The sequence below is a fragment of the Mycobacterium sp. SMC-21 genome, from assembly GCF_045310825.1.
Lineage (GTDB): Bacteria > Actinomycetota > Actinomycetes > Mycobacteriales > Mycobacteriaceae > Mycobacterium.
The window spans coordinates 56,295-112,496 of the sequence record NZ_JBJIAO010000002.1; the positions used below are offsets into that span (position 1 = coordinate 56,295).

A 56,202-nucleotide genomic window follows, 5' to 3' on the forward strand; every position below is an offset into this window, starting at 1 on the left:
CGAGGGGCTGCAGGTGCAGGTGAAGGGACGTATCGACCGCCTGGAACGGGACCGTGAGGGCCGCCTCGTGGTGGTCGATGTCAAGACCGGCAAGAGCCCCGCCACCAAGGCCGATGCCCAGGAGCACGCCCAGCTCGCGCTGTACCAGCTGGCGATCGCCGAAGGTGTTGTGCCGCATGGTGATCAGCCCGGCGGTGGCCGGCTGGTGTATCCGGCCAAACCTGCCAAGACCGGCGCCACCGAACGCGAACAGGATCCGATGGGGGAGACGGCGCAGGCGCAGTGGCGGCAGCGGGTGACCGACGCCGCCGCGGCGACGGCCGGGCCGCACTTCGTCGCGCGCGTCGGCTCCGGGTGTGCGACGTGCCCGGTGCGGGCCATGTGCCCGGCACAGGGTACGAAGGGGGCATGCCCGTGACGTACAGCCCTGCCGACCTTGCCGAGGCACTCGGGCTGTTCACCCCGACCGACGAGCAGGCTGCGGTCATCGCCGCGCCGCCGGGACCACTGGTGGTGATCGCCGGCGCCGGTGCCGGGAAAACCGAGACCATGGCCGCGCGCGTGGTGTGGCTGGTGGCCAACGGCTATGCCACGCCGTCACAGGTGCTGGGGTTGACCTTCACCCGCAAGGCCGCCGGACAGTTGTTGCGCCGCGTGCGCACCCGGCTGGCCCGTCTGGCGGGGTCGGGTCTGCTGCCCGGCGTCTCGCTGGCCGACGAGCACGCCACCGTCAGCACCTACCACGCCTTCGCGGGCACCCTGCTCCGCGAGTACGGGCTGCTGCTGCCCATCGAGCCCGCCACCCGGCTGGTCACCGAAACCGAGATGTGGCAGTTGGCTTTTCGGGTGGTGTCCGACTTCCCGGGCCAGTTGCACACCGACAAGTCACCGGCCGCCGTCACCCAGATGGTGCTGCGCCTCGCCGGCCAGTTGTCCGAGCATCTCGTCGACACCGACGCCGTGCGCGACACGCATCACGAGCTGGAGCGGCTCATTCTCACGCTCCCCGGAGGCCCGGGCCAGCGCGGCGGGCCCACCCAGTGGCTGCTGAACCTGCTGGCCACCCAGACCGAGCGGGCCGAGCTGGTGCCGCTGATCGATGCCGTGCACCAGCGGATGCGGGAAGCGCAGGTCATGGACTTCGGCAGCCAGATGTCGGCCGCGGCCCGCCTGGCCGAGCGTTTCCCGCAGGTCGGCGCGCAGCTGCGGGAGCGGTATCGCGTGGTCCTGCTCGACGAATACCAGGACACCGGGCACGCCCAGCGGGTCGCGCTGTCGTCGCTGTTCGGCGGCGGCGTCGACGACGGCCTGGCGCTGACGGCCGTCGGGGATCCCATTCAGTCGATCTACGGCTGGCGCGGCGCGTCGGCGACCAACCTGCCGCGGTTCACCACCGACTTCCGGCTGTCCGACGGGTCGCCGGCCCCGACCCTGGAACTGCGGACCAGTTGGCGCAATCCGCCGCGGGCACTCAGGCTGGCCAACGAGGTCTCCGCCGAGGCGCGGCGCCGCAGCGTGAGCGTGCGCGAATTGCTGCCGCGACCGGGCGCCGAGCCGGGAACCATTCGGTGTGCATTGCTGGATGATGTTGTTGCCGAACGTGATTGGGTGGCCGATCACTTGGCCCGCCGGTACCACGGTGCCGTCGCGGCGGGAGAGCCGGTGCCGACGGCCGCCGTCCTGGTGCGCCGCAACGCCGACGCCGCCCCCATCGCCGAGGCGCTGACTGCCCGCGGGGTGCCCGTCGAGGTGGTCGGTCTGGCCGGGCTGCTGGCCATCCCCGAGGTCGCCGACGTCGTCGCGATGCTGCGCCTGGTCGCCGAACCGACCGCCGGGGTCGCCGCGATGCGGGTGCTCACCAGCGCGCGGTGGCGGTTCGGCGCCGCCGACCTGGCCGCGCTCTGGCGCCGCGCCTCGGAACTGGATGCGCCCGACCCGGCGCGGACGTCCGGGTCGCCCGCCGAGCAGGCTGTCGCGCAGGTCGCCCCCGACGCCGACCACGCCTGCCTGGCCGACGCGATCAGTGATCCGGGCCCGGCCGACCGCTACTCACCCGAAGGACACCGCCGGCTGCTGGCCCTGGCCGCCGAATTGAGCCAGTTGCGTGCGCACCTGCACCAGCCGCTGCCGGATCTGGTCGCCGAAGTGCGCCGGGTTCTGGGTATCGACGCCGAAACCCGCGCGGCCAGTGGGGTTTCCGAGGGCTGGCGCGGCACCGAACATCTCGATGCCTTCGCCGATGTGGTCGCGGGATACGCCGCGCGGCCGGCCGCAGAACCGGACGGCGCAGCATCCATCGCCGGACTGCTGGCGTATCTGACGGCGGCCGCGGAGGTCGAGAACGGGCTGGCACCGGCACAGGTGACGGTGGCCTCGGACCGCGTGCAGATCCTGACGGTGCACGCGGCCAAGGGCCTGGAATGGCAGATCGTCGCGGTTCCGCACCTGGTTGCCCGGGTGTTCCCGTCGACCGCGTCGCAGCGCACCTGGCTGACCGACGCGGGGGACCTGCCGCCGTTGTTGCGTGGGGACCGTGCCGAGCTGTCCGAACATGGCGTGCCGGTGCTCGACACCTCCGATGTCTACGACCGGAAGATGTTGGCGGACAAGATCGCCGCGCACAAGGCGCTGCTCGATCAGCGGCGCACCGATGAGGAACGCCGGCTGCTCTACGTGGCCCTCACCCGCGCCGAGGACACCCTGCTGTTGTCCGGATATCACTGGGGGACGACGGCCGGGAAACCGGCGGGGCCTTCTGACTTCCTGATCGAGATACGCGACATCATCGAACGGGCAGCGCAGGAGGGCCACCCCTGCGGTGAAATCGAGCAGTGGGCCACGGCACCCGCGGAAAATGCCGTCAACCCGTTGCGGGACAACGTCGTCGAGTGCTCCTGGCCCGTCGACCCGGCTGGTTCCCGGCGCGGGGACGTCGACCGGGGCGCGGCCCTGGTGGCCCAGGCGCTCGCCGCAGGGGCCGAAGACCTCGAGGACCGGCACGGCTGGGCTGCCGACGTGGACGCCCTGCTGGCCGAGCGGGAGCGGGCCCAGGAGCGCGGTCCGCTCGACCTGCCGCCGCAGTTGTCGGTGAGCACATTGGTCGACCTGGGCAGCGACCGGTCGGGTGCACTGCAACGGCTGCAGCGACGGCTGCCCGCCCGGCCGGACCCGCAGGCGCTGCTGGGCACCGCGTTCCACGACTGGGTGCAGCGGTACTTCTCCGCCGAGCGGCTGTTCGACCTCGACGACCTGCCCGGTGCGGTCGACGCCGAGCTGGGGCAGGCCGTCGCCGAGGAACTCGCCGATCTGCAGGCCGCGTTCGCCCTCTCGGAGTGGGCGGCCCGCACCCCGATCGACATCGAGGTGCCGTTCGACATGGTGATCGGTGACCGGGTCATCCGCGGCCGCATCGACGCGGTGTTCGCCGATGCCGACGGTGGCTACACCGTGCTCGACTGGAAGACCGGCGATCCGCCATCGACCCCGGAAACGCTGCGCAACAAGGCGATTCAGCTGGCGGTGTACCGCCTGGCGTGGTCGTCCATCCAGGGCGTACCCGTCGATGCGGTGCGGGCGGTCTTCCACTACGTGCGCGCTGGGGAGACGGTGGCACCCACCGACCTGCCCGGCGCCGACGAGCTGGCGGCGCTAGTTCACCTCGGGTGAGTTGCGGTAGATCTTGAGTGCCTGGGTCACCATCGGCACCTGCAACGGCAGCCGGGCCAGTGCCGCGATGCGGGCCGGCCACCCCTTGGGCCACCACAGCCGGACCATGTTGACGTTCGCCGGGAAGACGCTGAGGAAAAGTGCGACCGCGGCCAGCGCGCCCAGCTTGCGGGTACGGGGCAGGAGCAGCGCGGCGCCGGTGGCGACTTCGCCGACGCCCGACGCATAGGTGTAGAACCGTGCCGTGCCGGGGAGTTCCTCCGGGACGATGCCGTCGAAAGGCTTCGGTGCGACGAAGTGCAGGGCGCCCATTCCGACGAGCAGCGCGCCCATTCGGTACGCGGGCGCCTGGCTGGGAGTGGTGTTGGCAGTGCTGTTGGCGGCGGTCATGGTTACATAGTGCTGTGCCGAGCCGTCTCGTGGTGAGTCTCCGCCAGATAATGGAGCCGCATGGCTCGCGTTAGGTTGTCGCGGCGCATGGCCGCGATGGAACAGAACCTCACGAGCCGCCAGAACGCGGATCTGGTTGATGTGCTGCAGATTCCGGAAGCGTTCGTCAGTCCCATCCGCCGGATCGTGCGCCGTGTCATCTACGCGCTGCTGGTGCTCGCCGCCGCGGTGCTTGTCGTGTACCTCGACCGCGACGGCTACCGCGACGCCCAGGAGAACGAGATGTCGCTCCTGGACTGCATCTACTACGCGACGGTGTCGCTGTCGACCACCGGCTATGGCGACATCACACCGCTGACACCGAGCGCGCGCCTGGTGAACGTCCTGGTGATCACGCCCATGCGGATCGCGTTCCTGATCGTGCTCATCGGTACGACCGTCGAGACGCTGACCACGCAGTCTCGTCAAGCCTTGAAGATTCAGCGATGGAGGAGCACCGTGCGCAACCACACCATCGTCGTCGGTTACGGGACCAAGGGCCGCACCGCGGTCCAGGCCATGGTCGGTGACGAGGTCGCCCCCGGAGACATCGTCGTCGTCGACGAGAACCCGGCGGCCCTGGACCGGGCGCGTGCCGCCGGACTGGTCACCGTGGTCGGCGACGCCACCAAGTCGGAGGTGCTGCGCCTCGCCGGCGCCCAGCACGCGAAGTCCATCGTCGTCGCGACCGACAAAGACGCCACCGCCGTGCTCGTCACGCTGACCGCGCGCGAGGTGGCGCCCAAGGCCAAGATCGTCGCCTCGGCCCGCGAGGCCGAGAACCAGCACCTGCTACGGCAGTCCGGCGCCGACTCGACGGTCGTGTCCTCGGAGACCGCCGGCCGGCTGCTGGGCATCGCGACCCAGACGCCGAGCGTCGTCGAGATGGTCGAAGACCTGCTCACCCCCGACGCCGGCTTCGCGATCTCCGAGCGCGAGGTCGAGGCCAAGGAGCTCGGCGGTTCGCCGCGGCACTTGACCGACATCGTGCTCGGGGTGGTGCGCGACGGGCAGCTGCTGCGGGTCGACTCGCCTGAGGTCGACGCCCTGGCGGCCGGGGACCGGCTGCTCTACATCCGCAACGCCGAAGTCGAACGGTAAGCCCCGCGATGAGCGATTTCACCCTGCGTAACGTCCCGCTGCTGTCCCGGGTCGGTGCCGACCGGGCCGACACGCTGCGCACCGACGTCGACGCCGCGATCGCCGGCTGGAAGGACGCGCTGCTGCTGCGCGTGGACCGCCGTAATCAGGTGTTGATCTCCGGTGGCCGGGTGGTGCTCGGGCGTGCCGCGGAACTCGGCGACAAGCCCGACGAGCACGCGGTGTTCCTGGGCCGGATGCCCGACGGCCGCCATGTGTGGGGCGTGCGCGCCGCACTGGAGGAGCCGACGGGCGGGACGGACGCGCCGGTTGAGGTCCTCGACCTGCGCCGGGCCGGGCCGATCTTCGACGACATCAGCGCGCAGCTCGTCTCGACGGCGACGGCACTGCTGAACTGGCATGACAGCGCCCGCTTCAGCGCCATCGACGGCGCGCCCACCAAGCCGATCAAGGGCGGCTGGGCGCGGGTCAACAGCGTCGGCGGCCACGAGGAATTCCCGCGCATCGACCCGGCGATCATCTGCCTCGTGCACGACGGGCATGACCGCGCGGTGCTGGCCCGGCAGACCAACTGGCCCGAGCGGTTGTTCTCACTGCTGGCCGGGTTCGTCGAGGCCGGCGAATCGTTCGAGAGCTGCGTGGTACGCGAGATCGCCGAGGAGATCGGTCTGACCGTCACCGACGTCAAGTACCTGGGCAGTCAGCCGTGGCCGTTCCCGCGTTCGCTGATGGTCGGCTTCCACGCCATCGGTGATCCGGAGCAGCCGTTCTCGTTCAACGACGGCGAGATCGCCGAGGCCGACTGGTTCACCCGGGCCGAGGTGCGCGAGGCCCTCGAGCACGGCGACTGGAACAGCACGGCGGACACCCGGCTGCTGCTGCCCGGCTCCATCTCGATCGCCCGGGAGATCATCGAATCCTGGGCGGCCCAGTGATTTGTGCACGAAAATCCGCGGCCAGCGCGGAAAATCGTGCACAAATCCCTAACTCAGCTTGGCTTTGACGTCCTTGATGCTGGGGTTGGTCAGCGTCGAGCCGTCGGGGAACTTGACCGTCGGAACCACGTGGTTGCCGTTGTTGACCGAACCGACGAACTCGGCGGCCGCCGGGTCCTGCTCGATATCGATCTCGGTGTAGGAGATGCCTTCGGCCTTCAGCGCGGTCTTGAGCCGCTTGCAGTAGCCGCACCAGGTCGTGCTGTACATGATCAGTGCACTCATAACGCACCTCAACGTATCCGATCGTCGCATCATGCCGCCCAGCGGTGCCTCGTGTGTCACACCCGCCTGCCATGATGGAGGCCATGCCAGCCGAGGCCCCGCCGTCCACACTCCTCGAGGACCTCGACGACGAACAGCGTGAGGCCGTCCTCGCGCCGCGCGGCCCGGTGTGCGTGCTGGCCGGTGCCGGCACGGGCAAGACCCGCACCATCACCCGCCGTATCGCGTATCTGGTCGCCGCCGGACACGTCGCGCCGAGTCAGGTGCTGGCCGTGACGTTCACCCAACGCGCCGCCGGTGAGATGCGCGGCCGCCTCCGCAGCCTGGAAAGCGAGATCGACGGAGCACAAGGCACCGGGGCCGTCCAGGCCATGACGTTCCACGCCGCGGCGCTGCGGCAACTGCGGTACTTCTGGCCGCGGGTAGTCGGGGACACCGGCTGGGAGCTGCTCGACAGCAAGTTCGCGGTGGTCGCGCAGGCGGCCAATCGGGCGGGCATTCAGGCCAGTACCGACGACGTGCGCGACTTGGCTGGCGAGATCGAATGGGCCAAGTCGTCCCTCATCAGTCCCGAGCTGTACCCGGAGCAGGTCGCCAAGATCGAGCGGGACATCCCGTTCGACGCCGCCAAGGTCGCCGCGGTGTATGCCGGGTATGAGGGCCTCAAGGCCCGGCGCGACGGATCGGCGCTGCTGGACTTCGACGACCTGCTGTTGCACACCGCCGCCGCCATCGAGAACGACGCCGCCGTCGCCGGCGAATTCCGCGACCGCTACCGCTGCTTCGTCGTCGACGAGTACCAGGACGTCACCCCGCTGCAACAGCGGGTGCTCAACGCCTGGGTGGGGGAGCGCGACGACCTGACGGTGGTCGGTGACGCCAACCAGACCATCTACTCGTTCACCGGCGCCACCCCGCAATACCTCCTCGACTTCTCGCGGCGGTTCCCCGATGCGGCGCTGATCCGGCTGGAGCGCGACTACCGCAGCACGCCGCAGGTGGTGTCGCTGGCCAATCAGGTGATCTCGGCGGCGTCCGGCCGGATGGCCGCCAGCCGGTTGCAGCTCATCGGTCAGCGCGATCCGGGGCCCAAGCCGGTGTTCCGGGAACATCCCGACGAGGTCGCCGAGGCCAACGCGGTCGCCGCCGCCATCAAGAAGCTCATCCAATCCGGAACTGCCCCTTCGGAAATCGCGGTGCTGTACCGCATCAACGCGCAGTCCGAGGTGTACGAGGAGGCGCTCACCGCGGCCGGGGTGGCGTTCCAGGTGCGCGGAGGTGAGGGCTTCTTCAGCCGCCAGGAGATTCGGCAGTCGTTGCTGGCGCTGCAGCGCGCCGCGGGACACCAGGGTGACGTCGCCGGTGTCGAGCTGCCCCAGTTGGTCCGGGATCTGCTGGAACCGCTGGGCCTGACGGCCGAGCCGCCGGCGGGTACCAAGGCCCGGGAACGCTGGGATGCGTTGTTGGCCTTGGTCGAATTGGTCGAGCAGGAAGTCGCGGTGCGTCCCAACCTGGACCTGCAGGGCCTGCTCGTCGAGCTGCGTCAGCGCGCCGATTCGCGGCACCCACCGGTGGTGCAGGGCGTCACGCTGGCGTCGCTGCACGCCGCCAAGGGCCTCGAATGGGATGCGGTGTTCCTGGTCGGTCTGGTCGACGGCACGCTGCCCATCTCGCACGCACTGTCACATGGCGCGGACAGCGAACCGGTCGAAGAGGAGCGCCGCCTCTTCTACGTCGGAATCACCAGGGCCAGAGTGCATTTGACGATTTCGTGGGCGCTAGCCCGGGCCGCCGGCGGGCGGCAGAGCCGCAAGCCCTCGCGGTTCCTCAACGGGCTTACACCGCAGAGCCGCCGGGAACCCCAACAGCCGCAACGTAAACGGGGTCCAGCGCCGCGCTGCCGGGTCTGCAATGCGGCGCTGACGTCGTCGACCGCGATCCTGTTGCGGCGCTGCGAATCGTGCCCGTCGAACCTGGACGAGGAGCTGCTCGGCCGGCTCAAGGAGTGGCGCCTGCGTACCGCGCAGGAGATGAAGGTGCCCGCCTACGTGGTGTTCACCGACAACACCTTGATCGCGATCGCCGAGGCCCTGCCGGCCGACAATGCCGCGCTGGTGGCCATTCCCGGCATCGGTGCGCGCAAGCTGGAGCAATACGGGCCGGATGTGCTGGCATTGGTGAACGCGTCCCGTTAGCCCCACTAAATTGCGCCAAACTTGACGCAAATTGCGCCAAAACTGCTGGTCAAAAAATCGCTTGCCTGATTTTGGTGGTAACGTCTAGCCTCGAAGCCGCAACGAAATCCCGCGAATTCGCACCCCGTGAATCCGCAGTCGACCGCTGAGGAGGTGGCCCCGATGATCAGCTTTGATGCGTCCCGTGGCGCTGTCCTCGCTGTCTCTGGTTCCCGTGCGCCGTTGACCGCTGCCGCCTATGAGGCGGTATCGCGCGTCGGCGCCGGTTGGCATCAGATCGTTGACGTTCCCGCCATTCCCGCTGTCGCTGCAGCCGCCGCTATGCCGGCGGCACGTCTCGCGACGGCTGGACATGTCGCCGACATCCCGCAGCGCAAGCGCAACGCCAAGACCTTCGCGTCCGTGAAGCGAGGCACTACTTAGGTAGCGCCCACAGCAGCCAAAACCTGGCCACGGACCCGAAACCACCGGATCCGTGGCCAATGTTTTTGGGGCACAACCTCAAAACCACCACCTGGTCACCGATCCATCAGACAGATGAGACGCAAGACGACCAGGAAGTAGGTGATGAGGACATGACTAGCCAGACTTGCCGACAAAGGCTGGCGGTGCCATGTCATGTCGGCGACCCCGATATGTGGTTCGCTGACAACCCCACTCAGCTGGAACAGGCCAAGGCGCTGTGCGCCGACTGCCCGATCCGGTTGCAGTGCCTCAACGAGGCGCTGGAACGTGAAGAGCCGTGGGGTGTTTGGGGTGGGGAGATCCTCGAGCGCGGCGCCGTCATCGCACGCAAGCGTCCGCGCGGTCGTCCGCGTAAGGACGTCGTCGCGGCATGACCCCGCGGCCAAACCTCGGGGGGCACCAACCGCGAGCGGCCGTGTTTGTACGCCGACACACCGTGTTTGGCGTGCATTACGCGGCCGCTCGCCGGCGCCGAGCGGCCGCGTAATCGCCGCTGACTACGGCGTGAAGCCCGGAACCAGTTCCGTGGCAATGGCTTTCACGGGAACGTGGGCGTCCAGCTGACAGCAGATCGCCACGGTCGACGCGATCACGCGCAGCGGGATGACCAGATTCCGCGGCATGTCGAGCTGACGGGCCATCTTGATCTGGTTCACGCCGTTGTCCAACTGGCCCGCAGCCATTTTCATGATCCAGCGCCGCGTGTAGTGGAAGACGTCGGTCTGGACCGGCTCGACGTACTGCCGCAGCATGTTGTCGACCTCGAAGATCGGGACCTCTTCGCCCGGCTGGATAAACCCGGCTTCCTCCATCACCGGCAGCAGTTTGTCGTAGTTCTTGTCCCGCGCCAGGCTGATCATCTCGCCGATCGCGGTCGGCAGCCCACCGGGCAGTGGCGCCACCGCGCCGAAGTCGATGACGCCCATGCGACCGTCGGGCAACAGCATGAAGTTCCCGGGGTGGGTGTCCCCGTGCATGATCTCCAGGCGCGCCGGCGCGTCGAATGTCAGCTCCGACAGCCGGGTACCCATCAGATCGCGCTGCTCGACGGTGCCCTCCCGGATGATGACCGACATCGGGATGCCGTCCATCCACTCGGCGATGACGACCTTCGGCGCGCTGGCCACGATCGCCGGCACCTTGAAATGCGGGTGCCCGGCGTAGGCCTTCGCGAACGCCCGCTGGTTGTCGGCCTCCAGCCGGTAGTCCAGCTCCATCTCGGTGCGGTCGATCAGCTCGTCGACGACGCCCTGGACATCGGCGCCGGGCGCCAGCTGCTTGAAGACGCCGACCAGACGCTGGATGGTCTTCAGGTCGGCACGCAGCGCCTCGTCGGCGCCGGGGTACTGGATTTTGACCGCGACCTCGCGGCCGTCGGACCAGACGGCCTTGTGCACCTGGCCGATGCTGGCCGACGCGACCGGGGCGTCATCGAAGGACTGGAAGCGGTCGCGCCACTTGGTACCCAGCTGCGCATCGAGCACGCGGTGCACCTTGGCGGCCGGCAGGGGCGGGGCTTCGCGCTGCAGCTTGGTCAGCGCCTCGCGGTACGGCTTGCCGTACTGCTCGGGAATCGCCGCCTCCATCACCGACAGGGCCTGGCCGACCTTCATCGCCCCGCCCTTGAGTTCACCCAGCACGGTGAACAGCTGGTTGGCCGCCTTGTCCATCAGCTCGGCGGTCACCTCGTCCTTGGACCTGCCCGCCAGGCGCTTGCCCAACCCCAGCGCCGCCCGTCCCGCCATGCCGCCGGCCAGACCGGCGAGCTTCGCGTTGCGTGCCACACTGCCCCGTTTGATATCAGCCACATTCACATCATCCATGACGTTGCTGAGTGCACGGCAGCGACATGGCAACGCGCGTTGTCACGAAAGTCGATCGCACCAGTCACACAGCGGATGACGCGACCACCGGCGCACCACCGTGGTCCGCGAGCCGATGTCGAATTCGAGGGTGGCATCGAGCGTCGGCGGTGGTTCTGCGCGGGCCCCGCCGCCGCGGATCGCGTCGATCACCCGGTCCACCTGGTTGAGCGCCACCGCCGCGGTGGCCAGTACCGTCGCCCGGTCGGCGCTGCCGACGGTGCCCTCCAATTGGGCGGCCAGCACCGGCCACGACGCGTCGCGGTCGCTGCGGTGGAGGTCGGCACAGTTCAGGCAGCTCGTCGCCCCGGGCAGAACGAGGGGACCGATCAGCCCGGTGCCGTCCCGGATCCGCACCGGCAGATGCGGGACCCCGGCACGGTGCAGGTCGCGCACCAGACGGCGGTCGGCGACCAGGAAATCGGACAGCACCACCAGATCGGCGGCGTCCCGCGTGACGGCCACGTGGCCGAATCGGCTGGTGCGCACCCGGGTTCCGGAACAATTCAAGGCGCCGGCCAACAGGTCCGAGAGGGGACCGCTGCCGTGAATGCGTACCGACACCGGTCGCCGGCCGGTATCCGGCGCCGTCTGCAACAGTCCCGCTGAGTTCAGAGCGTCGACCAAGCCGGTCCAGCCGTCGACGTCGGTCAGCCCGGCCGCCAGCGCGAGCGCCTGGCTGCTCTCGGCGTCGACGCCGCTCTGCATGCCGCGCAGCAAGTCCGCCAGGTCACCGACCGTCAACCCGTCCGGAGGCCGAATGCCGATGGCGCGCCGCGGGTCCCAGCCGAGCTGCACCGTCCCGTCGGGCCGCTGCAACACCGGCATGGCCGGGTTCAGGGTCTGACGAGACGTGGTCATGGGCCAACTGTGCCAACAGCACGCCGATTCGGCGAATCAGTTATCCACAGGCACTCAGCCCTCGGCTGGGTCGTCTCCCGCGTCCTCGTCGGCGGACCGCTTGAGGTCCTTCTCCAGATCGGCCAGCGCCTGATCGAGATCCGAGGTGTCGCCGCCGAGCGCCTGGTCGATGAAGGCCGCGGGCTCGTCCAGATCGGCGGCGCTGGGCAGCAGATCGGGGTGTTGCCAGACGGCGTCGCGCTTGTCGGCGCCGACGGCGTCGGTCAGCTTCTCCCACAGGGTGGCGGCCTCGCGCATCTTGCGCGGCCGCAGTTCCAGGCCCACGAGGGTCGCGAAGGTCTGCTCGGCGGGTCCGCCGGTGGCGCGACGACGACGCAGCGTCTCGCTCAGCGCCGACGTGCCGGGCAGCCGCTCACCGAGTGCGGCGGTGACGACGGTCTGCACCCAGCCCTCGATGAGCGCCAGCAGCGTCTCCAGTCGTTCCAGCGCCGCGGCCTGCTCGGGGGTGGCCTTCGGTTCGAACATGCCCTGGCTCAGCAGCTTTTCCATGGCGCCCGGGTCGCCCATCAGCGCCGCCGGGTCCAGGCCGGAGGCCATCTCCTCGAAGCCGCTCATGTCGATCTTCATGCCCTTGGCAAAGGCTTCGACGGCGCTGAGCAGCTGGCTGGCCAGCCACGGCACGTGGCTGAAAAGCCGGTGGTGGGCTGCTTCACGCGCCGCGAGGAATGTCAGCACCTCGCTGCGCGGCTGCTCGAGACCTTCGCCGAACGCCTCGACGGCCTCGGGCATCAGCGCGGCGACACCGGACGGCCCCAGCGGCAGGCCGATGTCGGTGGACGTCAGCACCTCCTTGGACAACGTCCCCAGCGCCTGGCCCAGCTGCGAGCCGAAGGCCATGCCACCCATCTGCGACATCATCGCCAGCAGCGGTCCGGCCATCGCCTTGGCCTCTTCGGGCAACGCCGACACCCACACCGTCGACAGCTGCTCGGCGACCGGGTCGCACAGCCGCTTCCAGGTGTTGAGGGTGTTGTCGAGCCAGTCGCTCGGCGTCCACGCCACGGCGCGGGTGGTGCCGGCCGGCAGGGCGGTGACGCCATCGAGCCAGGTCTCCGCCAGGTGCACGGCGTCGGAGATGGCCGTCGCGGTCTGCTCGGGCACCGGCTTGACGAAGCCGATCGAGTTCGACGCCAGCTTGCGGGCCAGGTCGTAGTTGACCGGGCCGGACTGGGGATTGTTCATCGACGCGCCCGCGCCACTGAACATCGCGCCGAGCTGCGTGAAGATCTGCCCGAGGTCGGGCATGCCGGCGCCGCCGGGACCGCCGAACGCGTTGCCGAACCCGAACGGGTCCGAGGAGCCACCGGAAGAGCCTGGTCCAGGTTCTTTCTTGGACTTGTCGCGGTCGGGGTCTTCGCCGCTGGAGAAGCCGAAAGGCAGGTCAGCCATACCGTCAACGGTACTGCCCGCATCGCCGGCGGGTGGCTTCGCGGGTCATGCTGTCAGCGAACCGAGCCACGAGCTTTACTGTTGGCGGCGTGAACAGGCGGATTTCTACGCTCGTGGTCGCTCTGGTGCCGATCATCGTGTTCGTCGTACTGGTGTCGGTGGTGACCGTGCCCTTCGTCTCGCTGGGTCCCGGCCCGACGTTCGACACGCTCGGCGAGGTCGACGGCAAAAAGGTCGTCGACATCAAGGGCGACGTCAAGGTGCACCCGACCTCCGGACACCTGAACATGACCACGGTGTCGCAGAGCGACGGGCTGACGCTGGGCCAGGCGCTGGCGCTGTGGATGTCGGGCCGCGAGCAGCTGGTGCCGCGCGACCTGGTGTATCCGCCGGACAAGTCCAAGGAGCAGGTCGACAAGGCCAACAACGCCGACTTCAAGAACTCCGAGGAAGACGCCGAGTACGCGGCGTTGAGTTACCTGAAGTACCCGAAGGCGGTGACGGTCCAGGCCGTCGCCGATCCGGGGCCCTCGGCCGGTCAGTTGCGCCCCGGCGATGCCATCGATGCGGTCAACGGCATTCCGGTGGCCACCGTCGAAGAGTTCACCGGACTGCTGAAGAAAACCAAGCCCGGTGACCACGTCGTGCTCGACTACCGGCGCAAGAACGCCGGGATCGGCGTCACGACCATCACGTTGGGCACCAACAAGGACCGTGACTACGGCTACCTCGGTACGACGGTGCTCAACGCGCCGTGGGCGCCGTTCGTCATCGACTTCAACCTCGCCAACATCGGTGGCCCGTCGGCCGGTCTGATGTTCAGCCTCGCCGTCGTCGACAAGCTGACCGACGGAAACCTGAACGGCGGCAAGTTCGTTGCGGGTACCGGCACCATCGGCGACGACGGCAAGGTGGGCCCGATCGGCGGCATCACGCACAAGATGCTGGCGGCCCGCGAGGCCGGCGCGACGGTGTTCATGGTGCCCGCCGAGAACTGCGCCGAAGCGGTCTCGGCCCGCCTGGACGGACTCGGGCTGATCAAGGTCGAGAACCTCAGTGGTGCCGTCGACGCGCTGCACGCGGTGTCCGCTGGTGGCGAACCTCCCCGCTGCTGAACTCGCGATCACCCCTGGTTGCGTAGAGTCGTAGGTCAAGCTGGCCTTTTCAGATTTCATACAGACTTTTCAACAGACTGGAGCTGACGAGTGGGGATGCGGCCTGCGGCGAGGATGCCGAAGCTGACGCGACGAAGCCGAATCCTGGTCGGGATCGCGCTGCTGATCGTCGGTTTGTTGATGGTCGGCCCGCGACTGGTCGACGCCTACGTGGACTGGCTGTGGTTCGGTGAGGTCGGCTTCCGTTCGGTGTTCAGCACCGTCCTGGTGACGCGTCTGGTGGTCTTCCTGGTGGCCGGCGTCTTCATCGGCGCCGTGGCGTTCGGTGGAATGGCACTGGCGTACCGGTCCCGGCCGGTGTTCGTGCCGGCGTCCGGACCCAATGACCCGGTGGCCCGCTACCGCGCCACCGTCCTGTCGCGACTGCGGTTGTTCGCCATCGGTGTCCCGGCGTTCATCGGGCTGCTGGGCGGCTTCGTGGCGCAGACCTACTGGGTGCGGGTGCAGCTGTTCCTGCACGGCGGCTCGTTCGGCATCACCGATCCCGAATTCGGCAAGGATCTGGGCTTCTACGCGTTCGACCTGCCCTTCTACCGGCTGGTGCTCGGCTACCTGTTCGTCGGCGTCTTCCTAATGCTGGTCGGGAACCTGTTGGGCCACTACGTGTTCGGCGGCATCCGCTTGTCGGGCCGCCAGGGCGCGCTCAGCCGCGCGGCGCGCATGCAGCTGGTGTCGCTGGTGGGAATCCTGGTGCTGCTCAAGGCCGTTGCCTACTGGTTCGACCGGTACGAGCTGCTCAGCCACACCCGGGCCGGTAAGCCGTTCACCGGCGCCGGCTACACGGACATCAACGCGGTGCTGCCGGCGAAGCTGATCCTGCTGGCGATCGCGGTGATCTGCGCGGTGGCCGTGTTCTCGGCGCTGGTGCTGCGGGACTTGCGGATTCCGGCGATCGGCTTGGTCCTGCTGCTGCTGAGCTCGGTGATCGTCGGGGCCGGCTGGCCCATGTTGGTCGAGCAGTTCAGCGTCAAACCCAATGCGGCGCAGAAGGAACGCGACTACATCAGTCGCAGTATCACGGCGACGCGCGACGCGTACGGGTTGACCGGCGATTCGGTGACCTACCGTGACTACAGCGGCAACGCGCCCGCCACCGCCGAGCAGGTGGCGGCCGACCGGGCGACGACGTCGAACATCCGCCTGCTCGACCCGACCATCGTCGGGCCGGCCTTCACGCAGTTCCAGCAGGGCAAGAACTTCTACAGCTTCCCGGACCAGCTGTCCATCGACCGTTACAACGGGCCGGACGGCAAGCTGCGCGACTTCGTCGTCGCGGCACGGGAATTGAACCCGGACCGGCTGATCGACAACCAGCGCGACTGGATCAACAAGCACTCGGTCTACACCCACGGCAACGGCTTCATCGCCTCGCCCGCCAACACCGTGCGCGGTATCGCCAATGACCCCAACCAGAACGGCGGCTACCCGGAGTTCCTGGCCAGCGTGGTCGGCGCCAATGGCGCGGCCGTGTCGCCCGGTCCGGCACCGCTGGATCAGCCGCGCATCTACTTCGGTCCGGTGATCGCCAGCGCGCCATCGGATTACGCCATCGTCGGCAAGAACGGCGCCGACCGCGAGTACGACTACGAGACCAACACCGAGACGAAGAACTACACCTACGGCGGTACCGGTGGTGTGGACATCGGCAACTGGCTGGCCCGGTCGGTCTTCGCCGCCAAGTTCGCCGAGCGGAACTTCTTGTTCTCCAGCGTCATCGGGCCGAACAGCAAGATTCTGTTCAACCGTGACCCGGCCCACCGGGTCGAGGCAGTGGCGCCGTGGCTGACCACCGACTCGACGGTCTACCCGGCGATCGTCAACAAGCGCATGGTGTGGATCGTCGACGGCTACACCACCCTGGACAACTACCCGTACTCGGAGCTGACGTCGCTGTCGAGTGCGACCGCCGACTCGAATGAGGTTGCGGTCAACCGGATGTTGCCGGACAAGCAGGTCTCGTACATCCGCAACTCGGTGAAGGCCACCGTCGACGCCTACGACGGCACCGTCACGCTGTACGAGCAGGACGAGCACGACCCGGTGCTGCAGGCGTGGATGAAGGTGTTCCCGGACACCGTGAAGCCGAAGTCGGCCATCAGCAAGGAACTCGCCGAGCACCTGCGCTACCCGGAGGACCTGTTCAAGGTCCAGCGCATGCTGCTGGCCAAGTACCACGTCAACGATCCGGTGACGTTCTTCTCGACATCGGACTTCTGGGACGTGCCGCTCGATCCCAACCCGACGGCCAGCAGCTTCCAGCCGCCGTACTACATCGTCGCGAAAGACCTTGCCACGGGTGGTGATTCGTCGTCGTTCCAGCTGACCACGGCGATGAACCGGTTTCGGCGGGACTTCCTGGCGGCGTACATCAGCGCCAGCTCCGATCCGGCAACGTACGGCAAGATCACCGTGCTGACCATCCCGGGTCAGGTCAACGGTCCCAAGCTGGCGTTCAACGCGATCAGCACCGACACCGCGGTCAGCCAGGATCTCGGCGTCATCGGCCGGGACAACCAGAACCGGATCCGGTGGGGCAATCTCTTGACGCTGCCGGTCGGGCAGGGCGGGTTGCTCTATGTCGCACCGGTTTACGCCTCGCCGGGCGCCAGTGACGCGGCCTCGTCGTACCCGCGACTGATCCGCGTGGCGATGATGTACAACGACAAGGTCGGCTACGGCCCGACGGTCCGTGACGCCCTCAACGGCATCTTCGGGCCCGGCGCCGGTGCCACCGCGACCGGTCCGGCTCCGACCGATGTGCCGGCCGGCACGCCGCCTCCGGCGGCCGTTCCGGGGGCCGTCCAGCCGCCTGCCGCGGGACCGCAGCCCCCGCCGGTCGCGGTGCAGTCACCTGGCGTGCCGCTGACGCTGTCGCCCGCGAAAGCGGCTGCCCTGCAAGACGTCAACGCGGCCCTCGACGGCATGCGTGCGGCCCAGCAGAGCGGCAATTTCGCCCAGTACGGCGCCGCGCTGCAGAAGCTCGACGACGCCATGGCGAGGTACCGCGACGCCAAGTAGTCCGCATGAGTCAGAAACTGCCCAACTCCTTCGGGAGTTGGGCAGTTCTGCATCTGGCGCAGGTTCACCAGGTGGTCCCAAAAACCCTGTCTGACCATACGATTTGGTTCATTCGGCAGCGTTGGGTAACGTTGTATTCACCGACGCGGGGTGGAGCAGCTCGGTAGCTCGCTGGGCTCATAACCCAGAGGTCGCAGGTTCGAATCCTGTCCCCGCTACTAGCGAGAAGGCCCCCGGAGAACTCTCCGGGGGCCTTCTTCATGTCCAGGTGGATCGGGGCGTCGAGCAGGAATGTGGGGTCGTCGGAATAGCGCAACGGGAGCCCTGGTTTTGCATTCCGTGGACTCAGTCGCAGGAGATGCAGCCTGGTTCGGCCCCAACGCCCCCGGGTATGCCTGGAAGTCAGTGGCAGACGTCGACCCGGTCGAAATCTTCCCGGGCATCACAGCCCGGCTGCTGTGGCGGGGCGAAGATGGCGCCAAGGCGGCGGTGACGACCATCGCCCCCGGCGCGGTATGGGGTGACGAAGACCATCACAGTCCAGGGCCAGAGGAAGTGTACGTCGTCTCCGGCGTGTTCAACGACGGCGTAAACGACTATCCCGCAGGGACTTTCCTGCACGCACCGGCGGGATCATGGCACATTCCGCAGTCGGCGTCGGGCTGTGTGTTGTTTCTCTTCTACCCGCAGGGTTAGCCGCGCCCGCAAAGCCGGCAGCTGGGCAATCCCCGAAAGTCACTGCGCCGCACGGCCACAGCATCAGCCGGCGAGCTCGATCGTCCCGCCTGGGATCGCGTCGATCAACATCCGGGTGTAGTCCGACGTCGGGTTCTCGTACACCTGGTCGGTGGGCCCGGAATCCACCACCTCGCCGCGTGACATCACGATCACGTTGTGGGCGATCTCCTTCACCACTGCCAGATCGTGGGTGATGAACAGGTAGCTCAGGCCGAGCTCGTTCTGCAGATCGCGCAGGAGCGTCAGGATCTGTGCCTGCACAAGCACGTCCAACGCCGACACCGCCTCGTCGCACACCACCACCTCGGGGTTGAGCGCGAGGGCACGGGCGATCGCGACGCGCTGCCGCTGCCCGCCGGACAGCTCGTTGGGGAAGCGCTGCATGACCGACTGCGGCAGTGCGACCAGGTCCAGCAGCTCCTTCACGCGAGCGGTGCGGGAGGACTTGTCTCCGATGCCGTGGATGTTCAGCGGCTCGGCGATCGCCCGGTAGATGGAGTACATCGGATCCAGTGACCCGTACGGGTTCTGGAACACCGGCTGTACCCGGCGGCGGAACTCCTTCGCGTCGGCGCCCCGCAGCGATGTGACGTCCTTACCGTCGAAATGCACTGTGCCCGAGGTCGCCTCCAACAGTCCCAGCACCATGCGCGCCACCGTCGACTTTCCCGAGCCGGACTCGCCGACCACCGCGGTGGTCGTCCCGCGTCGCAGCGTGAAACTGACATCGTTCACGGCACGAAAGGTCGAGCCGCCGCGGAACGGGACGGCACCGCGGATCGGGAAGTCTTTGATCAAGTTGGTCGCGACCAGCACGTCCTGAGGGCCCGACGACGCGTGCTGGGTGGTCCCGACCTTGAGCGGCAGCGCCTGGTCGCCCACGAGCTCGCCGTCGGTGCGCCGCGCGGCCAAGGAGGGCGCCGCGCGCACCAGCCGCTTGGTGTACTCGTGGTGGGGGTCCTGCAGGATCTGCAGGGCGGGTCCCGACTCGACCACCCGGCCCTTGTACATGACGACAAGGTGGCTGGCGCGTTCCGCGGCCAGGCCGAGATCGTGCGTGATGAGTAGGACCGCGGTGCCGAGCTCGGTGGTCAACTCCTCGAGATGGTCCAGAATCTGCCGTTGCACCGTCACGTCCAGGGCCGAGGTCGGCTCATCGGCGATCAGCAGCTTCGGCCGGCAGGCGAGCCCGATCGCGATCAGCGCCCGCTGGCGCATGCCGCCCGAGTACTCATGCGGGAACTGATTGACCCGTTTGTCGGCGTCGCGCATGCCGGCCTCGCTGAGCAGCGCGATGGCGCGTTTGCGCGCGTCACCCCGCTTCGCCGCGCCATTGGCCTGCAAGGTTTCGCGGATCTGAAATCCGACGCGCCACACCGGGTTCAGGTTCGTGTTGGGGTCCTGCGGGACCAGACCCACGCCGCTGCCCCGGATCTTCTCGAAGTCGCGGCGCGACGCGGTGGCCAGGTCCTGGCCGTCGAACAGGATCTGACCGCCGGTCACCTTGCCGGTCCCCGGCAACAGTCCGAGCACCGCGGCGGCCGTGGTCGATTTACCCGACCCGGACTCGCCGACGATGGCCACCGTCTGCCCTGGATAGACGGTCAGGCTCACGCCTCGCACCGCCGGCACCGACTTGCCCTGCGCGCGGAAGTCGACCTGCAGGTCGCGGATGTCGAGCAGCGGCGCGGCGCCCTCGTTCGGTGTCTGGGTCATCAGCGGGTCCTCGCCTTCGGGTCCAGCGCGTCGCGCAGCACGTCACCGAGCATCATGAAGGTGAGCACAGTGATCGCCAGCGCCGCCGCCGGGTAGAACAGGATGGGCGTGCCCTCGCGGAGCAATTGCTGCCCGGCCGCGATGTCGATGCCCCACGACACTGCCGTGGACGGTAGTCCGATACCGAGATACGACAGCGTCGCCTCGGTGACGATGAAGATGCCCAGCGAGATGGTGCCGACGACGATCACCGGGCCCAGCGCGTTGGGTATGACGTGGGTGAACAGGGTGCGCACCCGGGACGCGCCCAGCGACCGCGACGCGGTGATGAACTCCTCGTTGCGGACCGCGATCGCGGCCGATCGGGCGATGCGCGCGATCTGCGGCCAGCTGAAGATCGCGAGCACGATCACCACGGTGAACACGGTGCGAGAACTGATCATCTGCATCGTGACCACCGCCGCGAGAATCAGCGGGATACCGAAGAAGACGTCCGACAGCCGCGCGATCACCGAGTCGATCCAGCCGCCGAAGAACCCGGCTACGGCGCCGAGCAGGCCGCCGATCAGGACCACGACGATCGTGGTCAGCACGCCCACCGCCACCGAGGCGCGGGCGCCGTAGATCGTCCGGGTGTAGATGTCGTAGCCCTGCCGGTCGGTCCCGAACCAGTGCGCGGAACTGGGCGGCAGCAGCGACTGCTCGAGCGAACCGTAATGCGGGTCCTGGCTGGTGAACAGTCCCGGGAAGAGCACGACGACCACGATCACGGCCAGCAACACCATCGACACGATGAACTCCGGCTTGGTGCGCAGCTCCAGCCATGCCGACTTCCAGAAGCCGGCGGGATCCACATCGGCGGCGACCGCGTCGATCGCGGCGACGCTGACCACGTCCGGGCCCGCGACGAAACGCTCCTGGCCGGGGTAGCGGGTGGGTTGCGTCTGGGGCTCAGGCATAGCGGATCCTCGGGTCGAGGGCGGCATAGAGCAGGTCGACCACCACGTTGGACGCCAGGTAGATGAGCACGAGCACGGTCACGAAGGACACGACGGTCGACGACTCGCCCCGGATCACCGCCTGATAGATGGTTCCGCCCACTCCCGGAATGTTGAAGATGCCTTCCGTCACGATCGCGCCGCCCATCAGCACACCGAGGTCGGCGCCGAGAAACGTCACCACCGGGATCAGCGAGTTGCGCAGGACGTGCACCAGGATCACCCGCGGGCGGGACAGCCCCTTCGCCGTCGCGGTCCGCACGTAGTCCGCCGAGAGGTTCTGCGCGACCGACGAGCGGGTCAGCCGGACAACGTATGCGAACGACACCGCACCGAGCACGAATCCGGGCAGCAGCAGGTGATAGACGTCGAGATGGCCGCCAACGGTGACGGGCAAGAGCTGCCAGCGCACACCGAACAGGTACTGCGCCGCAAAGCCGATCACGAAGATCGGGACGGCGACGATCAGGAGCGTCACGATCAGGATCGTGGTGTCGAACCACTTGCCCTTGTTCAGACCCGCGAGCACGCCGAACGTCACACCGAACACCGCCTCGACGGCGAGCGCGATGAGCGCGAGATCGACGGTGACGGGGAAGGCCCGTTTCATCACGTCGAACACCGGCTGGCCCGAGAAGGAGGTGCCGAAGTCCAACCGGAACACCCCGCTGATGTAGTGCCAGTACTGCGAGTAGAACGGCTGGTCCAGGTGATACTGCGCACGCAGTGTCGCGATCAGCGCGGGCGACATGGGCTTGCCGCCGCCCAGCGCGGAGATCGGGTCGGCGGGCAGCAGGAAGACGAGCGCGTAGATCAGGAAGGTCGCGCCGAAGAACACGATCACCACCTGCCCGAGCCGGCTCAATCCGTATCTCAGCATCGGTTATCCCTTGGTGTTCTCGGCGACGTCGCCCTTGGTGATCTGGGTGAAATCAGCCAGACCGTTCCAGGTCAGCTGAGCCGTCACGCCCGGTCCGACGCCGCCGGCCGCGATGTAGTCCCAGAGGGGTATCACCGGGAGGTCGTGCATCAGGATCGCCTGGGCCTGATTGACCAGCGCGTACGACTGGTTCGGGTCGAGCGCCCGTTCGGCCTCGATGAGCTTCGCGTCGAACGCCGGTGAACTGTAGACCGGATCGTTGGAGCCCGCGCCGGTCACGAACTGGGGCTGCAGGAACTCGATCATCGACGGGTAGTCGCCCTGCCATCCGCTGCGGAACGCGGTCCGAATGGTCCGCTTGGTGATGGCGTCGCGGACCTGCTTGAACGTCGGCTGCGGAGCGCCGTGCGCGTCGATGCCGAGCGTGTTCTTCAACTGATTCGACAGCGCGTCCACCCACACCTGGTGATCGCCGTCGGAGTTGTACGCGACCTCGAAGGTGCCGGACCACGGGGCGATCGCGTTGGCCTGCGCCCACAGCTGCTTGGCCTTGACCGGATCGAACGTCAGCACCTCGTTGCCCGGGATGTTCGGATCCCAGCCTGGTAGCGACCGGGCGGTGAAGTCCTGCGCCGCACCGCGGGCGCCGCGGAAGATCGCCTTGATGATCTCGGGCCGGTTGATCGCCATCGAAATAGCCGTGCGTCGCAGGCGACCCTCCTCGCCGGTGAAATGCGGCAGGTAATAGGGGATGCCGAGTTGCAGATTCTGGGCGGTCGGTTTGGTCAGCGCCCTGCTGCCGAGCACCTTCTTGTACGTGCCCAGCGCGCTCACCGGCACGGTGTCGAGCACGTCGAGGTTGCCGGACTCGAGGTCGGTGTACGCGGTGTCGAAGCTGCTGTAGAAGATGAAACTCAGGCCACCGTTCTTCGGCTTGTCCGGACCCTTGTAGTTCGGGTTGCGCACGACGTCGAGCTTGACGTTGTGCAGCCAGGCGTCCGGGCTCTTCAGCATGTAGGGGCCGTTCCCGACGGGATGCTCGCCGAACTTGGCGGCGCCTTCGGTGAAGAACACGTCGGGCAACGGCTTGAAGGGCGTGAACCCGAGCCCCAATTTGAAGTCGATGTTGGGGCTCGTGAGGCGCACCGTGAAGGTGTAGTCGTCCAACACCTTCAAGCCCGACATGTCGGTCAGCGGGGAACCCTCGGCGGCGACGGCGTCGTAACCCTCGATCGGTGAGAAGAAGCTCTGCTGCAGCTGCGCATTGATGGTGGCCGCACCGAAATTCCATGCGCGGACGTAGTTTTCGGCGCGCACCGGGGTGCCGTCGGTGAAGGTCCAGTCGCGCTTGAGGTGAACGGTGTAGTGCTGGTTGTCGGTGGTGTCCACGGACGCTGCGTTCGCCAATACCGGCGTGCCGTCGGCGGTGTAACTGTAGAGGCCGGTGAACAACGAGTCGACGATGCGACCACCCATGTTCTCGTTGGTGTTGGTGGGCACCAGACCGTTCTGCGGCTCACCGCCGTTGACGGTGATGATCGCGTCCGGGCCGGTGCCGTAGTTGCCGCGCGCGCCTTCCAAGCTGCATGCCGATGCCGCGAGCAGCACGCCTGACGCCACTGCACACAATGACCTTGCTGCCCATTTCACTTCGGACCTCCGATCGCGGGCCTTCACACTCCCACAGGTCGATTCGGTCGGCCAGGCAGGAACGCCGGGTGTGAGGCCTCGTGTGCGAAAGCGTTCGGATCGGGCAACGAGTCACTGTTCGGCAGTCTCGATGCGGATGACGTGCCACGATAGAGACAGGGCAAACGATCGGGCGGTGTACCGATGAACCGTGGCGACAGGGCGTTGGGGCGTGTGGTCGCGCTGATCGCGATGCTGTTCGTCGTGTCCCTGGCGCTGCGCGGGTACCTGCCCGGCAGCGATCACCCACACTCCGACAAGCCGGCAACCAGCACCGCGAGCCAGGTGGGCATCGACACCGTGCTCGTCGTCTCGGTCCTCATCGTCGCGATCGCCTTCATCGCATCGCTCCGGCGTCCCAGGACGGCCGGCGCGTCGGCGGCCTTCCAGGTGCCGGGATCGTTCGAAGGCAAGCTCAAATGGCAGTCCGTCCGCCGTCTGCTGCTGATCAGCGTCGGCGCCTTCCTGGCCTTGTTCGCGATCCTCCTCGTGTTCTCACATCTGCAGCTGCTGCAACTGCCTGCTCTGCCTTTCCCGGAACCCCCGCAGAACAGAGCGCCGATCAGCGCGGTGCCATCGCCGCCGCCGGCACCGGCACCGACACAGCCGCCGGCAGCGCCGCGGCAACAGGAGTCCAGCGTCTTCGGTTACCTGCTTGCCGCCACCTTGATGATGCTGCTGCTGTGGGCCGTCGGTGGTGCCATGGTCCGCAGGAGCCGGCGCGCTCCCGGCGCACTGCTGCCGGTCGCTGACGGCCCGGAACCGATGGTCGGGGAGTCCACCCCGGAATCCCTCACGCGCGCGGCGGAATTCGGTCTTGCCGAGATCGGCGACCGCAGCCGCGGTCCACGCGAGTCGATCATCGCCTGCTACGCCGCGATGGAGCGGGCTCTGGCGGACGCACCCGGTGCCGCGCCGCAGGACTCGGACACGCCGTCTGAAGTACTCGCCCGGGCCGTCGAACACCATGCGCTGCACGCGGGTAGCGCGACCGAGCTGGTCGCCTTGTTCGCTGAGGCGCGTTTCAGCCCGCACGTCATGACCGAGCACCATCGAGAGATCGCCGCCGGGGCGCTGCTCCGGGTGCTCGACGAGTTGCGGAGCCTGACATGAAAAGGCTTGTGATCGTCGGGGTTACGTTGGTGATAGGAGCCGAACTGCTCGCCCTGCTCCTCGGCGATCGCCGCGCCGTGGGGTGGGTGTCCGCGGTGGCGGCGGTGCTCGTGCTGTTGGCTGTCCGGCGCCGGTTGGTCGACCGCGGACCGAGATTCGTCGAGCCGGCCGTGAACGACGCGGAAGTATCGTTGCGGGACTGGATCGTTCGGACCGAAACGCTGATCCAGTGGTCGGAGACGACGCGCGGCGATTGGGATCATCACCTGCGCCCCACGTTGGCGCGGGAGTTCTTCATGGCCACCGGCCCACAGCAGGCCAGGGACCCGGCCGCGATGCAGGCCACCGGCCGGATGGTGTTCGGGGATCGGTTGTGGCAGTGGGTGGATCCGCACGACGTCCGTCGGTCCAGCCGTGACGAGCCCGGGCCGGGCCGGGCCACGCTCGATGAAATCCTGCACCGATTGGAGCGGCTATGACGACCAGCGAGAAGCCGAAGGCGGATCGCGCATGACCATGCCGGCAGAGCTGACGACAGCTCATTCCGAGGCGGTGCTCGACGAGATCGAGCGAGTGGTGGTGGGCAAGCGTGCCGCACTGACGCTTATCCTGACCGCCGTGCTCGGGGGTGGCCACGTGCTCATCGAGGACCTCCCAGGACTGGGGAAGACGTTGATAGCCAAGTCTTTTGCCCGAGCATTGGGCTTGTCTTTCACCCGTGTGCAGTTCACCCCGGACCTGCTGCCCGCCGACCTGCTCGGCTCGACCATCTACGACATGCAGTCCGGCCGGTTCGAGTTCCGGCGCGGACCGATCTTCACCAATCTGCTGCTGGGCGACGAGATCAACCGGACGCCACCCAAGACCCAGGCGGCACTGCTGGAGGCCATGGCCGAAAGTCAGGTGAGCATCGACGGAGAAACTCACCGGCTGCCGGCACCATTCATCGTTCTCGCCACGGACAACCCCATCGAATACGAGGGCACCTATCCGTTGCCCGAGGCCCAGCTCGACAGGTTCGCGGTCAGGGTCGAACTGAAGTACCTGTCAGGTGCCGACGAAACGGTGATGCTGCGCCGCCGTCTCGAACGCGGTTCGGCCGAACCGACAGTGAATCAGATTGTCGATGCTCACGATCTGCTCGCCATGCGCGAGTCGGTCGAGCAGGTGACGGTGCACGACGATGTCCTGCACTACGTGGTGTCGCTGGCGGCGGCCAGTCGCAGCCACCCGCAGGTGGTCGTCGGAGCCAGCCCGCGGGCCGAACTCGATCTGGTTCAACTGGCGCGGGCGCGTGCCCTGCTGTTCGGTCGGGACTACGTGATCCCCGAGGATGTCAAAGCGCTTGCCATCCCGGTGATTTCCCACCGGATCAGTCTCAAGCCGGAGATGTGGGTGCGCAGCGTCCACGGCAGCGACATCGTGGAACAGTTGCTGCAACGCTTGCCCGTACCACGGACCCGTGGTGGGCCGTCGTGACTCTGACCGAACCACGCGAAGTCGAGTTACGCTGGCGTGCCTCGTCACTCACGAAGGCCATCGCCAGCTGTGCCGGCGTCGCCCTCGCCGCGGCCGTGCTCGGTCGGTGGCAGCTCGTCGCCTTCGCCGCGCCCCTGCTCGGTGTGCTGTGCTCGATCAGCTGGCAGCGCCCGTCCGCCAAGGTTCACGTACACGGGCGGCCCGGGCTGACCCGGTGCTTCGAGACCGACGAGACTCAGCTGAGGGTATGGGTGACGACGGACGCTCCGACTGTCGCGGCCGAGGTGACGGTGTCCGTCGAATCGGGAATGGAGGTCGACGCTCTCGAGGGCAGCGCCGCATCGTTGAAGACCGTCGCGGTGCGCGCCGAGCGCTGGGGCAGGTATCCGATCACGGCCCGGGTCGACGCGGTGGCGGGCGGGGGACTGCTGGCCGGGACCGGCACCGTCGAACCCGCCGAAGTCTTCGTTTTTCCCGTTGCCCCGCCGCAATCGACGCCGATACCGCGCATCGAACTGCCCGACCGGCTCGGCACACACCTCACCTGTCACGTCGGACCGGGCGTCGAATACGCGGACGTCCGTGCCTACCTTCCCGGTGACCAGTTGCGCACCATCAACTGGCCGGTGAGCGCCCGCCGGGGCCGGCTTCATGTCACCGAACGGTTGACCCACCGGGCCGCCGACGTGATCGTGCTCATCGACACCAGCCTGCAGCCATTCGGCCCGGCCTCCGCCGCGATGGAGCGGGTCGTGCTGGGCGCCGCGCAGGTGGTGCAGAGCGCGCTGCGGAACGGTGACCGCGCCGGCATCGTCGCGCTCGGTGGCGCTCGGCCGCGGTGGATCGGTGCGGACATCGGCCAGCGCCAGTTCTACCGCGTGCTCGATGCCGCCTTGTCTGTGGGCAGCGAATACGAAATCAGCACAGGCACATTGGCGCCGCGTGTGGCCGTGCCGCCGGGCGCGATCGTGTTCGCGTTCTCGACGTTGCTCGACACCGCCTTCGCGCTGGCGCTCACCGAACTGCGGAACCGCCGGCACACCGTCGTCGCGGTCGATGTTCTGGAAGGATCCCCGTTCGAGGCCGAGCAGGACTCGACACTGTCCCGCATGTGGGCGTTGCAGCGCCACGCGATGTACCGCGACATGGGGATCGTCGGTGTCGACGTCGTGCCGTGGCCGTCGACCGCGACCCTCGACCAGGCGCTGCGGTTGATGCCGGTGCGCCGTCGGGCCGGCGGGACGGTGACGCGATGACGACCGAGATGACAACCCGGCTGGATCAGCCTGGTGCCCTGACACTTTCGACCGGCTTCGGCCTCCTCATGGTCGTGGTGGCCGGTGTTCAGGCCCATGGTGTGGCCGTCGTCGTTTCGGTACTGGCAGTGACGGCGGTGGTTGCCGGGCTGGTGTTTCGGGCGGCAGCGACGGGGGCCGTGCTGCTCACGATCGTGGCATTGGCGGTATCCGACTCGCCTGCGTTGGTCGCGGCATTGTCGGGTCTATCTGCGGCCACATATCTGCTGTTGCGGCATGCGGCGGGAGCCGGCGTGGTTACGACGACCAGGCCGACATTGATTGCCATGCTCGGCTTTACGCTCGCCGGGGTGATCGCCACCGCGGTCAATCTGGACGTGCCGTGGTTGCCGCTGCTCGCGCCACCGGCGGTGGTGGCGATCTATGTGCTGGCATTGCTGCCTCATAGTTCGGCTGCGCCGTAACAACATCGGCCATCAGCTGGTCAACAAGACGTCGGATAGCCGAAGTGCGACTCTGGCCCGCCGGGAGGCGAGCTGCCGCGCTGACCGCTGAATCTCCGCCGTCTGCTCGATCCGGACGGCCTGGTAGCGCTGGAGTGCCGCGGCGACATCACCGTCCTGCGCATCGGTCAGCTGACGTGCGAGCTCAGCGCCGTCCTGGATCGCCTGATTGGCGCCCTGCCCGCCGAACGGCGTCATCGGATGCGCGGCATCACCGAGCAGCGCGACGCGGGCGGTGGTCCAGCGGTCGACGGGGTCGCGGTCGTAGACGGGGTGCATGTACACCGGACCGGTGGCGCCGCGGATCAGCTCGCCCACAACGGGTTCGAAACCGTCGAATTGCCTCGCCAACGCTGCCAGGTCCGCGCGCGCCGACCACAGGTGCAGTGGTGGTTCATCGATGCCGAGGGTGGCGTCGACCGCTACCTGCCGGCCCGCGCGCACCGGCATTGCGATGACGTGTTTGGCGTAGTCGGCCGAATGCCACGAGCGTAACCGGTCGTTCGGGCGGGTACCGAGACAGTTGACGGGGCTGACGGCGCGGAAGATCACCGAACCGCAGTAGTGGATCGAGTCATCGCTGAAAAGCCCACGCACGGTGGACCGCAGCCCGTCGGCGCCGATCACCAACGGAGCGCGCAGGACGGTTTCGTCGGTGAAGGTGAGCGCGACGTGTTCGTCGTGCTCGGCGATCCCGGTCAGGCGGTGGCGCAGGCGAATTCGGTCGCGGCCGAGATGCGCCACCATCAAGGCATGCAGATCGGCCCGGTGCACGGTGCGTGGTGACAGCTCGGTATCGGCGTATCCGAACCGGCCGTGTTCGGCACCGATTTCCGGGATCGCCGCGTAGTCGGTGACGGATTCCACGTGACCACTCTGATCGTGCGTCTCGAAATACCGCGTCGCCGAGGAGATCTGGTTGAACTGCTCGAGCATGCCCCATTCGCTGAACAGTCGCAGCGTCGGTGGCGAGATGCCGAGCGGGCCGCCGACCTCGCCGAGCTCACGGGTCTTGTCCACCACGATGGCGTGGTGGCCATTGTGGTGGAACGCAATTGCTGCGGCGAGCCCGCCCAGGCCTGCGCCGACGATGACGATGGGTGCGGTGGTGTGGTCTGACACGGTGTGCCTTTCTACAGATGGGGGAAGCGCGCCAGGCCCTCGGCGTCGAGCGCGAGTCGGGGCACGGTGTCCGGTCGGTGGCTGACGACGGTGCGCACGTTGCCGATCGGCAGCCACAGCCCGTCGTGAATGAGCCGGCGCTGGATGTCGTGCACCAGCTTTCGGCGCTCGGTGTGGTCGGGGCAGTGCAATTGCGCGTCGAGCAGGTCGTCGAGGTGTTCGCGTTCGGTACGACACATCGCGTTGCGTTGATCGATCGCGAACTGATAGCGCAGCGCATCGGGATCGATTGCGGTGTAATAGAAGAACCGGAAATCGTAGGTCCTCGCCTGCTGCCGCGACCGGAGCTCGCCGAAGTCGACGTCGCGGAGTGCCAGCTCGACGCCGTGATCGGCCCAGTGTTCGGCAACGGCCGACAACAGTTCGCGGTCGATCGGGGAGAACGAGCTGTTGAACACCACCTCGAACCGCAACGCGTCGGCGCCGGCCGAATCGAGTAGTCGCCGTGCCGTCGCAGTATCGCGCCGAAGCTGCGCGGAGCAGTCGAGGTGGTGCTGCGCGGTCGGGGTGAGCACCGAGCTCGCCACGGCGTAGCCGCACGACTGCAGGATCGGGCGCAGTCGCTCGCGATCGATCAGCAGCGACAGTGCGCGCCGGATTCGCGGATCGGCGAGCGGACCGCGGGAGACGTTGGGGCACAAGCCATAACTGATTCCCGGGTGGTGGATTTCGGCGGTGAGAAAGCCGGCTGTGGCACCGGCGCGCACGTCGGCCGGTCCGTCGTAACCCGCGCCGAACAATAGGCGGTGCCTGCCATTGGTGAGGCATCCCGTATCTACCGGCACCCACGCCCCAGTGCCCAGGCGCACGTCACCGGCAGACGGCTTGCTGACCGCCAGGTTCACGCCGGCCAGGCTGTGCAGGAACGCGGCGTTGTGCCGCTCGAACCGGAACACGACGGTATCGCCGTGCGATTCGACAGCGGACAGTCCGGCGAGCGCAGCAACAGCCGACGGCAGGGGAGTGCTGGCCGCGAGATCAGTCATGATGTCGCAGAAGCTGTTTCGGACGAGGTCGGCGGTCAGCGGGACGCCGTCGGAGAACCGCCGGCCGGGCGCAATGGTCAATTCCACCGTGAGCGGATCGGGACGCGACCAGACCGACGCCAGCCACGGCCGCACCTGCGCGGTGACCGGGTCGACGTCGACGAGGCTCTCGAATACCTGTCGCACATAGGTTTTCGAGATTCCGTTGTAGGCCAGTCGGGGGTCCGTGGTGAGCTGCCCGGGCGGCCAGACGAAAACGATGTCGCGCATCACCGCCGGACCTCTACACGAGTGACCGGCCGTGCCGCGACGGATGCAATGAGGCCGGCGACGGCGATCAACACCCCGGCGAAGACGAACAGGCGGTGCGGACTCTCGAAGCCGCCGATTGCCGTCGCGCCGACCGACACCCCGATGGCCGCCCCCAACGCCCGCAGGTAGTGGTACACCGCCGAATCAAACGTGACCCGAACGGAATTCGTCAGTACGTTAGTGGCCAGTGAACTCCACAGGAAGCCCATGGCGCCGCCCATCACCGTGGCGCCGATCAGCAACGGACCCACCTCGTCGGCGGTCACCGCGACCCAGCAACCGGCCAGCGCCAGGCACGCCGCGCCGTAACCCACCAGCCGGCTGTTCTTCGCGGCATCGCCGGGACGGCCGAACTTCGAAATCGGCAGCAGGCCCGCGACCACCGCCATGGGCACCAGAACGAGCGCGGCCCGGTAGGAGCTGAACGATTGCATCCGTTGCAGGACATAGATCACCACCAAGGTGAAGACGTTGGTCGCGATGCCGGCCACGAACACGATGAGGAGGCTGCGGTACAGCACTGGCCGCCGGCCTCCGTCTCCCGCCGACGATCGGCAGGTGCCGATGACCACGACGCCCAGCCCCGTTGCCAGCGCGCTGAGCAGGACCTTGGTCGCCGGCTCGCTGGTCGCCCCGATCGCGAGGAAGATGACGACCTGCGCCAGGCCGACACCGATGATCAAACCCCCGCCCCGGCGCGAGTTCTCGGCCGTGGCGTCGGGCTCAGGTGCCCTGCCATGTGCGCCCCACGCCAGCAGTGGAATCGACACGATCGTGGTCAGCACCGTCTCGTACGGGAAGGCTCGCCAGCCCCACGTGTCGTTGAGTACCGCGGTGATCAACGGCGAACACAGCGCCGATGCCGACACCACCAGACCCCAGGTGCCCAGGAAGGCCGTGTGGTGATCGGGATAGAACTGCTGCCGTGCGATCCGGAACAACTGCGGTGCCAGTACGGCCGACGTAGCGCCCTGCAGGAACCGGACGAGGACGAGTACAGAGAACGACGGGCTGAGGCTCGCGGCGATGCCGAGTACCGCGAGCGCTGCTGAACTGACGTAGAACGTGGTGATCGGCCGGCAGCGGTGCAGCCGCAGGCCGGCCGGCAGCAGGGTCGCGCAGAAACCGGCCAGGAAAGCCACGCCGACGTACGCGGCACGGCCGTAGGACAGATGGAAGAAGTCCGCGATCGACGCGTTCAGGAGGACGGTCGCGGAGGAATTCGAATAGAGGGTGTACTCAGCGAGGTACAGCGACGCCGCAACGGCATAGAGAGATGGCTTCATTTCTCATCACAGGAAAAGGGAACGTTCGGGCAGCGAGAATCAGCGCGCGAATTTGTTCAGCGGCGCCAGGCGGGCGCGGTTCCAGATCGAGGAGAGAAAAGACGGGGTGTACCGGTCGCCGCCTGCGGAGCTCCGTTGCGTGAGGTCAGAATCCCGGGCACGAGGTTTGCCGGAAACGCGCTGCAGCGAGGTATGCGGGCAGGGTGCCGATTGCTGATTGGCAGATATTTGCTGGTCAGGCGTTTGTCTTACTTTCCTGCATGCAGGTAAGATGCGTAGATGCTGATTCGCCAACTCCGTAGCTCCGGCGTTGCCGGCGCTGCGGTGCTGCTGACCGTCACGGCCCCGCTCATCATCACGGGTGCGACTCCGGTGGCTGCTGCCGACGACTGCCCCGACGCCGAAGTCATCTTTGCGCGCGGGACCGATGAGCCGGCGGGGATGGGCCGGGTCGGTGATGCCCTCGTCGACTCGCTGCGTAAGCAGGCCAGTGGCCTGATCATCCGGTCGTACGCGGTCGACTACAAGGCCACCATCACACAGCGGCACAGTGGTGAGGGCGCCAAGGATGCGATCGAACACATCAAATCCACCGCGGCCGCCTGTCCCAACACCAAGATCGTTCTGGGCGGCTATTCGCAGGGCGCGAGTGTGGTCAACATTGTGGCCGGTTTCTCCGGTATCAACTGGGGTAGCCCGCTGCCGCCCGAGTACACGAAGAACATCGCGGCCGTTGCGACGTTCGGCAATCAGGCCGACCGTACCGACGGAGCGCCACCAACTCAGAATTCGCCGCTGAGTCCCAAAGCGATCGACCTGTGTAATCCTGCCGACCCGATCTGTCACGCCGGTGCGGGCAATTCCTGGAGCGGTCATACACAGGGTTACGTCCCTGCGTACACCGATCAGGCCGCGGCCTTCATCGTGTCCAAGCTTCTCGCCGGTTCTCCTCGGACAACGCCCGGGTACGGGGCGCTGCCGGGTCCGCCGCCGGGGTATGGCGCACTGCCCGGCCCGCCGCCGGGGTACGACCCGCAATCGGGCTATGGCCTGCAGCCGCCCAGCGCGGTCCCGTCGACCGCACCCACGTCAACGCCCGTGCCGGCGTCGCCGTCTCCGGTACCCGGTTTGGTCTGACAGCTATGTGGTTGGGCGGCAGGGTATTTGACCTCGTTGGCCTTGACGCTACGACCGAAGCACGCACGCGTGGCACCAGAGTTACTGTGGGGCAAGGGGTCTGGCTCGCCGCGGGATTTACGTTGCTGGCTAAATGACGACGAAAACCCTTGAGCTGTAAGCATGGCAAAGTCCTGAAGAATTGCTGTACGTAGCGCATTGTGCGGCGTACGCTTTCCCCAGCTGCGCCGGGTGCGGCCTGCCTCGGCGCAGTGCGAACTTCGGGAGCAACCATGTTGGCCCAGGGATTTGATGTCGTCATCGTCGGCGCTCGATGTGCCGGCTCGCCGCTGGCCACGATGCTGGCGCGGCAGGGTGTGAACGTTGCGGTACTCGAACGCGCGACATTTCCGCGAGACACCCTGTCGACCCACATCTTCGAGGCCGACGGGTTGGCTTTCCTCGATCGGCTCGGCGTGACGGATCAGCTGCACGCAACCGGTGCGCCGTTCATGATGCGGTCCAATTCCCGCGCCGAGGACTTCCGATTCAATGTCGAATGGCCACAACGCGCAGGCGATGTCGGAGGTAGTGCCTCGGTCCGGCGCACCCTGCTCGACCCGATCCTCGTCGGTGCCGCCGAGCAGGCGGGGGCTGAAGTGCGAATGGCTGCCGATGTCACGGGCCTGGTGCAGGACGACGGCCGGGTCACCGGCGTGCGCGTCCGGACTCGCGGCCGGGAGGACGAGCTGCGTGCCCGGCTGGTCGTCGGCGCAGACGGTCGTAACTCGACCGTCGCCAATCTTGTTGCGGCACGGAAGTACAACGTCGTGCCCAATCAACGGTTCGCGTACTGGGCTTTCTTCGAGGGCGCGAACATGCCGGCGGAACCGACCAATGTGTTCCATCGGTGGGCCGACAAGTTCGTGATCAGCGCCGCAGCCGACAACGGGCTGTATCAGGTCATCGTGATCCCCGAGTTGAGCGAGCTCCCGCGATTCCGCGCCAACCTCGAACGCAGCTTCATGGAACACGCCCTCAGTTGTGAACCGGTGGCCGAGGCGCTTGAGGGTGCTCAGCGGGTCGGCAAGTTGTTCGGGATGGTCCACTACAACGGTTTCTTCCGGGACCCGTGCGGGCCGGGGTGGATGTTGGTCGGCGACGCCGGCCATTTCAAGGACCCGGCGCCGGGCCGGGGGATCGGTGACGCGTTCGCACAGGTCGACGCGGCGGTGCCGAAAATCATGGCGGGGCTGGGCGGTTCACTGGAGGTGCAGGACGCGGCGCTGACGATGTGGGGCCGGTGGCGCGATCACGAATTCTCCGATCATTATTGGTTCGCCAACGATCTGGGCAAGGCGGGCCGAGTGCCGGCCGTCTTCCCGCAGATGGTGGCGGACCTGCACGACAAAGGGCAGATCGGGCGGTTCCTCGATCTCTTCACGCACCGGGAGAAGCCGTCGCAGGTGCTGAGCCCGGGCCGGTTGTTCGGCTCGGCGGGGCGGCTCCTGCGACGCAGACCTCAAGGCAGGCGCGCCCTGATGAACGAGGTGCGGACGCTGGTCGGCGAAAATGCGCGTCATCAGTTCCTCAACCACCGCCACGCGTACGCGACGGCGGCCGAGGCGCTGAAACCCGCTGGTGCGACAGAGGTTGACGCCACCAGCACAGCGTGAGCGCCTGTCAGGTCAGGGTGTACGACGTCATCGACAGCGACCCGTAGGTATAGCCGTCGACGAGCACGTGCGCAGGGGTGTCGGCGGCGGCGCACAGCCCGGCGAAATAGAGCATCGGGATGAAGTGGTCCGGTGTCGGTGCGGCGGCGGCGAAGTCGGGATGTTCCCGAAGGCGCAGAATGTCCGCGGGTGCGGCGGTCAGCAGATCGGCCGCTGCATCGTCAAACCTTGTGGCCCAATCGAATCCGCTGTCGGGAAGCCGTGTGTTCATGGCCCGCAGGTTGTGCACGATGTTGCCGCTGCCGACGATCAGCACGCCGCGGCTGCGCAACTCGGCCAGTTGTGCGCCCAGCGCGACGTGTTCCTCCAGCGGCTTCTCGGCGTTGATCGACAACTGCACCACCGGGATCGAGGCATCCGGGAAGGCATGCACCAATACCGACCAGGTGCCGTGGTCGATGCCCCAGCTGTCCCGGTCAGCGCCGACCCAGGTGGGTTTGACGGTCTCGGCGATCTCGTCGGCCAGCTGGGGCAGTCCCGGCGCCGGGTACTGCACACCGAACAACTCCTGTGGGAAGCCGTAGAAGTCGTGGATGGTGCGGGGCTGCGCCATCGCGGTGACCGCGGTGGCGTTGATGTACCAGTGCGCACTGATCACCAGGATCGCCCGGGGCCGTGGCACCGACTGGCCGAATTCCGTCCATGCGGCTGTGTACCGGTTGCGTTCCACGGCGTTCATCGGACTGCCATGCCCGATGAACGCGGCGGGCATGACGGTGGGCAGGTCGACTGATCCGGTCATTGTCCGATCAACGCTACCGACATTCCTCCCGGGTTGCCGCTCGGGCGGCAGCGCGACCCGCTCGCCGACCGAAGAATGAACCCGCGCCCAACTGGGTGCCGCTGGAGTACCCCTTGGCGTCCTGCGCGATGGTGGACGTACAGGCGCCGGCGGCATACAGCCCGGCAACGGCGCTGCCGTCGTCGCGTAGCACCGCGCCGTCGGCCGAGATCGCCAGGCCCCCGAGGGTGAAGCCGCTGTAGAACGCCTTGCCCAGACTCAGGTCGAATGCCGCCCACGGTCCGACGTCCTGTGGCTCCAGATACGTTGCCGCCTTGTGGAAGTCGGGGTCCTCGCCGCGGGCCGCGTAGGCGTTGTACCGGTCGAGCGAGGACTGCAACCGGCCGGCCGGGATACCGAGGGCCGCTTCCATCTCGGCGACCTCTTCCCAGCCGTCGATCAACTGAACCAACGGCATGGTCGGCATCTCGACATGTCGTGAATCGACGACGAGGTACGCGACGCTGTCGGGCTGCTCGAGGGCGAAGGCGGAAGTTCTTGCGTGATAAGAGTCTTCGGCGACGAACCGGTCCCCGTTGCGGTTCACGATCAGACCGGTGAGGAGTGTGGCAGGCGGATAGACCGGGGCTGTCATGAACGCCTGGTCCAGGTATTTGGTTGCGGCACCGACAGCTTGACCCATGCGGATACCGCTGCCGTCGTCATAGGTGCTGCCCAAGGCAAAGACGCGCTCGTCGGCCAGTCGCGGCACGTGCGCCGCCAGCATCTCGCGGTTCATCACGAAGCCGCCGGTGGTCAGGACGACGGACTTCGCCCGCACTGCACCCGTCTCACCGAAGTGCTTCCAGGTTGCGCCGACGACCCGGTCGCCGTCGACGACGAGGGCGGACACCCCTGTCTCGTAACGGATTTCCACGCGGAGTTCGCCCAGTCGCTCGACGAGAAGCTTGACGACCATGCCCGCGCCGCCGGTATCGCCGGGTACCGGGACCTTGTGGCCCCGTGGTGCCGGAACCGCCTGCTCGCGGAACGGCCACACCTGCTCATTGCCGGTGTACATCAGGCCCTGCGTCTCCGGCTGAATGACGGCCTTGTGCGGGTAGTAACTGCGCTCGAACTCGAATCCGAGAGCTTCCAGCCACCGGAAATGTTCGGCACTGCCGCCGCAGTAGGCGTTGATCAGTTCCGGCACAGGCTCTTTCGAGACGGCAGTCAGATAGGCGGCCATCTCGCCGGCGGAGTCGTTGTGGCCGCTGGCCTCCTGTACCGCGGTGCCGCCGCCGAGATAGAAGTGGCCGCCCGCCATCGCCGTGGTGCCGCCGGCCACCGCGGCCCGCTCGAGTACGAGCACACGCGCGCCCGCGGCGGCTGCTTCGACGGCCGCGCATCCGCCTGCCATGCCGAGTCCGACAACGAGTACGTCGACCTCGTCGGAGAACGACGAAATACTTTGTGCGGAAACTGTTTCCGGAATCATCACGCACCTGCCGCGGTCTTCTTGATGTGCTCGAACATCGCCCGAATCTCGGGACTGAACTCGCCGAGTTCGATGTATGGCACCCCGGCCGATGCTCCGTCGATATAGGCGAAACGCATCAATCCACCGGACATCTCACCCTGTTGCACGATGGCCAGCCCCTGTTCCTGTGCCGACGCCACGGCCGCGTCGAAATCACCTGGTTCGAAGCACACATGGTGCAGGCCCGGTCCGCTGCGCTGCAGGAATTCGGTATAGATGCTGACGCCGCGCACCGGCTGGATCAGCTCCAGCTGCATGTCGCCCGAGTAGGACATCGAGATGTGGGCGGTGAAATCCGCCGGCTCCCCGTGGAGGCGGCAGGTTTCCGGCCCGAACTCGATGTTGGGCAACCGGACCCATGACCCGACGCCGAACTGCCTGCTCAGCAGCTGCTCGGTTGCCTCGATGTCTTCAGTGACCCAGGCGGTTTGGCAGATCGGTCCATACGAGACGGTCATGGGATTCCTTCCGGGAAGCCGGCTGTGCGACTGGACGACCAAATCAAACTAAGCGATACCGCTTAACTGGTCAAGCGTTGGTGATTGCAATCTGAAGCGCAAGAACTACACTGAGGCCTGTGAGTCGGACCGATGCACGCACGCAGCTGCTTCTCGCCGGCGAACGCCTGATCGCGGAATTCGGCCCCGAGGTGTCGCTGCGCGACGTCGCGGTGGCTGCGGGGCAGCGGAACAATTCGGCCGTCCACTATCACTTCGGATCACGAGATGGCTTGATAAAGGCCATCATCGGTCATCGCCAGGCCCCCTTGGAGCAGGCGCGGCTGACGCTGCTGGCCGAGCACGAAAGTGCCGGGGAGCCCGACGACAGCATCACCGCCCTGGTGGCCATCCTGGTCGAGCCGCTGTTCGATACTCCGTATTCCGACGGATCGAGCCACTACGCCCGTTTTCTCGAACGCGTGCGCAATCATCCGGTCATGGCCGAGCTCACCCTGACGGCGGAGCAGTGGCCGGCCACCCGGATCCTCACCACCCGGCTGCTGCGGGCCCTCGATCACCTACCGGAAGCGCTTCGGCGCCAACGCATGGCGGCGATGGCGTCGGTCATGTACACGCTGCTCGCCGACCACGAACGTCACGTGGAGGAGCATCGCGACGCGGTCCGCGGTGCCCTGAGTGAGGCCGAGGCAAGGGACAACATCGTCGCCATGGTGGTCGGTCTGCTCACCGCACCGATGCCCGCCCTGATCGAACCCCGGTGAGAACAACGATGGAGGAACGCATGTCGGTCACGGACCAGGAGCAGCCAGACGTCCGGCAGATCGAGGCGGGGGAGAACCCGACCAGGTTCGCCCGCGGCTGGCACTGCCTCGGCCTGATCCGTGACTTCAACGACGGTGCGCCCCATCAGATCGACGCGTTCGGCACGTCATTGGTGGTGTTCGCCGACAGCCAGGGCCGGCTCAACGTGCTCGATGCGTACTGCCGGCACATGGGCGGCAACCTGGCGTACGGCACTGTCAAAGGTGACTCGATCGCGTGCCCGTTCCACGACTGGCGCTGGGGCGGAGACGGCAAGTGCACATTGGTGCCCTACGCCAAACGGACGCCGCGGCTGGCGCGGACCCGCTCCTGGCTGACACTCGAACGCAACGGACAACTGTTCGTGTGGAATGACCCGCAGGGCAGCACCCCGCCGCCGGAAGTCGACATCCCCGAGATCGAGGGGTACGGCACGGACGCCTGGACCGATTGGAGCTGGAACATCCAGTTGATCGAAGGTTCGCACTGCCGCGAGATCATCGACAACAACGTCGACATGGCGCATTTCTTCTACGTGCACTACGCATTTCCCCGGAACTTCAAGAACATCTTCGAAGGTCATGTCGCCACCCAGGTGATGGATTCGACGCCGCGGGACGACATGGTTGTCAGCACCTTCCATGACCCGACGTCCATCCTCTATTCAGAGGCTTCGTATTTCGGGCCTTCCTACATGATCGACCGGCTGCGCAGCGTGGCCAACGGCATGACCGTCGATACCATCCTGATCAACTCGCATTACCCGGTCAGCCCGAACTCGTTCGTTTTGCAGTACGGTGCCATCGTCAAGAAGCTCCCGGGCCTGACCGAAGAGGAAAACGCCGACCTCGCAAGAACTTTCATCGAAGGCGTACAGACCGGCTTCGAACAGGACGTCGAGATCTGGAAGCACAAGGCCCGCATCGACAACCCGCTGCTCACCGAGGAAGACGGGCCGGTGTATCAGCAGCGCCGCTGGTACGAGCAGTTCTATGTCGACGTCGAAGATGTGACGCCGGATATGACGGACCGCTTCGAGTTCGAGATCGACACCACGCATTCCATCGAGAGTTGGGAAGCGGAAGTCGCGGACAATCTGGCTGCTGCAACGTCGAACTGACTGCCGCAACAGGATTCAGTCTTCGTCGGATCGGCTGTGGCCGAGTAGCGCGGCCACCAGGTCGAGTGCGGTGCCGATCTCGGGGGCGCCGCCACCGAGGAGTGGCGCGTAGAGATGCGCGTCGCACATGCGAATGAGTGCCAGGCCGAAAGTGGCGGTGGGTAGCGGCAATTCCATTCGGCCGGCCGCGACCTCCGCGTCGAGGAGTTCGCCGACCAGACGACCTGCGGTCTGCTCGACGAGTCCGGGCAGCAGCATGAGCCGCACGATCAGGAGCGGCTCACGGTGTGACACGTCCTGCAGCGGTTTCGCGTCGACAACGGCGTTCAGGAAGCGGTCCATCACCGCGAGGAGAAATCCGGTACCACCGCGCGATTCGCCCTTGGCTTCCGCCTCCGCGACGACCTCCGCATGGGCTCGGCGAAACGTGCGTTCGGTGGCCTCGGCCAGCACGGTCGCGAGAAGGTCTTCGCGATTTCCGACGAGCCGGTAGAGAGTCGAGCGGCCGATCCCGAGTTCGGTGGCGAGCGCCGACATGTCGACCGGTTCGCCCGCCAGATACAGGCGAGTTGCAGCGTCGACCGCGGCCTGACGGCTCAATGCCGTCCCCAGTCGCGGGGAGTGGGTCGTCGATTCTGCTCCGGACATTTACCCATTATGGGACATTGCGCCGCTGTGTGCCAGTGTGGCACACTTCGCCTATGTGTCCCACGTTGTGGGGCCCAGTACCGCAACCCCCCCCCACGAGGAAGTTGACATGAGCACGCGATTCGAAGGAAAGACCGCGATCGTCACGGGTGCCAGTCGTGGCATCGGATTCGCCATCGCCCAGCGTCTGGTGGACGAAGGCGCCAAGGTGGTGATCACGGCCCGCAAGCAGGAAGCGTTGGACGCCGCCGTCGAGACCCTCGGTGGACCGGATGTCGCGCTGGCCGTCGCCGGCCGCGGCGACGACACCGAGCATCAGGATGCCGTGGTGGCCAAGGCGATCGAAACCTTCGGCAGTGCCGACCTTTTCGTCAACAACACCGGCATCAACCCGGTGTACGGACCGCTCATGGACATCGACATGGACGCCGCGCGCAAGATTCTCGAAGTCAACGTGTTGTCGGCGCTCTCGTGGGTGCAGAAGGTGAACCGGGCCTGGCAGGGCGAACACGGCGGCGCGATCGTCAACGTCGCATCGATCGCCGGGCTGCGGCCCGCGCCGGGCATCGCCTTCTACGGAGTGTCGAAAGCCGCGGTCATTCACCTCACCGAGGAGCTGGCCGTCGAGCTGGGTCCGAACATCCGCGTCAACGCGGTTGCGCCCGCCGTCGTCAAGACCCGCTTCGCGACCGCGCTCTACGAAGGCCGTGAAGAAGAGGTCAGCGCGCACTATGCGCTCAAACGTCTTGGCGTGCCGGAGGATATCGGTTCGGTGGTGGCGTTCCTGCTGTCGGATGACGCCGGCTGGATGACCGGCCAGACCCTGACGATCGACGGCGGCGTGCTCCTCGGCGGTGGCGTCTGATGGCTGCCGGTGCACATGTCGAACTGCCGGGGCTGGACCTGGATCGCCTCGGCGCGTGGCTGTCGTCCACCGTGCCCGGCGCCGGCGCCACGCTGTCGGCGACGTTGATCGCCGGCGGCAAGTCCAATCTGACTTACCGTGTCACAGACGGTGATTCGTCCTGGATCGTCCGTCGGCCCCCGGTCGGCGAACTGCTCGCCACGGCGCACGACATGAGCCGCGAATACCGGATGATGTCGGCACTGGCGCCCACCGCGGTACCCGTGCCCGTCATGTACGGCTTCTGCGACGACGCATCCGTGCTCGGCGCCCCGTTCTACGTGATGGCCGAAATCGACGGCACGCCATACCGGCAAGCCGCCGAACTGAAGGACCTGGGAGCCGAGCGCACGCGGCGCATCTCTGAGCGGCTCATCGACACGCTGGTCGAGGTGCATTCCGTCGACCCCGCCTCGGTGGGGCTGGCCGACTTCGGCCGGCCCGAAGGCTTCCTCGGGCGCCAGGTCGGCCGGTGGCACAAGCAGTTCCTCGCCGCGCACACCCGGGACCTGCCCGTCATGGAGCAGCTCTATCAGGCTCTGGCGGGGCGGGTTCCGGCCGACTCGGCACCGGGCATCGTGCACGGTGACTACCGGCTGGACAACGTGCTCTTCGACGCCGGGGACCGTCCTGCCGCGGTGATCGACTGGGAACTGGCCACCATCGGCGACTCGCTCACCGACCTGGCCTTGATGGTGGCCTACGGGCGGTTGGCCGCATCGGGCAACGGGGAGGTCTCCGATGTCAGCGAAGCCCCCGGCTTCCTCACCGAACAAGAGATCATCGACCGCTACCGCGCCGGAATCGACCGCCCGCTCGGCGATTTCGGGTTCTACCTGGGCCTCGCCTTCTTCAAGATGGCGGGCATCTTCGAGGGTATCCACTACCGCTACGTCAACGGACAGACCGTCGGCGACGGGTTCTCGTTCGCCGGTGACGCGGTGCATTTCCTGCTGGACGCCGGCCTCAACGCACTCAAGGAGCACTGATATGGAATTCGCCTACGACGCCAAGACCAACGAGATGGTCGCCGAACTCACGGCGTTCATGGAGAGCCACGTCTATCCCGCCGAGAAGACGTTCCACGAGCAGCTTGCCGCGCTGGACAACCGGTGGGCGTGGGACAGCGTGCCGGTGCTCACCGAGTTGCGCTCCGAGGCCCGTCGTCGCGGTTTGTGGAATCTGTTCCTGCCGGGGCAGAAGGGTGCGGGTCTGACCAACCTGCAGTACGCCCCGCTGGCCGAGATCACCGGCCGCAGTATCCAATTGGCACCCGCGGTGTTCAACTGCGCGGCCCCGGACACCGGAAACATGGAGGTGCTCAACGAGTTCGGCACCGAGGAGCAGCAGCGCCGGTGGCTGGAACCGTTGTTGGACGGCGAGATTCGGTCGGCCTTCGCCATGACCGAACCCGACGTGGCAAGCTCGGACGCCACCAACGTCGAGCTGTCCATCGTCCGTGACGGCGACGAGTACGTCATCAACGGTCGCAAGTGGTGGATCACCGGCGCGATGAATCCCAACTGCAAGGTGTTCATCGTCATGGGCAAGACGGATCCCAGCTCGGAACGTCACCGCCAGCAGTCGCAGATCCTCGTTCCTCGCGACACCCCGGGCCTCGAGGTGCTGCGCGGCATGGAGGTGTTCGGGTACGACGACCACGACCATGGCGGGCACGCCGAACTGCGGTTCACCGACGTGCGGGTGCCGGTGTCCAACCTGATCGGTGAGGAGGGCGGCGGGTTCGCCATCGCCCAGGCCCGTCTCGGGCCGGGCCGCATCCACCACTGCATGCGGGCGATCGGCGTCGCCGAGCGCGCCGTCGAGATGATGTGTCAGCGGGCCGCGAGCCGGGTCGCGTTCGGCAAGCCGCTGGCCGAGCAGGGCGTGATCCGCGACTGGATCGCCGAATCCCGTGTCCGCATCGAGCAGCTGCGCCTGCTGGTGCTCAAGACCGCCTGGCTGATGGATACCGTCGGAAATCGCGGCGCGCACACCGAGATTCAGTCCATCAAGATCGCCACGCCCCTCACCGTGCAGTGGATTCTGGACAAGGCCATCCAGGTGCACGGCGCCGGCGGGGTGTCGCAGGACTTCCCGCTCGCGGCCATGTACGCGGGCATCCGCACCCTGCGCTTCGCCGACGGGCCCGATGAGGTGCACAAGAACGCCCTCGCTCGTACGGAGCTCAAGAAGCACCTGGTGAGCTGACCGGGCATGCGGCCACGCTTTATTTGCATCGGAAATGGCGATTAAATAGCGTGGCCGTGTGCGGTTGACCGGTTTCAGTGACGTCGGGCTGCGGATCTTGATCCGGCTCGCCGCCGAAGACGGCCGACAGCGGATGTCGACGCGGCAGATCGCCGAAGACATGCAGATCTCCTACACGCACGCGACCAAAGCGTGCGCGCATCTGGCGGCGGCCGGGTGGCTGGACGCGGACCGCGGTCGCGGCGGCGGGCTTGCCCTCACCGCCACCGGCCGTACCGCCCGCCTGGGCGATGTGGTGCGGTCGCTGGAAGACGACGGTGACACCGAGCTGGTCGACTGCAGCGGGCTGGATTGCCCGCTGCAGTCGGCATGCCGGCTCCGCTCGGCGTTGGCGCAGGCGAAAGCGGCGTTCTATGCGTCGCTGAACACCACCACGGTCGCTGACCTCGCGCAACCGCCGACGAGGAACCTGCTCATCAGCCTCGGCGCACTGACCGCGCAGATCGATTCCCGCGCCGATTGAACCGAACGGCCCGCCGGATCGTGGTACCCGTACACCGCTGCGCAAGGGGATCACGATGCAACTGTCCGCACGCCTGCCCGCCGCTCTCGCCGCGACCGCCGTTGCCGCGGCCGTCATCGCGCCACCGGCGGCCACTGTTCCGGCCGCCGGCCATCCTTCGCCGACTGTGACACGGGAAATCCGTTTGACCGCAACGGTTCCGCCGGGCGGACTGCTCACCAGCTTCGTGAAGAACCAGGGCATCTACTGCTCCATCATCTGTCCACTGCTGGCGCAGACCGTCACGACAGGTGTCACCACCACGCTGCAGGAGCCGGGCGTCTTCCTCGCCGCGCTGCCGGCCAACGGACCGCTCAAGGCCCTCGGCATCGCCGCCGCGTCGATGACGGGACCCACGGCCGCCGCCATGGACAAGGCGATCGACGCCGACGCCGCCATTCCGGCGAAGCGGGCGCTCAACGCCTTCGAGGTCGGCGTGGTGGGCCTGCTCAACATTCCTCCCGCGATCCCCGCCGGCCCGGGCGCGGTGGTCGACGCGTTCCAGCAGTTCCGCCAGCAGACCTACGACGCGCTCAACGCGCCCGTCGTCCGGAACCCGGAGCCGACGGTCATGCCGCGCGGAGTGTTCCAGGTCGCGGTGATCGGCGTCATCAATGTGGTTGCGGCAGTGATCTTCCCGGGCTTCAACTTCTTCCTCGCCGGCGCGTTCCACGTGCCCGATGCGGTGGCTCAGGAACTGGCGAAGAGCGGCAATCCGCTGCGCGCGTTCCTGGCGGGCGTCCAGACCGCGGGGGGCGTGGTGACCAACGCCGTGAACGTCGTGGCCAACGCCGTCGTCACCGAGGCGAACAAGGTCCGCGCCGCGGCGATGCAGCCCGGTGCCTCGACACCGGTGGCGGCGCCGAAGTCCGTCACGACCGCGGCTGCCGCCCCCGGTGTCAGCCTCACTCAGACGACGCCGAAGAAACCGAAGAAGACGTTGCCGGCGCAGACAGTCGGGCAGTTGCCCAACCCGCTGTCCAGTGTGGCAAAGGAGCTGACGAAAGCGACGAAGGCGCTGACGCCCAAGCCCAACGCCAAGCCGAAGCCAGACGACAAGTCCGGAAGTCAGCCCAGCGAACGTGGCGCCCAGGCCGGACTGCCGTCACGGCCGGCCTTGCGTGCCAACCGGTGATTGCGCCCCCGCAGCAGTCGTAGCTGCAAGAGCGACTCGGACCAGAATGCCCACCGCGGCGTCGACGTCCAGGTCGAGTCGAACAGCTTCTTGGTTGCGGCCAGCGCGTCGGGCGACCGCTCGATCAGCTGTGCGGCCAGCTCCTCGGCGGCCAGCAGCGGATCGTCGGCGACGGCGGTGACCAGTCCGTAGCCCAGCGCGTCGGTGCCGGAGAACACCTCCGCGGTCATGGTGAGCCGCTTGGCCACATCCATCGGCAGGAGCTCACGCAGAGTCACCGACCCGGTCATGTCCGGAATCAGGCCCCACCGCGCCTCCATGACCGACAGCTTGCAGTCCGGCGTCGCGATCCGGAAGTCCGCCGCCAGGGCGACCTGCAGTCCGCCGCCGTAGCAGTGGCCATGCACGGCCGCGATCACCGGTACCGGCAACTCGCGCCAAGCCCAGCAGGCCTTCTGGAACAGGTTCGTCTTCTGTCCGGGGAACTTGCCGAAGTTGCGCACGGCACTCAATCCCTGCAGCTTTGCTCCGGCGAAGTCCAGCCCCGTGCAGAACGCACGCCCGTCACCGCGCAGAATCACGACGCGCACCGAACGGTCGCGAGCCAATCGGTCGGGGACCGTGGCGAGCGCCTCCAGCATCGGCAGATCCAGGCTGTTCATCTTGTCGGCCCGGTTGAGCGTCGCGTAGGCGATGCCATCCCGAACTTCGACGGTGATCCGATCCATTGCCATTGGGGCAGGATAGTGCGGCGCCGGCCGGTACCACGGAACCGCCCGAAGCTGTGGATATTTCGTGAAAATGGCCAAACAGCCCCATGGCCGGATAACCCGCCCTACTGTGCAGCGGCAACCCCAACTGCGAAATTCAGCAAACCTGGCGCGGCCCGGACGCTTCCTCGCGAGACAATTCATTCCGTTTCGCGAAGAGTGTGTCCCAAACCGGAATCGATACGCTACTGTGATCCGCGTGACAGGCGAGGTGCGCGCGACCATGGCGGAACGCCAGCGTGCGAAACGCGCCGAGCTGGTGCGTGAAGAAGTCATCGAAGCGGCATTGGCGGAGTTCGCTGAGCGGGGATATCACCAGACCTCGATCAGTCACATCGCCAAGCGCCTCGGCTCCGGGCACTCGATGTTCTACCGGTACTTCGAGAACAAGCGCGACATCGTCGACCACGCGGTGCGCCAGGTGAACGCCCGCGTGCTCGCCGCGATCGGCGACTCGAGGCCGGGACAGCTGACGTCCATCATCGAGTTCCGTGATCACCTTCTGGGCATCGGTATGGCCTACAGCGAACTGCTGGCCGACGAGCCGCGCCTCATGCAGTTGATCGTCGTGCAGGCCGCCGGCGTCGATCAGCAGATGACCGAGGAGTTCCAGCGTCTCTTCGATGACGGCGCCCGTGTGCTGGCGACCATGCTGCGCGACGGCATCAACCAGGGCTACATCCGGGCCGACGTCGACGTGCGCGCCACCGCCCAGACCATCTGCGCCATCCCGTTCGGTATCGCCCTTCGCTACGGCCAGAAGCCGAGTCGCGAGGAGTTGCTCGCGCAGACCCTGGCAAGCAATGAACTGGTGTGCCGCGGCATCGCCACCGAGTGGCCGGTGTCCGGCAAGGAAGCAGCGGCTCGATGACCGACCAGGCACAACCAAGGGGACTGGCGAAGTGGGGCGCCATCGCCGAGGCCATCGACTGGGTCAAGCGCTACCTGCAGAACCATCCGATCGCATCGCTGAGCACCGCCGGCGGGCAGATCGTGCTCGGGCTGCGGACGCTGGAGTATCTGTTCTTCGACATCGTCAAGGGCCGCTTCCAGGTGCGCGAATTCCTGGACCAGGCCGCGTTCATGGCCGGAACCGCCTTCACCCCAACGGTTCTGGTGACCATCCCGATCAGCGTGACGCTCTCGATCCAGTTCGCGTTGCTGGCCGGCCAGGTCGGTGCGTCATCCCTGTCGGGTGCGGCCACCGGGCTCGTCGTCATCCGGCAGGGCGCTCCGCTGGTCGCCTCGCTGCTGCTGGCGACGGCCGTCGGTTCGGCCGTCTGCGCGGATCTCGGTTCGCGCACCATGCGTGAGGAAATCTCCGCCATGGAGGTCATGGGTGTGTCCCCGATCCAGCGCCTCGTGGTGCCGCGGTTGGTCGCCCTGGTTCTGATCGGTGTGCTGCTGACCGGCGTGACGAGCTTCGTCGGTTACCTGGCGAGCTACATGTTCAATGTCTATCTGCAGAACGGCACCCCGGGGTCGTTCATCGCGACGTTCTCGTCGTTCTCCACCGTCGGCGATCTTGCGCTGGCGATGGTGAAGGCCGTCGTCTTCGGTGTCATCGTGGCGGTGATCAGTTGCCACAAGGGGCTGGACACCCGCGGCGGTCCGGCCGGTGTGGCCAACTCGGTCAACGCCGCGGTGGTGGAGTCGGTGCTCCTGATGATGATCGTCAACGTGGTGATGAGCCAGCTGTACGTCGTCGTGTTCCCGAAGACGTCGATCTGACATGGCAGCTCCGTCAACATTCACCCCGGGTCTGCTGCGGCCGTTCTCCGCGGTCGGCCGCGGGCTGCTGAAGGGTGCCGGGCGGACCGGGCACATGGTCGAGTTCTTCGGCAAGGTCGTGCTCGCCATGCCGACGATGTGGCTGCGCTACCGCAAGGAACTGCTGCGGCTGCTGTCGGACATCACGTGGGGCAACGGCTCCATCGTGGTGGGCGGCGGCACGCTGAATGTGGCTGGGGTTCTTGGTGTCACGGCCGGGGCGCTGGTCGCGGTCGAGGGCTACAACGCGCTGAACCTGTTGGGGCTGGGGCCCGCCACCGGCTTGGTCTCGTCCTTCGCGACGACCCGAGAACTGGCGCCGGCGATGATCGCGATGGCGTTCATCGCGCAGGCCGGCTGCCGGTTCACCGCGCAGCTGGGTGCCATGCGCATCAACGACGAGATCGACGCGCTGGACACCCTCGGCATCAACTCGGTGGCCTACCTGGTGGCGACGCGGGTGGTGGCCTCGGTCATCGCGGTGGTCCCGCTGTTCCTCGCGGCGCTGGCCCTGGCCTACCTGTCGTGCCAGTTGGTCAGCGTCGTCGCCGGGCAGTCCACGGGTACCTACCTGCACTACTTCGGACTGTTCCTCGAGGGCCGCGACGTGCTGTTCGCCACCGTCAAAGCGGTGATCTTCGTGTTCATCTCGTCGACAATCCAGTGCTACTACGGCTATTTCGCCTCCGGCGGCCCGGCCGGTGTCGGCGTGGCGGCCGGCCGGGCGATGCGCGGCAGCGTCACCGTCGTGATGATCGTCAACATGCTGCTCACCATGGCGCTGTGGGGCGTCATCAGTGGTGCAAGGTTCGGTGGCTGATGGGCAACTCCTTCGACCACGACCCGCGCGGCTCCACCGACCGCAAGCTGGGCGTCATCGGCCTGTGCTTCGCGGTGATCGCCTCGTTCGCCGCGGTCCTCATGGTGGTGAAATCGCAAGGCAAGCTTGACGACTTCGTCCGGGTGGAGCTCAAGCTCATCAACATCGGTGACGGTCTGCCCGAGCGGTCCGACGTCAAGTTCCGCGGTGTCATCGTCGGCATGGTGTCGGGTGTGACGCCGTCGCAGCACGGTCAGCCGAACGTGGTGCACGTCAACATCCAGCCGCAGTTCGCCGCGCAGATCCCCGACAACGTGACCGCGCGCGTGGTGCCCGCCAACATCTTTGCGGTGTCGGCGGTGCAACTGGTGCAGAACGGCGACGGGGCCCGCCCCATCCGTTCCGGTGATGTCGTGCTCGAAGACCAGACCCTGCCCACGGTGCTGTTCCAGAACGTGCTGGCCAAGCTGCGCCAGCTGCTCAAGGCCGTCGGCCAGTCGCCCGACGCCAACAATGTCGGCGTCTTCGCCGCCATTGCCGAGGCCACCCACGGCCGGGGACAGAAGATCACCGACGCCGGCCATGACGTGAACGAGATCATGCGGCAACTGAATACGGTCGTGAAGTCCGACGACACCGGACCGACGACGTTGTCCGCGCTCAAGGCGGCCGCCGAGAGTCTGCGGACCGTGTCGCCGGAGCTGTTCACCGCGCTGGACAGTTCGGTGCAGCCGATGCGGACGTTCGCCGAGAAGCGCACGCAGCTGACCAATTTCCTGTCGGGTGGCCTGAATACCACTGGCACGCTGGGGGATGCCTTCGAGCACCAGAGTGACCGGATGATCCAGGTCAGCACCGGACTGACACCGGCGATCGGTGTGCTGGCCGACCACGCCGGCGAATTCCACGGCGTCTCGACACGATTGCAGGCGCTGGCCAACAAGATCTACGACGAGGGCGTCAATCAGGACACCGGCCACATCATCTGGAAAGCGGTCATCTCGATGAACCCGTCGCGCCAGTACACCCGGGCGGACTGCCCGCGGTACGGCGCGATGGAGGGGCCGAGCTGCAAGACCGCGCCGGAAACCCCGACCGCGCCCGACCTCAAGCCCGGCCTGGAATCGATGGGTATGGCGACCCCACCGTGGGTGACCGAGAACCGTCCCAACATTGCACCGCCGCGCTTTTCGGTTCCGATCGTGCCGGAATTTCCCGGCCCGCCGGACCCCAACGCGCCACCCGCGCCGCAGGCCGCGCCGGCGCCCGGCCCGGTGGTTGCGCCCGCACCTCCCGGCCCGCCGCTACCCGCCGAAGCCGGCGCACCCGGCCAGGTTCAGCAGCAGTCCGCGCCGCTCTACGGCGGCACCGTCGGGCCCGTCGGTAGCCAGAACGAGAAGGACCAGTTGAGCCAGATCGTCGGTGGCCCAGCCACATCCGCCACTCAGTTGCTGTTGGGCCCGGTGGCCCGGGGGCAGGACGTGCACGTCGCTCCGATCCCGGAGGGACAGCCATGAAATTGAAGCGCAGCACCGTCGTGTTCCTGACGCTGTTCCTGGTCTTCTCCGTGGCCGTCACCTGGATGGTCTTCGCGACCTTGCAGCGCAACGTCGCGGGCCCCACCTCGAGCTATTCGGCGATCTTCAGTGATGTGTCGGGCCTGGCAGAAGGTGACGACGTCCGGGTGGCCGGTGTTCGGGTCGGCCGCGTCGACAAGATCGAGCTGACGCCGGACAACCAGGCCAAGGTCACGTTCCAGGTCCGCAGCAACCAGACGCTGTACACCAACACGCTGGCCTCCGTGACCTACCAGAACATCATCGGACAGCGGTACCTGGGTTTGAGTCAGGGTGAGGGCGACAAGCGCAAACTCGCTGTCGGAGCGCAGATTCCGGAGAGCCGGACCAATCCGTCGTTCGACATCTCCTACATGCTCAACGGTTTCGAGCCGTTGTTCACCGAGCTCGACCCGCAGCAGGTGGACAATCTGACCAACGCCATCATCAAGGCGTTCCAGGGCAACGAGGGCCCGATCCTGACCCTGACGACGCAGGCGTCGGTGCTGACGCAGACACTGGCGGGTCCCGATGCCGCGCTGGGGGATTTGATCGCGAACCTGGACCGGCTGATGACGACACTGGCCGCGCAGAGCGCCAATCTGCAGACGATGCTGCACGAAACCTCGGTGTCGATCGCCGCGCTGAACAGCCGGCGCGACGAGCTGGTCTCGTCGGTGGGGTCCATCACCGCCAACGTCACGCGGCTGTCGGCGATCGTCAACGCGATCACGCCGCAAATGCAGCAGTTCATCGACCGGGAGCCGGGTTTCCTGAAGTACAGCGTGACCGACGGCAAGCAGCGCCTGGCGTACGCGGTGGCCAATGTGCCGTTGCTGCTCAAGGGACTTGCCCGTGCGGGCCAGGAGGGCACCTACATCGACGTCTACGTCTGCGACCTCGATTTCGGGCTGTGGCGCGGTCTGCTCAACTGGTTCCGCCGGTTCGTCGTGGCGGCGACGCCGGGCAACGGCAACGAGACCTGGCACACGGCGGTGTGCCGATGAGCAGCCTGTTCGGTGGCCCCCTGCGCCCGAAGAACATCCCGGGCGGGCGCAAGCGAGTCCTGGAGGACTACAACAAATTCTGGCTCGGCGTCATCGGTCTGACGGTCATCGTGGTGATGGTCGCCGCCGTGGTGCTGGTCAGCATCCTGGACATCGGAAAGAAGCAGTACACCGCCGAGTTCGCCCAGGCCGCGGCGATCAAATCCGGCAATGCGGTGACCATCGCGGGCATCAACGTCGGCGAGGTGCAGAACGTCGAGCTGGCCGGTGACCACGTGGTGGTGACGTTCAAAGCCGACAAGAACGTGCGGCTGGGGACAGAAACACGTGCGGCCATCAAACTCACGACCATCTTGGGCTCGCGGTACCTGGAGATCAGCCCCGCCGGTGCGGGCCATCTCGCCGGCAACACCATCAAATTGAGTCATACCGAGGTGCCGTATGACTTGCAGAAGACGCTCGAGGGTGCGACCAGCACGCTGTCGCCGCTCGATGCGGACAAGATCGCCGAGTCGGTGCGGGTGATGAGCGGCAGCCTGCAGGGGGTGCCCGACGCACTACCGGAAGCGCTGACCAATCTGAACTCACTGGCCGGGGTCATCCAGTCCCGCCGCGACCAGATCGGCACGCTGATCACCAACGCCGACACCATCGCGGCGCTGTTGCATCGCCAGAAGGCCGACCTTGGCGCACTTGTGTTGCAGGGCAACCAGATTCTCGGGGAGATCACCACCCGGCGCGCTGCGATGCAACGGCTCTTCGACGGCGTGACACTGCTTGCCGACCGGGCCCACACGCTCTTGGCCAACGAGCCGCAACTCGACGCCTTGATCGCCAACCTGCACGAGTTCGCCAAGCTGCTCGCCGACCACGACGCTCTGGTCCGCAGCATCCTGCAGGTCGCGCCGATCACCGCACGCAACATCGCCAACCTGACCGGTAGCGGTAACGGTGCCGACATCACCCTGCCTGCGGGCATCATGGTCGACTCCTGGATGTGCGCCATCAGCGGCCGGGCCCGGCAGTTCAACATCGTCGAATACTTCAAGGACTGCAAATGAGTAAGCGCGCCTTGATGATCGGGGCGATCGCCGTGATTGTGATCGTCGCACTGGTGACGACCGCGGCCGCCGTGGCGCCGCGCATCTGGCAACGCAACATCACCGTGACGGCGCACTTCCAGGACGCCGTCGGGTTGTATCCCGGCAACGCGGTGTCGGTGCTCGGCATGCAGGTGGGCAAGGTCGACTCGGTGGTGAACAAGGGTGGCTACATCGAGGTCACCATGGACATCGACAAGAAGATCCCGATTCCCAGCGACGTCACGGCCGCCACCGTCTCCGCCTCGATCCTCACCGATCGGCACGTCGAGCTGACTCCGCCCTACCGCGGCGGAAACAAGCTGCGCGACGGCGACCTGATCGCGTTGGGCCACACCAGGACTCCGGTCGAATTCGACAAGACGCTGTCCATGATCGACAAACTGGGTACCGCCCTCAAGGGCAACCCGCAGGGCGGTGGCCCGCTGGGCGATCTGGTGGATCTGGGGTCTCGGATCAGCTCTGAGAACAGCACCCAGATCAAGTCCACGTTGACCAAGTTGTCGGAGGCCCTCAAGGTCGGTCCCGATGGTGGTGCCAAGACCGAGAAGAACCTGCAGGAGATCATTCGCAGTGTCTCGGACCTGACCCAGTCCGCGGCCGAGAACGATGACGCCGTCCGCAAGTTCGGCAACAATGTGCACCAACTGAGCGACATCCTTGCCGACCAGAATCTGGGGTCGGGGCGCACCGGAGCCAAGGCCAACGAGATCCTCGAAGAGGTCAGCGGGTTGCTCGAGCGCCACCGCGACCAGCTCAAGGGCGCGTTCGGCGACCTGGACCCCGTGGTGCGGTCCCTTTCGGACAACAAACGCGAATTGGAAGAGACGCTGGATGTCCTGCCGCTGGCCCTGGACAACGTCTACAACGTCCTGGACCCAGTGGGCGGCAGCATCCGCGGACATCTCTTGACCGACAAGTTGTTGGCGTACAACCAGCTGAACAAGGAACTCTGCAACCTGATGGGCCTGAAGCAATTGGGCTGTGCCACCGGCACGTTGCAGGACTACGGCCCCGACTTCGGCTTGACCTCGATGATGGATCTGATGGCCAACGGTATCAGCCCGTCGGGTCAGGGCGAGCCGCCCAAGCAGGGGGCTGCCGCCACCACGCCGTCGCCTGCGCCCGCCGCACCCGCACCGGGAGGGCCGACGCGATGAGCGTGAAATCCGTTGTGCGCGGCGCGCGCTGGGCCGGGGTTCTCGGCGGTGTCGTGCTGATGACCGGCTGCGCCGCCGGCCTGGACAGTGTGCCGTTGCCGTCCCCGGGCTCCCGGGGCGGGACCTACGAACTCAACGCGGTGTTCACCGACGCGCTGAACCTGCCGTCGAAGGCGAAAGTGCGCCTGTACGGCGCGGACATCGGTGAGGTCACGTCGATCGACGCCGTGGACTTCACCGCGAAGGTGTCCATGCGGATCCGCCAGGATGTGCCGCTGCCGGTGGGCAGTACGGCCGAACTGCGTTCGGCCACACCGCTCGGCGACGTGTTCCTGCAGATTCGCCCGCCGGACGACAAGTCGGACGGCGGTGCGCTGCTGCGGGGCGGTGACACCATCCCGTTGGGGTCGACGGCGGCGGCACCGACGGTCGAGGAACTCCTCAACTCGCTGGCCATGCTCGTCAACGGCGGCGCCATCCGCGCGCTGACCACCGATGTCAACGGCGCCGGCCGAGTGGTCGGCGGGCGCGGCGAGAAGCTGGCCGCGCTCATCTCGGAAACCAACCAGTTCCTGTCGAAGATGTCGGCGCGGACGGCGCAGCTGGACGCGACGTTGCGCAGCACGTCGAACATGGCGGCCGAGGTCGCCCGGCACCAGCAGAGCATCGACACCGCGCTGGCCGCCGGCGCCCCCGCGCTGGCGGTCATCTCCGACAACACCACGCGGATCATGGACGTGGTGGACAACGTCGGCCGGATCACGCGGCAGCTGTCCAAGTTCCCGTCGATGCAGGGCACCGACACCCGCAGTGTCGCGGCCGACGTGAACAAGCTGTCGGCGGTGTTCAACGAGATCGCCATGGACCCGAACATCTCGCTCACCGCGTTCAACCGGCTCATCGGCATCCTGGTCAAGGCCACCACCTCTACCGCGGTGCACGTGGAGGCGGAGATCTCGAGAATCGCGATCGGTGCGCTGCCCGACAAGAACTACGCGGGCGACCCCGGTATCCACGGACCCGACGGCACCGACTGGCACCTGATGATCGGCAGCCTGCGTTACGAGTGGAACATGCTGCTCGGCCGCATCTACGGATCGGACCGAACCCGATGAACGCGCTGAACAGCCTGGTGGCGTTCATCATTCGGATCGTCAAGGCGGTGGCGAGCCGCAAGGTGGTGCTCGCGCTGTTCGGCCTGTTGCTCACCGCGGTGATCGCCTTCGGCTACATCGCGATCGACGGCCTGCGGTTCAACCCGTTCCACCGGACCATCGCCATCCGGATCATGCTGCCCGAATCCGGTGGCCTGCTGGCCAATCAGGATGTCACGTTGCGTGGCATCCCGATCGGCCACGTCGCGGCGGTCAACCTCACCAAGACCGGCGTCGAGGCGGTCGCCTCGGTCGACGCGTCGGCGCACATCCCGACCGACAGCCCGGTGCGGGTCTCCGGCCTGTCGGCGGCTGGGGAGCAGTACCTGGACTTCCGGCCGGAGCACGGCGGTGGCCCGTATCTCACTGATGGCGCGGTCATTTCGGGCAAGCAGGCCAGCATCCCGGTGACCTTGCCGCACATCATCGACCACAGCCGCGGCGCGCTGGCGCAGCTCGACGCCGACAAGCTCGGCAAGATGTTCAACGAGCTGCACGTCACCAAGGACGGCCCGCGCAAGCTGGCCGCGATCCTGGACGGTGCCAGCTTGTTGGCCAACACCGTGGACTCGGTGCTGCCGGAGACCGTGAGCATGATTCGCACCACCCGCGTCGTGTTCAGCACCGTCGCCGACGTCCGCCCGGGCCTGGCGGCCACCACCAACGACCTGACCAAGGTGCTCGACGGCGTGAACAAGATGGACGGCGGTTTCCGCACCCTCGTCGAGCGCGGTGAGCCACAGCTGGCGACGCTGGACAACCTGATCGCGGACAACCGGCAGAACGTGGTGCAGATCCTCGGCAACCTGACCACGACCTCGCAGGTGATCTACCAACGCATTCCGGGCCTGGAGTACATCTGGCGGCCGGATCGGGACCCGTTCATCGACCGCTTCGCGTCCGTCGTCCACGATGGCGGTGTCTGGGCGATCGGTGACATCTACCCGAAGTACCGGTGCGACTACAACCTGCCGCGGCACGCCCCGTCGGACGCGAGTTTCCCCGAGCCGTACAAATACACCTACTGTGAGGATCAGGATCCATCGCTGTTGGTTCGCGGCGCCCGCAACGCGCCGCGGCCGCCGGGTGACGACACTGCCGGTCCGCCGCCGGGATATGACCCCCATGCGGTGACCGACAAGACGCCGCACTACCCGGGCTACACGATCGACACCCCGTACGGCGGTGCGGCGTACCCGTACCCGATGCCGAACTGACGGTCCACGAGACACGCGAGAAGTGATGAGTAAACGAACTGCAAGTACCGACGTATTCGACCAGGTGCACGACACCGAAACCGAAGCGGCCGAAGCGCCGGTCGAGTCCCGTGCCGCCGATGTGACAGAGACGGATGCGGCCGTGGAGAGCGCGGAACCTGCCGCGGCCGAGAAGCGGCGGGTCGGTCTGGCCGCGGTGGTGTGCGCGTTGCTGTTCACGATTCTGGTGGCAGCACTGGGCTTCCTGGGCTGGCGGCAGTACGAGCAGTACCAGGTCAACGCCGCGAGTGACGCGGCACTGCAGGCCGCCAAGGACTACGCCGTGGTGCTGACGACGTTGGACGCCAAGAACATCGATGAGAACTACCGCAAGTCGCTCGATGGTTCCACCGGCGAGTTCAAGGACGCCTACAGCCAGGGCGCCACGCAACTGCGGCAGGTGCTGATCGACAACAAGGCCTCCGGAACGGGCATCGTCGTCGCGGCGGCAGTCAAGTCGGCGACACCCGACAAGGTCGAGGTGCTGCTGTTCGTCGACCAGTCGATCACCAACGCGAACAACCCGAGCCCACGCATCGACCGCAACCGCATCGACATGACCATGGAGAAGGTCGGCGACCGCTGGCTGGCCAGCAGGGTCGAAATCCTGTGACCGACAAGGAGACCGACATCACCGACGTCGACGTGGACGAGGCCCTCGAGGCCGAGTCACCCACGCCGGCGGAGGCCGCCGAGCCCAAGGCCCCGAAGACGTATGCCGTCCGGCGCAGCCTCTGCTGGGCCGTGGCCGTCGTGATCATCGCGCTGTCGGCCGCGGCGGGCACCGCGTGGGCATTGGTATACGCCCAGCATCAGCGTGACGCCGAGGCAGCAGAAGCTCTCACAGCAGCGCGCGCATACGCCGTCACGCTGACCACCACCGACCAGAACACGATCGACAAGAATTTCGCCGATGTCCTGGGTGGGGCGACGGGTGAGTTCAAGGATGCCTACAGCAAGGCCGCGGCGACCATGCGAAAGATGTTGATCGACAACAAGGTCAGCACGACGGGTGTGGTCGAGGACTCTGCGGTCAAGGACGTGCGGGGCGATGACGTCGACGTGCTGCTGTCGG

Annotated in this window: 52 protein-coding genes and 1 tRNA gene (2 of these 53 running past the window's edge); 36 read left to right on the plus strand and 17 right to left on the minus strand. The window is 66.9% G+C overall.

From position 1 onward, the window contains the following. Positions 1–418 carry the 3' end of an ATP-dependent helicase gene (locus ACJH6H_RS02165; RefSeq protein WP_406774151.1) on the plus strand. 2,714 nt of this gene lie to the left of the window's left edge, so 418 of the gene's 3,132 nt are visible here — the last part of the coding sequence; the start codon falls outside the window, past its left edge; it ends in the stop codon at positions 416–418. Continuing rightward, positions 409–3,666, plus strand: a complete 3,258-nt coding sequence (locus ACJH6H_RS02170) for an ATP-dependent helicase (RefSeq protein WP_406774152.1) — start codon at positions 409–411, stop codon at positions 3,664–3,666. The genes ACJH6H_RS02165 and ACJH6H_RS02170 overlap by 10 nt, the downstream gene beginning before the upstream one ends. Here ACJH6H_RS02170 and ACJH6H_RS02175 read toward each other — a convergent pair. Beyond that, positions 3,649–4,056 (minus strand): hypothetical protein, encoded by a 408-nt coding sequence (locus tag ACJH6H_RS02175; RefSeq protein ID WP_406774153.1) that lies wholly within the window; start codon positions 4,054–4,056, stop codon positions 3,649–3,651. The genes ACJH6H_RS02170 and ACJH6H_RS02175 overlap by 18 nt on opposite strands. Positions 4,057–4,116: 60 nt before the next feature. On the opposite strand from ACJH6H_RS02175, the gene ACJH6H_RS02180 reads away from it, so the two are divergent. Next, positions 4,117–5,196 (plus strand): TrkA family potassium uptake protein, encoded by a 1,080-nt coding sequence (locus tag ACJH6H_RS02180; RefSeq protein ID WP_212806550.1) that lies wholly within the window; start codon positions 4,117–4,119, stop codon positions 5,194–5,196. Between the two features lie 8 nt (positions 5,197–5,204). After that, positions 5,205–6,131 (plus strand): NAD(+) diphosphatase, encoded by a 927-nt coding sequence (gene nudC, locus ACJH6H_RS02185; RefSeq protein WP_346416429.1) that lies wholly within the window; start codon positions 5,205–5,207, stop codon positions 6,129–6,131. Between the two features lie 48 nt (positions 6,132–6,179). Here nudC and mrx1 read toward each other — a convergent pair whose 3' ends face one another. Further along, entirely contained in the window at positions 6,180–6,416 is a 237-nt protein-coding gene (mrx1, locus tag ACJH6H_RS02190; RefSeq protein WP_212806548.1) for a mycoredoxin, read from the minus strand. Positions 6,417–6,499: 83 nt separating this feature from the next. On the opposite strand from mrx1, the gene ACJH6H_RS02195 reads away from it, so the two are divergent. From ACJH6H_RS02195 to ACJH6H_RS02205, 3 genes are all read left to right on the plus strand, one after another. Beyond that, positions 6,500–8,611, plus strand: a complete 2,112-nt coding sequence (locus ACJH6H_RS02195) for an ATP-dependent DNA helicase UvrD2 (protein WP_318984131.1) — start codon at positions 6,500–6,502, stop codon at positions 8,609–8,611. Positions 8,612–8,773: 162 nt separating this feature from the next. After that, complete coding sequence (locus tag ACJH6H_RS02200; protein WP_318984132.1) at positions 8,774–9,034, plus strand: hypothetical protein; 261 nt, start codon at positions 8,774–8,776, stop codon at positions 9,032–9,034. A 152-nt stretch (positions 9,035–9,186) separates the two neighbouring features. After that, the gene (locus ACJH6H_RS02205) at positions 9,187–9,450 is read left to right on the plus strand and encodes a WhiB family transcriptional regulator (RefSeq protein WP_029105582.1); all 264 of its coding nucleotides are present in this window, start codon (positions 9,187–9,189) and stop codon (positions 9,448–9,450) included. Between the two features lie 123 nt (positions 9,451–9,573). Here the strand turns inward: ACJH6H_RS02205 and ACJH6H_RS02210 are convergent, their stop codons facing one another. From ACJH6H_RS02210 to ACJH6H_RS02220, 3 genes are read right to left on the minus strand one after another with little or no spacing between them, the layout of a single operon-like run. Continuing rightward, entirely contained in the window at positions 9,574–10,899 is a 1,326-nt protein-coding gene (locus ACJH6H_RS02210; RefSeq protein ID WP_406774154.1) for an ABC1 kinase family protein, read from the minus strand. 42 nt (positions 10,900–10,941) lie between these two features. Next, entirely contained in the window at positions 10,942–11,799 is an 858-nt protein-coding gene (locus ACJH6H_RS02215; RefSeq protein WP_212806545.1) for a TOMM precursor leader peptide-binding protein, read from the minus strand. Positions 11,800–11,853: 54 nt separating this feature from the next. Beyond that, positions 11,854–13,248, minus strand: coding sequence for a zinc-dependent metalloprotease (locus tag ACJH6H_RS02220; RefSeq protein WP_212806544.1), 1,395 nt, complete (start codon positions 13,246–13,248; stop codon positions 11,854–11,856). Positions 13,249–13,337: 89 nt separating this feature from the next. Here ACJH6H_RS02220 and ACJH6H_RS02225 point away from each other — a divergent pair, with 89 nt between their 5' ends. The 4 genes from ACJH6H_RS02225 to ACJH6H_RS02240 all read left to right on the plus strand — a co-directional run bounded on the left by ACJH6H_RS02225 (position 13,338) and on the right by ACJH6H_RS02240 (position 18,137). Then, positions 13,338–14,363 carry a PDZ domain-containing protein gene (locus ACJH6H_RS02225; RefSeq protein ID WP_212806543.1) on the plus strand — a complete coding sequence of 342 codons (1,026 nt, stop codon included), beginning with the start codon at positions 13,338–13,340 and terminating at the stop codon, positions 14,361–14,363. A 90-nt stretch (positions 14,364–14,453) separates the two neighbouring features. Continuing rightward, positions 14,454–17,441 (plus strand): UPF0182 family protein, encoded by a 2,988-nt coding sequence (locus tag ACJH6H_RS02230; protein ID WP_212806542.1) that lies wholly within the window; start codon positions 14,454–14,456, stop codon positions 17,439–17,441. Positions 17,442–17,585: 144 nt separating this feature from the next. After that, positions 17,586–17,659 (plus strand) — tRNA-Met (locus ACJH6H_RS02235). 121 nt (positions 17,660–17,780) lie between these two features. Beyond that, on the plus strand, positions 17,781–18,137 hold the full coding sequence (locus ACJH6H_RS02240) for a cupin domain-containing protein (RefSeq protein ID WP_212806541.1): 357 nt from the start codon (positions 17,781–17,783) through the stop codon (positions 18,135–18,137). Between the two features lie 63 nt (positions 18,138–18,200). Here ACJH6H_RS02240 and ACJH6H_RS02245 read toward each other — a convergent pair whose 3' ends face one another. From ACJH6H_RS02245 to ACJH6H_RS02260, 4 genes are read right to left on the minus strand one after another with little or no spacing between them, the layout of a single operon-like run. Then, positions 18,201–19,895, minus strand: coding sequence for a dipeptide ABC transporter ATP-binding protein (locus ACJH6H_RS02245; protein WP_406774155.1), 1,695 nt, complete (start codon positions 19,893–19,895; stop codon positions 18,201–18,203). Next, positions 19,895–20,854, minus strand: coding sequence for an ABC transporter permease (locus tag ACJH6H_RS02250; RefSeq protein WP_212806539.1), 960 nt, complete (start codon positions 20,852–20,854; stop codon positions 19,895–19,897). The genes ACJH6H_RS02245 and ACJH6H_RS02250 overlap by 1 nt, the downstream gene beginning before the upstream one ends. After that, positions 20,847–21,773 (minus strand): ABC transporter permease, encoded by a 927-nt coding sequence (locus ACJH6H_RS02255; protein WP_406774156.1) that lies wholly within the window; start codon positions 21,771–21,773, stop codon positions 20,847–20,849. The genes ACJH6H_RS02250 and ACJH6H_RS02255 overlap by 8 nt, the downstream gene beginning before the upstream one ends. A gap of 3 nt (positions 21,774–21,776) precedes the next feature. Beyond that, positions 21,777–23,393, minus strand: coding sequence for an ABC transporter substrate-binding protein (locus tag ACJH6H_RS02260; RefSeq protein WP_406774157.1), 1,617 nt, complete (start codon positions 23,391–23,393; stop codon positions 21,777–21,779). 213 nt (positions 23,394–23,606) lie between these two features. Between ACJH6H_RS02260 and ACJH6H_RS02265 the strand changes: the two genes are divergently transcribed. From ACJH6H_RS02265 to ACJH6H_RS02285, 5 genes are read left to right on the plus strand one after another with little or no spacing between them, the layout of a single operon-like run. Further along, positions 23,607–24,575: a DUF4129 domain-containing protein gene (locus ACJH6H_RS02265; RefSeq protein ID WP_082761805.1), complete on the plus strand. Its 969-nt coding sequence runs from the start codon at positions 23,607–23,609 to the stop codon at positions 24,573–24,575. Further along, entirely contained in the window at positions 24,572–25,054 is a 483-nt protein-coding gene (locus tag ACJH6H_RS02270; protein ID WP_061004357.1) for a hypothetical protein, read from the plus strand. The genes ACJH6H_RS02265 and ACJH6H_RS02270 overlap by 4 nt, the downstream gene beginning before the upstream one ends. Positions 25,055–25,085: 31 nt before the next feature. Then, the gene (locus tag ACJH6H_RS02275; protein WP_061004359.1) at positions 25,086–26,054 is read left to right on the plus strand and encodes a MoxR family ATPase; all 969 of its coding nucleotides are present in this window, start codon (positions 25,086–25,088) and stop codon (positions 26,052–26,054) included. A gap of 2 nt (positions 26,055–26,056) precedes the next feature. Continuing rightward, a complete protein-coding gene (locus ACJH6H_RS02280) occupies positions 26,057–27,310 on the plus strand; it encodes a DUF58 domain-containing protein (RefSeq protein WP_061004380.1) in 1,254 nt (417 codons plus the stop codon). Next, positions 27,307–27,774 carry a hypothetical protein gene (locus tag ACJH6H_RS02285; RefSeq protein WP_082761804.1) on the plus strand — a complete coding sequence of 156 codons (468 nt, stop codon included), beginning with the start codon at positions 27,307–27,309 and terminating at the stop codon, positions 27,772–27,774. Before ACJH6H_RS02280 ends, ACJH6H_RS02285 begins: the two co-directional genes overlap by 4 nt. Positions 27,775–27,786: 12 nt before the next feature. On the opposite strand, the gene ACJH6H_RS02290 is transcribed toward ACJH6H_RS02285, so the two are convergent. The 3 genes from ACJH6H_RS02290 to ACJH6H_RS02300 are packed head-to-tail and all read right to left on the minus strand — an operon-like array spanning position 27,787 to position 31,579. After that, positions 27,787–28,935: an NAD(P)/FAD-dependent oxidoreductase gene (locus ACJH6H_RS02290; RefSeq protein ID WP_061004364.1), complete on the minus strand. Its 1,149-nt coding sequence runs from the start codon at positions 28,933–28,935 to the stop codon at positions 27,787–27,789. A gap of 11 nt (positions 28,936–28,946) precedes the next feature. Then, entirely contained in the window at positions 28,947–30,251 is a 1,305-nt protein-coding gene (locus tag ACJH6H_RS02295; protein WP_061004366.1) for an ABC transporter substrate-binding protein, read from the minus strand. After that, positions 30,251–31,579, minus strand: a complete 1,329-nt coding sequence (locus ACJH6H_RS02300; RefSeq protein WP_061004373.1) for an MFS transporter — start codon at positions 31,577–31,579, stop codon at positions 30,251–30,253. The genes ACJH6H_RS02295 and ACJH6H_RS02300 overlap by 1 nt, the downstream gene beginning before the upstream one ends. Before the next feature lie 279 nt (positions 31,580–31,858). On the opposite strand from ACJH6H_RS02300, the gene ACJH6H_RS02305 reads away from it, so the two are divergent. Continuing rightward, positions 31,859–32,716 (plus strand): cutinase family protein, encoded by an 858-nt coding sequence (locus ACJH6H_RS02305; RefSeq protein WP_064860799.1) that lies wholly within the window; start codon positions 31,859–31,861, stop codon positions 32,714–32,716. Positions 32,717–32,988: 272 nt separating this feature from the next. Further along, a complete protein-coding gene (locus ACJH6H_RS02310; protein WP_061006936.1) occupies positions 32,989–34,371 on the plus strand; it encodes an NAD(P)/FAD-dependent oxidoreductase in 1,383 nt (460 codons plus the stop codon). 7 nt (positions 34,372–34,378) lie between these two features. On the opposite strand, the gene ygiD is transcribed toward ACJH6H_RS02310, so the two are convergent. Genes ygiD through ACJH6H_RS02325 form a run of 3 tightly spaced genes read right to left on the minus strand, consistent with a single transcriptional unit; the run spans position 34,379 to position 37,150 of the window. Continuing rightward, positions 34,379–35,173: a 4,5-DOPA dioxygenase extradiol gene (gene ygiD, locus ACJH6H_RS02315; protein ID WP_138250005.1), complete on the minus strand. Its 795-nt coding sequence runs from the start codon at positions 35,171–35,173 to the stop codon at positions 34,379–34,381. 13 nt (positions 35,174–35,186) lie between these two features. Continuing rightward, complete coding sequence (locus ACJH6H_RS02320; RefSeq protein WP_138250004.1) at positions 35,187–36,650, minus strand: FAD-binding protein; 1,464 nt, start codon at positions 36,648–36,650, stop codon at positions 35,187–35,189. Next, positions 36,650–37,150 (minus strand): VOC family protein, encoded by a 501-nt coding sequence (locus ACJH6H_RS02325; protein WP_061005976.1) that lies wholly within the window; start codon positions 37,148–37,150, stop codon positions 36,650–36,652. Before ACJH6H_RS02325 ends, ACJH6H_RS02320 begins: the two co-directional genes overlap by 1 nt. A gap of 119 nt (positions 37,151–37,269) precedes the next feature. On the opposite strand from ACJH6H_RS02325, the gene ACJH6H_RS02330 reads away from it, so the two are divergent. Both ACJH6H_RS02330 and ACJH6H_RS02335 read left to right on the plus strand, forming a co-directional pair. After that, positions 37,270–37,914, plus strand: a complete 645-nt coding sequence (locus ACJH6H_RS02330; RefSeq protein WP_061005974.1) for a TetR family transcriptional regulator — start codon at positions 37,270–37,272, stop codon at positions 37,912–37,914. Between the two features lie 20 nt (positions 37,915–37,934). Further along, on the plus strand, positions 37,935–39,074 hold the full coding sequence (locus ACJH6H_RS02335; RefSeq protein ID WP_406774158.1) for a Rieske 2Fe-2S domain-containing protein: 1,140 nt from the start codon (positions 37,935–37,937) through the stop codon (positions 39,072–39,074). Positions 39,075–39,089: 15 nt separating this feature from the next. Here ACJH6H_RS02335 and ACJH6H_RS02340 read toward each other — a convergent pair whose 3' ends face one another. Further along, positions 39,090–39,722, minus strand: a complete 633-nt coding sequence (locus ACJH6H_RS02340; protein ID WP_406774159.1) for a QsdR family transcriptional regulator — start codon at positions 39,720–39,722, stop codon at positions 39,090–39,092. A gap of 109 nt (positions 39,723–39,831) precedes the next feature. On the opposite strand from ACJH6H_RS02340, the gene ACJH6H_RS02345 reads away from it, so the two are divergent. Genes ACJH6H_RS02345 through ACJH6H_RS02365 form a run of 5 tightly spaced genes read left to right on the plus strand, consistent with a single transcriptional unit; the run spans position 39,832 to position 44,534 of the window. Further along, positions 39,832–40,587 (plus strand): SDR family oxidoreductase, encoded by a 756-nt coding sequence (locus tag ACJH6H_RS02345; protein ID WP_212806520.1) that lies wholly within the window; start codon positions 39,832–39,834, stop codon positions 40,585–40,587. Then, a complete protein-coding gene (locus ACJH6H_RS02350; protein WP_406774160.1) occupies positions 40,587–41,615 on the plus strand; it encodes a phosphotransferase family protein in 1,029 nt (342 codons plus the stop codon). Before ACJH6H_RS02345 ends, ACJH6H_RS02350 begins: the two co-directional genes overlap by 1 nt. Before the next feature lies 1 nt (position 41,616). Further along, positions 41,617–42,837 carry an acyl-CoA dehydrogenase family protein gene (locus ACJH6H_RS02355; protein WP_406774161.1) on the plus strand — a complete coding sequence of 407 codons (1,221 nt, stop codon included), beginning with the start codon at positions 41,617–41,619 and terminating at the stop codon, positions 42,835–42,837. Between the two features lie 58 nt (positions 42,838–42,895). Beyond that, positions 42,896–43,360 carry an RrF2 family transcriptional regulator gene (locus tag ACJH6H_RS02360; RefSeq protein WP_406774162.1) on the plus strand — a complete coding sequence of 155 codons (465 nt, stop codon included), beginning with the start codon at positions 42,896–42,898 and terminating at the stop codon, positions 43,358–43,360. Positions 43,361–43,415: 55 nt separating this feature from the next. Next, entirely contained in the window at positions 43,416–44,534 is a 1,119-nt protein-coding gene (locus ACJH6H_RS02365) for a hypothetical protein (protein WP_406774163.1), read from the plus strand. Here the strand turns inward: ACJH6H_RS02365 and ACJH6H_RS02370 are convergent. Then, a complete protein-coding gene (locus ACJH6H_RS02370; RefSeq protein WP_212814705.1) occupies positions 44,468–45,262 on the minus strand; it encodes a crotonase/enoyl-CoA hydratase family protein in 795 nt (264 codons plus the stop codon). The genes ACJH6H_RS02365 and ACJH6H_RS02370 overlap by 67 nt on opposite strands. A 265-nt stretch (positions 45,263–45,527) precedes the next feature. Between ACJH6H_RS02370 and ACJH6H_RS02375 the strand changes: the two genes are divergently transcribed. The 11 genes in view from ACJH6H_RS02375 to ACJH6H_RS02425 are tightly spaced (at most 25 nt apart) and all read left to right on the plus strand, a layout consistent with a single transcriptional unit that may run on beyond the window. Further along, positions 45,528–46,175 carry a TetR/AcrR family transcriptional regulator gene (locus ACJH6H_RS02375; RefSeq protein WP_318984299.1) on the plus strand — a complete coding sequence of 216 codons (648 nt, stop codon included), beginning with the start codon at positions 45,528–45,530 and terminating at the stop codon, positions 46,173–46,175. Beyond that, positions 46,172–47,035, plus strand: coding sequence for an ABC transporter permease (locus tag ACJH6H_RS02380; RefSeq protein WP_208103616.1), 864 nt, complete (start codon positions 46,172–46,174; stop codon positions 47,033–47,035). The genes ACJH6H_RS02375 and ACJH6H_RS02380 overlap by 4 nt, the downstream gene beginning before the upstream one ends. A gap of 1 nt (position 47,036) precedes the next feature. After that, the gene (locus ACJH6H_RS02385) at positions 47,037–47,894 is read left to right on the plus strand and encodes an MlaE family ABC transporter permease (protein WP_406774164.1); all 858 of its coding nucleotides are present in this window, start codon (positions 47,037–47,039) and stop codon (positions 47,892–47,894) included. Further along, on the plus strand, positions 47,894–49,411 hold the full coding sequence (locus ACJH6H_RS02390; RefSeq protein ID WP_406774165.1) for an MlaD family protein: 1,518 nt from the start codon (positions 47,894–47,896) through the stop codon (positions 49,409–49,411). The genes ACJH6H_RS02385 and ACJH6H_RS02390 overlap by 1 nt, the downstream gene beginning before the upstream one ends. Beyond that, the gene (locus tag ACJH6H_RS02395; protein WP_406774166.1) at positions 49,408–50,457 is read left to right on the plus strand and encodes an MlaD family protein; all 1,050 of its coding nucleotides are present in this window, start codon (positions 49,408–49,410) and stop codon (positions 50,455–50,457) included. Before ACJH6H_RS02390 ends, ACJH6H_RS02395 begins: the two co-directional genes overlap by 4 nt. Further along, positions 50,454–51,518, plus strand: a complete 1,065-nt coding sequence (locus tag ACJH6H_RS02400) for an MCE family protein (protein ID WP_212806511.1) — start codon at positions 50,454–50,456, stop codon at positions 51,516–51,518. The genes ACJH6H_RS02395 and ACJH6H_RS02400 overlap by 4 nt, the downstream gene beginning before the upstream one ends. Then, positions 51,515–52,717, plus strand: a complete 1,203-nt coding sequence (locus ACJH6H_RS02405) for an MCE family protein (RefSeq protein ID WP_406774167.1) — start codon at positions 51,515–51,517, stop codon at positions 52,715–52,717. Before ACJH6H_RS02400 ends, ACJH6H_RS02405 begins: the two co-directional genes overlap by 4 nt. Beyond that, the gene (locus tag ACJH6H_RS02410) at positions 52,714–53,832 is read left to right on the plus strand and encodes an MlaD family protein (protein WP_406774168.1); all 1,119 of its coding nucleotides are present in this window, start codon (positions 52,714–52,716) and stop codon (positions 53,830–53,832) included. Before ACJH6H_RS02405 ends, ACJH6H_RS02410 begins: the two co-directional genes overlap by 4 nt. Beyond that, positions 53,829–55,088 carry an MlaD family protein gene (locus tag ACJH6H_RS02415; RefSeq protein ID WP_212806509.1) on the plus strand — a complete coding sequence of 420 codons (1,260 nt, stop codon included), beginning with the start codon at positions 53,829–53,831 and terminating at the stop codon, positions 55,086–55,088. Before ACJH6H_RS02410 ends, ACJH6H_RS02415 begins: the two co-directional genes overlap by 4 nt. Before the next feature lie 25 nt (positions 55,089–55,113). Further along, on the plus strand, positions 55,114–55,740 hold the full coding sequence (locus ACJH6H_RS02420; RefSeq protein WP_212806508.1) for an Mce protein: 627 nt from the start codon (positions 55,114–55,116) through the stop codon (positions 55,738–55,740). Continuing rightward, on the plus strand, positions 55,737–56,202 hold the 5' portion of the coding sequence (locus tag ACJH6H_RS02425; protein WP_212806507.1) for an Mce protein. The gene runs 143 nt beyond the window's last position; the window shows 466 of its 609 coding nt (coding positions 1–466); it begins with the start codon at positions 55,737–55,739; its stop codon lies beyond the right edge, outside the window. Before ACJH6H_RS02420 ends, ACJH6H_RS02425 begins: the two co-directional genes overlap by 4 nt.

Bases quoted from the DNA above. Each gene is read 5' to 3' on its own strand.
- ACJH6H_RS02170 (WP_406774152.1), top strand. From the start codon at position 409: ATGCCCGTGACGTACAGCCCTGCCGACCTTGCCGAGGCACTCGGGCTG.
- ACJH6H_RS02175 (WP_406774153.1), bottom strand. From the start codon at position 4,056: ATGACCGCCGCCAACAGCACTGCCAACACCACTCCCAGCCAGGCGCCC.
- ACJH6H_RS02180 (WP_212806550.1), top strand. From the start codon at position 4,117: ATGGCTCGCGTTAGGTTGTCGCGGCGCATGGCCGCGATGGAACAGAAC.
- nudC (WP_346416429.1), top strand. From the start codon at position 5,205: ATGAGCGATTTCACCCTGCGTAACGTCCCGCTGCTGTCCCGGGTCGGT.
- mrx1 (WP_212806548.1), bottom strand. From the start codon at position 6,416: ATGAGTGCACTGATCATGTACAGCACGACCTGGTGCGGCTACTGCAAG.
- ACJH6H_RS02195 (WP_318984131.1), top strand. From the start codon at position 6,500: ATGCCAGCCGAGGCCCCGCCGTCCACACTCCTCGAGGACCTCGACGAC.
- ACJH6H_RS02200 (WP_318984132.1), top strand. From the start codon at position 8,774: ATGATCAGCTTTGATGCGTCCCGTGGCGCTGTCCTCGCTGTCTCTGGT.
- ACJH6H_RS02205 (WP_029105582.1), top strand. From the start codon at position 9,187: ATGACTAGCCAGACTTGCCGACAAAGGCTGGCGGTGCCATGTCATGTC.
- ACJH6H_RS02210 (WP_406774154.1), bottom strand. From the start codon at position 10,899: ATGGATGATGTGAATGTGGCTGATATCAAACGGGGCAGTGTGGCACGC.
- ACJH6H_RS02215 (WP_212806545.1), bottom strand. From the start codon at position 11,799: ATGACCACGTCTCGTCAGACCCTGAACCCGGCCATGCCGGTGTTGCAG.
- ACJH6H_RS02220 (WP_212806544.1), bottom strand. From the start codon at position 13,248: ATGGCTGACCTGCCTTTCGGCTTCTCCAGCGGCGAAGACCCCGACCGC.
- ACJH6H_RS02245 (WP_406774155.1), bottom strand. From the start codon at position 19,895: ATGACCCAGACACCGAACGAGGGCGCCGCGCCGCTGCTCGACATCCGC.
- ACJH6H_RS02250 (WP_212806539.1), bottom strand. From the start codon at position 20,854: ATGCCTGAGCCCCAGACGCAACCCACCCGCTACCCCGGCCAGGAGCGT.
- ACJH6H_RS02255 (WP_406774156.1), bottom strand. From the start codon at position 21,773: ATGCTGAGATACGGATTGAGCCGGCTCGGGCAGGTGGTGATCGTGTTC.
- ACJH6H_RS02265 (WP_082761805.1), top strand. From the start codon at position 23,607: ATGAACCGTGGCGACAGGGCGTTGGGGCGTGTGGTCGCGCTGATCGCG.
- ACJH6H_RS02270 (WP_061004357.1), top strand. From the start codon at position 24,572: ATGAAAAGGCTTGTGATCGTCGGGGTTACGTTGGTGATAGGAGCCGAA.
- ACJH6H_RS02275 (WP_061004359.1), top strand. From the start codon at position 25,086: ATGACCATGCCGGCAGAGCTGACGACAGCTCATTCCGAGGCGGTGCTC.
- ACJH6H_RS02285 (WP_082761804.1), top strand. From the start codon at position 27,307: ATGACGACCGAGATGACAACCCGGCTGGATCAGCCTGGTGCCCTGACA.
- ACJH6H_RS02295 (WP_061004366.1), bottom strand. From the start codon at position 30,251: ATGCGCGACATCGTTTTCGTCTGGCCGCCCGGGCAGCTCACCACGGAC.
- ACJH6H_RS02300 (WP_061004373.1), bottom strand. From the start codon at position 31,579: ATGAAGCCATCTCTCTATGCCGTTGCGGCGTCGCTGTACCTCGCTGAG.
- ACJH6H_RS02305 (WP_064860799.1), top strand. From the start codon at position 31,859: ATGCTGATTCGCCAACTCCGTAGCTCCGGCGTTGCCGGCGCTGCGGTG.
- ACJH6H_RS02310 (WP_061006936.1), top strand. From the start codon at position 32,989: ATGTTGGCCCAGGGATTTGATGTCGTCATCGTCGGCGCTCGATGTGCC.
- ygiD (WP_138250005.1), bottom strand. From the start codon at position 35,173: ATGACCGGATCAGTCGACCTGCCCACCGTCATGCCCGCCGCGTTCATC.
- ACJH6H_RS02320 (WP_138250004.1), bottom strand. From the start codon at position 36,650: ATGATTCCGGAAACAGTTTCCGCACAAAGTATTTCGTCGTTCTCCGAC.
- ACJH6H_RS02325 (WP_061005976.1), bottom strand. From the start codon at position 37,150: ATGACCGTCTCGTATGGACCGATCTGCCAAACCGCCTGGGTCACTGAA.
- ACJH6H_RS02335 (WP_406774158.1), top strand. From the start codon at position 37,935: ATGTCGGTCACGGACCAGGAGCAGCCAGACGTCCGGCAGATCGAGGCG.
- ACJH6H_RS02340 (WP_406774159.1), bottom strand. From the start codon at position 39,722: ATGTCCGGAGCAGAATCGACGACCCACTCCCCGCGACTGGGGACGGCA.
- ACJH6H_RS02345 (WP_212806520.1), top strand. From the start codon at position 39,832: ATGAGCACGCGATTCGAAGGAAAGACCGCGATCGTCACGGGTGCCAGT.
- ACJH6H_RS02350 (WP_406774160.1), top strand. From the start codon at position 40,587: ATGGCTGCCGGTGCACATGTCGAACTGCCGGGGCTGGACCTGGATCGC.
- ACJH6H_RS02355 (WP_406774161.1), top strand. From the start codon at position 41,617: ATGGAATTCGCCTACGACGCCAAGACCAACGAGATGGTCGCCGAACTC.
- ACJH6H_RS02365 (WP_406774163.1), top strand. From the start codon at position 43,416: ATGCAACTGTCCGCACGCCTGCCCGCCGCTCTCGCCGCGACCGCCGTT.
- ACJH6H_RS02370 (WP_212814705.1), bottom strand. From the start codon at position 45,262: ATGGATCGGATCACCGTCGAAGTTCGGGATGGCATCGCCTACGCGACG.
- ACJH6H_RS02375 (WP_318984299.1), top strand. From the start codon at position 45,528: ATGGCGGAACGCCAGCGTGCGAAACGCGCCGAGCTGGTGCGTGAAGAA.
- ACJH6H_RS02380 (WP_208103616.1), top strand. From the start codon at position 46,172: ATGACCGACCAGGCACAACCAAGGGGACTGGCGAAGTGGGGCGCCATC.
- ACJH6H_RS02385 (WP_406774164.1), top strand. From the start codon at position 47,037: ATGGCAGCTCCGTCAACATTCACCCCGGGTCTGCTGCGGCCGTTCTCC.
- ACJH6H_RS02390 (WP_406774165.1), top strand. From the start codon at position 47,894: ATGGGCAACTCCTTCGACCACGACCCGCGCGGCTCCACCGACCGCAAG.
- ACJH6H_RS02395 (WP_406774166.1), top strand. From the start codon at position 49,408: ATGAAATTGAAGCGCAGCACCGTCGTGTTCCTGACGCTGTTCCTGGTC.
- ACJH6H_RS02400 (WP_212806511.1), top strand. From the start codon at position 50,454: ATGAGCAGCCTGTTCGGTGGCCCCCTGCGCCCGAAGAACATCCCGGGC.
- ACJH6H_RS02405 (WP_406774167.1), top strand. From the start codon at position 51,515: ATGAGTAAGCGCGCCTTGATGATCGGGGCGATCGCCGTGATTGTGATC.
- ACJH6H_RS02410 (WP_406774168.1), top strand. From the start codon at position 52,714: ATGAGCGTGAAATCCGTTGTGCGCGGCGCGCGCTGGGCCGGGGTTCTC.
- ACJH6H_RS02415 (WP_212806509.1), top strand. From the start codon at position 53,829: ATGAACGCGCTGAACAGCCTGGTGGCGTTCATCATTCGGATCGTCAAG.
- ACJH6H_RS02420 (WP_212806508.1), top strand. From the start codon at position 55,114: ATGAGTAAACGAACTGCAAGTACCGACGTATTCGACCAGGTGCACGAC.